The organism is Mycobacterium sp. H4Y, assembly GCF_000364405.1.
Lineage (GTDB): Bacteria > Actinomycetota > Actinomycetes > Mycobacteriales > Mycobacteriaceae > Mycobacterium > Mycobacterium intracellulare.
Genome location: NZ_AKIG01000001.1, coordinates 2479244 through 2536914, shown reverse-complemented (window position 1 = coordinate 2536914; position 57671 = coordinate 2479244). Strand labels below are relative to the sequence as shown.

Genomic DNA, 57671 nt, shown 5'->3' with positions numbered 1-57671 from the left:
TTGCTGCGGTACCTGAATTCCGATGTGGACCTTGGTGATTCGGATCCCGCCATCAGCTTCAACTATCTGGGCCGGCTCGGCGGCGGGGCCGCCGACCTGTCGCCCGACCTGTGGCAGCTCAGCGAGGACAGCTTCGCGTTGGCCGGTGCGGCCGGGGCGGTGGCCCTGCCGCTGCCGCACACGGTGGAGCTCAACGCCGGCACCATGGACACGGCGGACGGCCCCCACCTGCAGGCCAACTGGACGTGGGCGCGCTCGGCGCTGGACGAAAAGCAGATCGGCAAGCTCAGCGAGTTGTGGTTCGACGCGCTGGCCGGGATCTGCGCGCACGTCCGCGACGGCGGCGGCGGGTTGACCCCGTCCGACGTCGGGCCCGCGCGGCTGACCCAGCGGGACCTCGACGAACTGCAGGGGCAGTACCGCGTCGCCGACGTGCTGCCGCTGACCCCGCTGCAGCAGGGGCTGCTGTTCCACACCGGCACCGCGCAGGGCGCCCAAGGCTCCGAGGACCTCTACGCCGTGCAGCTCGACATCTCGGTGAGCGGCGCCATCGACCCGGAGCGGCTGCGCGACGCCGTGCAGACCGTCGTCACCCGCCACCCCAACGTGGTGGCCCACTTCAGCGAGGACTTCGGCGAGCCGGTGCAGGTCTTGTCCGCCGATCCGGAACTGGCCTGGCAGTACGTCGAGCTGGACGCCGGCGGCGACCAAGACCACCAGATCGAGGAGCTGTCGGCCGCCGAACGCGTGGCCGTCTGCGACCTGGCGGGCAAGCCGCCGTTCCGGGGCACGCTGATCCGCACCGGGGACGACACCTACCGGTTCGTGCTCACCAACCACCACATCGTGCTCGACGGCTGGTCCAAGCCCGTCCTGCTGCAGGAGATCTTCGCCAGCTACTTCGGGGTGCGGCTGCCCGCGCCGGTGCCCTACCGCAGCTTCATCACCTGGCTCTCCGAGCAGGACCGCGCCGCCGCGCAGGCGGCGTGGCGCGAGGTGCTCGCCGGATTCGACACCCCCACGCTGGTGGGCCCGTCGGGCCGGATGGGGCTGGGCCCGCGCGGCGTCGCCGAATTCCACGTGTCCGCGGAGACCAGCCGCCTGCTCGGCGAATTGGCCCGCTCGTGCCGCACCACCGTCAGCACCGTGCTGCAGGCGGCCTGGGCGCAGCTGCTGATGTGGCTGACCGGCCAGCACGATGTGGTGTTCGGCACAGCGGTTTCGGGCCGGCCGACCGATTTGGCCGGTTCGGAGTCCATGGTGGGCCTGCTGATCAACACCGTGCCGGTGCGGGCGACCATTGGCGCCGAAACCACCATCGCCGACCTGCTTGACCAGCTACAACAGGCCTACACCAGGACCCTGGACCACCAGCACCTGGCGCTGAACGAAATTCATCGTGTAACGGGGCACGACCAAATTTTCGACACAATGTTCGTGTATGAGAACTATCCCCTCGATACCGCCGCGCTATCGGCCGTGGACGAGTTAACTATTAGGGGATTCACGAATCGGGAATACAACCATTACCCGCTTTCGGTGCAAGCCGTGCCGGGCCAGGAAATTGGCCTTCGCGTCGAGTTCGATACCGACGTGTTCGGCGAGGCGAGGATCGAGAAGCTGGTCGAGCGTTTTAAGCGGGTGCTGGAAGCCATGACCGTGGACTTGGAGGAGCAGTCATGACCGTCGGTGCGGGACGGCGATTGTTATCGATCGATCTACTGGATGGCGGCGAGCACGACCGACTCGACGAGTGGGGCAACCGGGCGATATTGACCAAGCCGGTCAAAGTCCCGACGTCCATTCCCGAAATGTTCGCGACCCAGGTGGCGCGCGCGCCGCAGGCGACCGCGCTCAGTTTCGAGGGCCGCTCGATGACGTACCTGGAGCTCGACGAGGCCGCCAACCGGCTGGCGCACCTACTGGCCGAGCAGGGCGCCGCCCCGGGCGAATGCGTCGCGCTGCTGTTCTCCCGCTCGGCCGAGGCCATCATCTCGATCCTCGCGGTCTTGAAGACCGGCGCGGCCTACCTGCCGATCGACCCCGCGCTGCCCGCCGCCCGCATGGAGTTCATGCTCGGCGACGCCACCCCGATCGCCGCGGTCACCACCGCCAGCCTGCGCACCCGGCTGGACGGCTTCGACCTGCCCGTCATCGACGTCGACGAGGCCGCGGCCGACAGCCAGCCCAGCAGCGCGCTGCCCGGACCGGCGCCCGACGACATCGCCTACATGATCTACACCTCGGGGACCACCGGCGTCCCCAAGGGTGTCGCGGTCACCCACCGCAACGTGACCGAATTCCTGAAGACCCTGCACGCCAAGCTGCCGTCCGGCGCGGGCCAGGTGTGGTCGCAGTGGCACTCCCTGGTGTTCGACGTCTCCGTGTGGGAGATCTGGGGCGCGCTGCTGCACGGCGGGCGCCTGGTCGTGGTCCCCGAATCGGTCGCGGGCTCGCCCGACGACCTGCACGACCTGCTGGTCGCCGAGAAGGTCAACGTGCTCAGCCAGACCCCGTCCGCGGTGGGGATGCTCTCGCCCGAGGGCCTGGAGTCCACGGCGCTGGTGGTGGCCGGCGAGGCCTGCCCCGCCGAGGTCGTCGACCGGTGGGCGCCCGGACGCGTGATGATCAACGCCTACGGCCCGACCGAGGCCACCGTCTACGCCGCGATGAGCGCGCCGCTGACGGGGGACTCGGGCGCGCCGCCGATCGGCTCGCCGGTGCCCGGCGCGGCGCTGTTTGTCTTGGACAAGTGGTTGCGGCCCGCGCCCGAGGGCGTGGTCGGTGAGCTGTACGTGGCCGGCCGCGGCGTGGCCACCGGGTACGCGCGACGGGCCGGCCTGACGGCGTCGCGGTTCGTGGCCTGCCCCTTCGGCGGCCCGGGCGCGAGGATGTACCGCACCGGCGACCTGGTGCGGTGGGGCACCGACGGTCAGCTGCAATACCTGGGCCGCGCCGACGAGCAGGTCAAGATCCGCGGCTACCGCATCGAACTCGGCGAGATCCAGTCGGCCCTCGCCGCGCTCGACGGCGTGGACCAGGCCGCGGTCATCGCCCGCGAGGACCGCCCCGGCGACAAGCGCCTCGTCGGCTACATCACGGGCACCGCCGACCCGGCGGAGCTGCGCACCCAGCTCGGCAAGCGGTTGCCCGCCTACATGGTCCCCGCCGCCGTGGTGGTGCTCGAGGCGCTGCCGCTGACGGTCAACGGCAAGCTCGACAAGCGCGCCCTGCCCGCGCCGGAGTACCACAAGCGCGCCGGTGAGTACCGCGCGCCGTCCAACCACACCGAGGAGATCCTGGCCGGCATCTACGCCCAGGTGCTGGGCGTGGAACGCGTCGGCGTCGACGACTCCTTCTTCGACCTGGGCGGCGACAGCATCCTGTCCATGCAGGTGGTGGCCCGCGCCCGCGCCGCCGGCGTGGTGTGCCGCCCCCGCGACGTGTTCGTCGAGCAGACCGTGGCCCGGCTGGCCCGCGTGGCCACCGACCGCGACGACGAGGAGGACGTGGTCGACGAGGGGATCGGCCCGGTCGTGGCCACCCCGATCATGCGCTGGCTGCAGACCGTTGACGGCCCGATCGACGACTTCAACCAGACCATGGTGCTGGCGGCACCCGCGGGCGTCACCGCCGACGAGGTCGTCGTCGTGCTGCAGGCGTTGCTGGACCGCCACCCGATGCTGCGACTGCGCGTCGAAGACGACGGCGAGGGCGGCTGGAAGTTGCACGCGCCCGACCCGGGCACGGTGCAGGCCGGCGACTGCCTGCAGACCGTCGACACCCTGACCGACGCCACGCTCGTCGAGGCGCGGTCGCGGCTGAACCCGGGCGCCGGCGCGATGGTGAGCGCCGTATGGGCAAGCGAGACAAGCCAATTGGCGTTGATCATCCACCACGTGGCCGTCGACGGTGTGTCGTGGCGGACCCTGATCGAGGACCTCAACATCGCCTGGGCCCAGCACCACAGCGGCCAGCCGGTGGCCCTGCCGGTCGGCGGGACCTCGTTCGCCCGGTGGTCGTCGCTGCTGGCCGAGCACGCGCAGAGCCCGGCGGTCGTCGAGCAGGCCGACGCCTGGCGCGAGGTGGTGTCCACCCTGGCCCCGCTGCCGGCGGTGCGTCCCGAGGAGGACACCTACCAGACGGCCGAGCAGCTGTCGGTCTCGCTGGACGTGGAGACCACCCGCCTGCTGCTGGGCGAGGTGCCCGCGGCGTTCCACGCCGGGGTGCAAGACATCCTGTTGATCGCGTTCGGGATGGCCTGGACGGAATTTTTGGGTTCCAAGGCTGCTGGCGCGCCGATCGGCATCGACGTCGAGGGCCACGGGCGCCAGGAAGAGCTGGGACCGCACGTCGACCTGTCGCGCACCGTGGGGTGGTTCACCACCAAGTACCCGGTGGCCCTGGCCATCGAGGGGCTGGACTGGGCCAGCGTGGTGGGCGGTGACGACGCGCTGGGCGCGGCCGTCAAGGCCACCAAGGAGCAGCTGCGCGCCCTGCCCGACGGGCTGACCTACGGCCTGCTGCGCTACCTGAACCCCGACGTCGATCTGGGTGGGTCCGACCCGGTGATCGGCTTCAACTACCTGGGCCGGCTCGGCGCGGCCGCCGACCTGCCCGGCGAGTTGTGGCGGTTGAGCCCCGACAGCCTGTCGCTGAGCGGCGCGGCCGCCGCGGTGGCGATGCCGCTCATGCACACCGTCGACCTCAACGCCGGCACCATGGACACCGAAGAGGGCCCGCACCTGCACGCCAACTGGACGTGGGCGGCCTCGGCGATGGACCGCGAGCAGATCAGCCGGCTCAGCCGGCTGTGGTTCGAGGCCCTGGCCGGCATCTGCGCGCACGTGCAAGCCGGCGGCGGCGGGCTGACCCCGTCCGACATCGCGCCGGCCCGCCTGAACCAGCGGCAGATCGACGAGCTGAGCAAGCAGCACCAGGTCGCCGACATCCTGCCGCTGACCCCGCTGCAGCAGGGCCTGCTCTTCCACGCCAGCTTCGCCCAAGACCCGGGCGACGACGTCTACGCGGTGCAGCTGGGCATCACCGTGACCGGCGCCCTGGACTCGCACCGGCTGCACGAGGCGGTGCACACCGTGGTGAACCGCCACCCCAACCTGGCGGCCCGGTTCTGCCCGCAGTTCGGCGAGCCCGTCCAGGTGATCCCGGCCGACCCGGTCATGGCGTGGCGCTACATCCAGCTCGGGCCCGAAGACCTCGACCCCGAACAACGGGTCGAGGAGCTGTGCGCCGCCGAGCGCGCCGCGGTGAGCGACCTGGCCAACCGGCCGGCGTTCCGGGCCGCGCTGATCCGCACCGCGGACAACCGGTACCGGTTCGTGCTGACCAACCACCACATCGTGATGGACGGCTGGTCGCTGCCTATCCTGCTGCGCGAGATCCTGGCCAACTACTACGGCGACCAGCTGCCCGCGCCCGCGACCTACCGCAGCTACCTGACGTGGCTGGCCGGCCAGGACCGCGCCGCCGCGCAGGCGGCGTGGCGTGAGGTGCTCGACGGGTTCGAGGCCCCCACCCTGGTGGGCCCTGCGGGTCGGATGCGGCTCGGCCGGCGGGCCGTGGAGTCCTACCGCCTGTCCGCGGAAACCACGCGCGCCCTGGGCGAGCTGGCCCGCTCGTGCCACACCACCGTCAACACCGTGTTGCAGGCCGGGTGGGCGCAGCTGCTGATGCGGCTCACCGGCCACCACGACGTGGCGTTCGGCACCGCCGTCTCCGGTCGGCCTGCCGACCTCGCCGGCGCCGAATCGATGGTGGGCCTGCTGATCAACACCGTCCCGGTGCGCGCCAACATCGACGCGGAGACCACCGTCGCCGATGTGCTGGACCAGCTGCAGCAGCACCACAACGACACCCTCGAGCACGAGCACCTGGCGCTGAGCGAGATCCACCGCGTGACCGGCCACGACGCCCTGTTCGACACCCTGTTCCTGTACGAGAACTACCCGATCGACACCAGCGTCCCGTTGGGCTTCCACGAGTTGGCCATCACCGATGTCACCAACCGCGAGTACAACCACTACCCGCTGTCGGTGATGGCGCTCCCGGGCCGCGAACTGGGCCTGCGCGTCGAATACGACACCGACGTGTTCGACGCGGCCGGCATCGAGAAGATGACCGAGCGGTTCCAGCGCGTGCTCTCCGAGATGACCGTCGACCCCACCCGACGGCTGATGGCGCTCGACGTCGTCGACGAGGCCGAGCACGAGCTGCTCGACTCCTGGGGCAACCGGTCGGTGCTGAGCCAGCCGGCGACCGGCACGTCGATCCCGGGGTTGTTCGCCGCGCAGGTGGCCCGCACCCCCGACGCGGCGGCGCTCAGTTTCGACGGACGCTCGATGACCTATCGGGAACTCGACGAGGCCGCAAACCGGTTGGCGCACTTGCTGATCGAGGAGGGCGCGGGCCCGGGCGAGCGGGTCGCGCTGCTGTTCTCCCGCTCGGCCGACGCGATCGTCTCGATCCTCGCCGTCCTCAAGACGGGCGCGGCGTATCTGCCGATCGACCCGGCGCTGCCGACCGCCCGGATCGAGTTCCTGCTCGGCGACGCCGAGCCGGTCGCCGTGGTCACCACGACGGGCCTGCGGTCGCGGCTGGAGGGCTGCCGCCCGACGGTCATCGACGTCGACGACCCGGCGCTGGACGCCCAGCCCAGCGACCCGCTGCCGATGCCGTCGTCGGACAACATCGCCTACCTCATCTACACGTCGGGCACCACCGGCGTCCCCAAGGGCGTGGCCGTCACCCACGACAACGTCACCCAGCTGGTGGAGTCCCTGCACGCCGACCTGCCGGAGGCGGGGGTTTGGGCGCAGTGGCACTCCCTGGTCTTCGACGTGTCGGTGCACGAGATCTGGGGCGCGCTGCTGCACGGTGGCCGCCTGGTCGTGGTGCCCGAATCGGACGCGGCCTCCCCGGATGAGCTGCACGCGCTGCTGGTCTCCGAAGGCGTCACCGTGCTGAGCCAGACCCCGTCGGCGGTGGGCATGCTCTCGCCGGAGGGCCTGGACTCGACGGCGCTGGTGGTGGCCGGCGAGGCCTGCCCGGTCGAGGTCGTCGACCGGTGGGCGCCGGGGCGCGTGATGATCAACGCCTACGGCCCGACCGAGGCCACCGTCTACGCGGCGATGAGCGCGCCGCTGCAGGCCGGGGCAGCGTCGGCGCCGATCGGTTCACCGGTGCCGCGGGCCGCGTTGTTCGTGCTCGACCGGTGGCTGCGCCCGGCGCCCGAGGGTGTCGTGGGCGAGCTGTACATCGCCGGCCACGGTGTGGCGACGGGATATTCGCGACGGTCCGGTCTGACGGCGTCGCGGTTCGTCGCCTGCCCGTTCGGCGGCCCGGGCGCGCGGATGTACCGCACCGGCGACCTGGTCCGGTGGAGCCACGACGGTCAGCTCGAGTACCTCGGCCGCGCCGACGAGCAGGTCAAGATCCGCGGCTACCGCATCGAACTCGGCGAAGTGCAGGCGGCGCTGGCCGGGCTGGACGGGGTCGAGCAGGCGGCGGTGATCGCCCGCGAGGACCGTCCCGGCGACAAGCGGCTGGTCGGTTACATCACCGGCACCGCCGACCCGGTCGGCATCCGCATCCAGCTGGCCGACCGGCTGCCGGCCTACATGGTGCCGGCCGCGGTGGTGGTGCTCGACGCGCTGCCGCTGACGGTCAACGGCAAGCTCGACAAGCGCGCCCTGCCCGCGCCGGAGTACCAGAAGCGCGGCGGCGAATACGTCGCCCCGTCCAACCCGACCGAGGAGACCATCGCCGGCATCTTCGCCCGGGTCCTCGGGATGGAGCGGGTCTCGGTCGACGACTCCTTCTTCGAGCTCGGCGGCGACTCGCTGTCGGCGATGCGGGTGATCGCCGAGATCAACACCGCCCTGGACGGCGCTTTGTCGGTGCGCACCCTGTTCGACTCGCAGTCCATCCGGGCTCTGAGTCAGCGGATCGCCAGCGGCGCCGACACCGAGAACGCCGCGGGGCCCGGCTTCGCGGCGGTGCACGGCGCCGACGCCACCGAGGTGTACGCCCGCGACCTCACGCTGGACAAGTTCATCGACGCGACGACGCTGGCGGCCGTGCCGTCGCTGCGCGCTCCCAGCTCCGAGGTCCGGACGGTCCTGCTGACCGGCGCGACCGGATTCCTGGGTCGCTACCTGGTGCTGGAATGGCTCGAGCAGCTGGAACAGGTCGAGGGCAAGCTGATCTGCCTGGTGCGGGCCCGCTCCGACGAGGACGCCTGGCGCCGGCTGGAGAAGACCTTCGACAGCGGCGACCCCGAGCTGCTGCGGCACTTCCGGGAACTGGCCGAAGATCACCTGCAGGTGGTCGCCGGCGACAAGGGCCAGGCCAACCTGGGCCTGGACGACCAGACCTGGCGGCAGCTGGCCGACACCGTCGACCTCATCGTGGACTCCGCGGCCGTCGTCAACGGGGTGCTGCCCTACAACGAGCTGTTCACGCCCAACGTCGGCGGCACCGCCGAGCTGATCCGCTTGGCGCTCACCACGAAGATGAAGCCGTACGCCTACGTGTCGACGTCGGACGTGGGGCGCCAGATCGAGCCGTCGGCGTTCACCGAGGACGCCGACATCCGGGTCATCAGCGCCACCCGCGTCGTCGACGGCAGCTACGCCAACGGCTACGGCAACAGCAAGTGGGCGGGCGAGGTGCTGCTGCGCGAGGCCCACGACCTGTGCGGCCTGCCGGTCTCGGTGTTCCGCTCCGACATGATCCTGGCCGACACCAGCTACGCGGGCCAGCTCAACGTGGCGGACATCTTCACCCGGATGATCCTGAGCGTCGTGGCCACCGGCTGCGCGCCCAAGTCGTTCTATCAGCTCGACGCCGAGGGCAACCGGCAGAGCGCGCACTTCGACGGCCTGCCCGTCGAGTTCGTCGCCGAGGCGATCGCCAAGCTGGGCGCCCAGGTGATGGAGGGGTTCGAGACCTATCACGTGATGAACCCGCACGACGACGGCATCGGGCTCGACGAATACGTCGACTGGCTGATCGAGGCCGGCTACCCGATCGAGCGCGTCGGCGACTTCGGGGAGTGGCTGCAGCGCTTCGAGACCGGCCTGCGCGGCCTGCCGGAACGGCAGCGCCAGAACTCGGTCCTGCAGATGCTCCTGTTGCTGCTGCGCGATCCGAAGAACCTGCAGCCCGCCGAGCCGGCCCGCGGCGCGTTCGCGCCGACCGACCGGTTCCGCGCCGCCGTGCAGGAAGCGAAAGTCGGTCCGGACAACGACATCCCGCACGTCAGCGCGCCGGTGATCGTCAAGTACGTCACCGACCTGCAACTGCTCGGCCTGCTCTAACCGATCGCGGAACGTCAGCGCGGCGTGGTCCCTAGGGGCCGCGCCGCGCTGCTGCATGCGCAATTCTCGTTTGTGATTGAGTGACGCCTGACCGGGGCCGGCCGCCTATCACGCGGCAATAACGGTCACCGCCGCGAAAAGGCATCGGCGAAACCGTCAAACCCCCTGATCCAATCAATACTGTATGTAGCTACACTATCTACGATCAGTACCTCAGGTATCTGAAGTACCGGATTAGCAGGTGCAGTCTACGGTTTTGGGTAATTCACAGGACATTAAGTTTGGATAACCCTGGACTACCGGGGTTCGCGTCTACTAGCCTTCCCAACTGTTGCACTCGTGTTGAAGACGAGATTTCCGGAGTCGGTGAGCGTCGGTCGTCTCGGTCAACGACGAACTGCGACGCCGGGGCTACATCGAGCGGAAGCGGACCGGGCTTCCGCGCGAGCGGTATCAGACAACCGGGGGGTTGAAAGGAAGACCCTGTGGTTGGGGCGTGGGATGCAGCTTGATCATCAAGCACTTCCGCTGACGCGCGGACAGCTGGACATCTGGCTGGCGCGCGAGACCGGTCACTCCAATACCGAGTGGCAGCTCGGTCTGTTCGTGCGGATCGACGGCGTGGTCCAGCGCGATGCCCTGCAGTGGGCGATCCGGCAGGCGGTGCGGGAGGCCGAGCCGGCCAGGGCGGCCTTCTTCGAGGTGGACGGCCAGGTCTTCCAGCGGGCGATCGATTACCCCGACGTCGAGCTGGCCTTTGACGACCTGACCGACGTGCCCGATCCCGTGCGGGAAGCGCGCCGGCGGGCGCTGGCGATCCAACGCACGCCCATGCCGTTCACCGGGCCGCTGTTCCGGTTCGTCCTGTTTGCGACCCGGCGCGACGAGTTCTTCTTGTTCGCCTGCTGCCACCACATCGTCATCGACGGGACCGGCGTCGCGCTGGTCGGTCACCGCATCGCCTCGATCTACTCCGCGATCGTGTCCGCCGGACCCATTCCCACGGCCGTCTTCGGCTCCTTGCAGGAGCTGATCGACTGCGAATCGCGGTACGAGCGCTCCGGTGATTACCGCGACGACGAGGCGTATTGGACGGCGAACCTGCCCCCCGCCGGCCAGGGTCACCATCGGCCGCCCGACGGCGCCGCGGAGCGCGACCCGTGGCCGTCCGCCCCGACGGCCCTGGACCCCGGGGTGCTGCGCCGCGTCAATCGGTTCTGCGAAGTGTGGGCGGTGTCCCAGACGTCGGTCATCACCGCGGCCTGCGCGCTGCTGGTGCGCGGGTGGTCCGCCGAGGGCTCGGACGTGGTGCTCGATTTCCCGGTCAGCCGGCGCGTGCGCCCGGAGCAGAAGACGCTGCCCGGGATGGTCGCCGGCGTGGTGCCGCTGGTGTTGAGCGTCTCGTCGCGGTCCACCGTCGCCGCCTTCTGCAAACACGTCGAGACGCGGATCGACGAAGCGATCCAGCACCAGCGCTTTCCGGTGCACGCGCTGGAGCGCAAGGTCCGCGGCCTGACGCAACCGCCCGAGCGGGTCAGCGTCAACTTCATCCCGTCGGCGTTCACGCTGCCCTTCGGCGGCGTCATGGCCTCGGCGTCGTACACGAACTCCGGTCAGGCGGACGGCTTCGGGCTGATCTTCTCCGGCGACGGCGACGACCTCTTCCTCAGCACGGCGGGCGCGTGGGAACCGTGGGCCCACCTCGACGCCGCCGGCCTGGCGGATCGACTCGAACAGCTCTTGGTGGCGATGACGGCCGATCCGACGCGGCGGCTGCTGTCCCTCGACGCCGTCGACGCCGACGAGCGCGCCCGGCTCGACGAATGGGGCAACGCGTCCGCGTTGGGCCGGCCGGCGGCGCCGGTGTCCGTGGTCGAGCTGTTCGCCGCGCAGGCGGCGCGCACCCCGGACGCGGTGGCGCTGACGTTCGGGGACCGATCGATGACGTATCGCGAGCTCGACGAGGCCGGCAATCGGCTGGCCCACGTGCTGGCCGGCCGGGGTGTGGCTCCGGGTTCGCTTGTGGCGCTGCTGTTTTCGCGGTCAGACGAGGCGATCGTGGCGATCCTGGGGGTGCTCAAGTCCGGGGCGGCGTATCTGCCGATCGATCCCGCCCTGCCGGCGGCCCGGGTGGAGTTCATGGTCACCGACGCCGCGCCGGTGGCCGCGGTCACGACGGCGGAGCTGGCCGGCCGGCTCGACGGTTTCGACCTGGCGGTCATCGACATCGCCGACCCGGCCGTGGCGGGCGCGCCGTGCACCGCTTTGCGGGCGCCGGATCCGACGGATGTGGCCCATTTGATCTACACCTCGGGCACCACGGGTGTGCCCAAAGGTGTTGCGGTGACTCAACACAACGTCGCGCAGTTGTTCGATGACCTGCGGCTCGGTTTCGCCTTGTCGGCCGAGCAGGTGTGGACGCAGTTCCATTCGTATGCGTTCGACTTCTCGGTCTGGGAGATCTGGGGTGCGCTGCTGCACGGCGGGCGCCTGGTCGTCGTGCCGGATGCGGTGGCCCGCTCCCCGGAGGAGTTCCACGCGCTGCTGGTGCGCGAGGGCGTCACGGTGCTGACCCAGACCCCCTCGGCGGTGGGGTTGCTGCCCACCGACGGCCTGGACGGCACGGCGTTGGTGATCGGGGCTGAGCCGTGCCCGCCGGAGCTGGTGGACCGGTGGGCGCCGGGTCGGGTGATGGTCAACGTGTACGGCCCGACCGAGACCACGATGTGGGCGTGCAAGAGCGCGCCCTTGACGGCGGGGTCGGGATTCCCGCCGATCGGCTCCCCGGTGAGCTGGGCGGCCTTCTTCGTGCTCGACGAGTGGTTGCGCCCGGTGCCCGCCGGGGTGGTCGGCGAGCTGTATCTGGCCGGCGAAGGTGTCGGCATCGGCTATTGGCGGCGCCCCGGGCTGACCGCGTCGCGATTCATGGCCTGCCCCTTCGGCGAACCCGGCACCCGCATGTACCGCACCGGCGACCTGGTGCGCTGGGGCCGCTCCGGATCCGGGGCGGGCCAACTGCAGTATCTGGGGCGCGCCGACGAACAGGTTAAGGTGCGTGGGTATCGCATCGAACTCGGCGAGATCCGCGCCGCGCTGCTCGAGGTGGAGGGCGTTGAACGCGCGGCGGTGCTCGTCCGTGAAGATCGTGCCGGCGACAAGCGTCTCGTCGGCTATGTGACAGGAGCCGCTGACCCGACCGATATTCGGGCCCGGTTGGGTCGGCGGCTCCCCACCTACATGGTCCCGTCGACGGTGGTGGTGCTCGACGCGCTGCCGATGACGGTCAACGGCAAGCTCGACACCCGCGCCCTGCCCGCCCCGGACTACCAGGGCGGCAACGGATATCGCGCCCCGGAAAACGCCATCGAGGAAATCCTGGCCGGCATCTTCGCCCGGGTCCTCGGCGTCGAACGCGTCGGGATCGACGACTCCTTCTTCCTCCTCGGCGGCGACTCGCTGTCGGCGATGCGGCTGGTCTCCGCGGTCAACACCGGCCTCGACGCCCACCTCGGGGTGCGGGCCCTGTTCGAGTCGCCCACGGTCGCCGAGCTGGCGCCGCAGGTGTGCGGCGGGGGAAGCACGCTCGCGCGGGTGGTCGCGGCCGAGCGGCCGGCCGTGGTGCCGCTGTCGTTCGCGCAATCCCGGCTCTGGTTCCTCGACCAGCTGCACGGTCCGTCGCCGGTGCACAACATGTCCGTCGCCCTGCGGCTGCGCGGGCCGCTGGACCCCGACGCCATGGGCACCGCGCTGGGCGACGTGGTGGCACGCCATGAAAGCTTGCGCACGGTGTTCGTCGCGTCCGAGGGGACGCCCCGGCAGGTGGTGGTCCCGGTCGAGCGCGCCCGGGTCGGCTGGCAGGTCATCGACGCCGGCGGATGGCCGGTCGGCCGGCTGAGCCAGGCCATCGAGACCGAGGCGTGCCACCGATTCGACCTTTCCAACGAAATCCCTTTGCGGGCAAAGCTTTTCCGGCTCGCCGAGGACGACCACGTGTTGGTGGCGGTGGCCCACCACATCGCCGCGGACGGATGGTCGCTGACCCCGCTGGCGCGCGACCTCGGCGCGGCCTACGTGCGCAGGTCCCGCGGGCAGGCCCCGGATTGGGCGCCGCTGCCGGTGCAATACGTCGACTACACGCTATGGCAACGCGCCCAATTCGGTGACCTCGACGATCCGGGCAGCCCCATCGCCGCGCAGCTGAGGTACTGGCAGGACGCGCTGGCCGGGATGCCCGAACGCCTCGAACTGCCGACCGATCGCCCCTACCCGCCGGTCGCCGACCACCGCGGCGCGCGCATCGACGTCGAGTGGCCGGCCGAACTGCAGCAGCGGGTCGCGCAGGTGGCGCGGGCCCACAACGCGACCACCTTCATGGTCGTGCAGGCGGCCCTGGCCGTGCTGCTGTCGAAGGTCAGCGCGAGTTCCGATGTGGCGGTGGGCTTCCCGATCGCCGGCCGCGGCGATCCGGCGCTCGACGATGTCGTCGGCTTTTTCGTCAACACCCTGATTTTGCGGGTCGACCTGAGCGGCGACCCCAGCGTCGCCGAGCTGGTGGCCCGGGTGCGCCAGCGCAGCCTGGCGGCCTACGAACACCAGGACGTACCCTTCGAAGTCCTGGTGGACCGGCTCCATCCCACCCGCGACCTGGCGCATCATCCGCTCGTCCAGGTGGTGTTGGCCTGGCAGAACCTGCCCTGGCAGCACGACGGCCCCGCCGCCGGGCTGGAGCTGGGCGACGTTCGGGTCACCCCGCTGCCGGTCGACACCCAGGTCGCCCGCATGGACCTGGTGTTCTCCCTGGCCGAACGGTGGGACGAGGAGGGCGCGCCCGCCGGCATCGGCGGCATGGTGGAGTTCCGCACCGACGTGTTCGACGCGGACAGCATCGAGACGCTGATCGAGCGGCTGCGCCGGATGCTCGCGGCCATGACCGCCGACCCCGACCGCCCGCTGTCGGCGATCGACCTGCTCGACGCCGCCGAGCGCGAACGGCTCGACGACATCGGCAACCGCGCGGTGTTGACCATGCCGTCCATGGCCGCCCTGGTGTCGATCCCGGCGTTGTTCGCCGCGCAGGTGGCCCGCGGCCCGGGGGCGGTGGCGATCACCTGCGGCGGGCGGTCGTTCACCTACCGCCACCTGTACGAGGCCACAAATCGGTTGGCGCACTTGCTCGTTGAGCGGGGCGCGGGCCCGGGCCAGCGGGTCGCGGTCGCGGTGCCGCGGTCGGCCGAGGCGATCGTGGCGATCCTGGCGGTGCTCAAGACGGGCGCCGCCTACGTGCCGATCGACCCGAGCGTGCCGGCGGCGCGGGTGCAGTTCGTGCTCGGTGACGCCGCGCCGATCGCGGCGGTGACCACCGCCGAGGTGCGGCCGCAGTTGGGTGGCTTCGCCGGGCAGATCATCGACATCGACGACCCCGCCGTCGCCGGCCAGCCCGCCACGGGCCTGCCGGTGCCGTCGGCGGACAGCATCGCCTACCTCATCTACACCTCGGGGTCCACCGGCGTTCCCAAGGGGGTGGCGGTCACCCACAGCAACGTCACCCAGCTGCTGGAGTCCATCGACGCTCAACTCGACGTCGGGCAGGTCTGGACCCAGTGCCATTCCCTGGCTTTCGACTTCTCGGTGTGGGAGGTCTTCGGCGCTCTCCTGCACGGAGGTCGCCTGGTCGTCGTGCCCGACGATGTCGTGCGATCACCAGATGACTTGCGCGCCTTGCTGGTTCGCGAGCAGGTCAGCGTGCTCAGCCAGACGCCGTCGGCGTTCTACGCGCTGCAGAGTGCCGACGCGTTGGCCCCGGAGCTGGGTGAGCAGCTGAAGTTGCAGACGGTGGTGTTCGGCGGGGAGGCGTTGGAGCCGCGCCGGCTGTCGACGTGGCTGCATCACCATCCCGGCCTGCCGCGGATGATCAACATGTACGGCATCACCGAGACCACGGTGCACGCCTCGTTCCGCGAGATCCTTCGCGGCGACGTCGACAACAACGTGAGCCCGATCGGGGTGCCGTTGGGCAACCTCGCCTTCTTCGTGTTCGATGGGTGGCTCCGCCCCGTGCCGGTCGGGGTGGTCGGCGAGTTGTACGTCGCCGGTGGGGGATTGGCCACCGGCTATGTGGGCCGCCCGGGGCTGTCGGCGTCACGATTCGTGGCCTGCCCCTTCGGTGGGCCCGGCGCGCGGATGTATCGCACCGGTGACCTCGTCCGGTGGAGCGCCGACGGGCAGCTGCAGTACATCGGCCGCGCCGACGAGCAGGTCAAGATCCGCGGTTACCGCATCGAGTTGGGCGAGATCCGTGCCGCGCTGGCCGACGTCGAGGGCGTCGAGCAGGCGGCGGTGCTCGTTCGTGAGGATCGTGCCGGCGACAAGCGTCTCGTCGGTTATGTGACCGGAGCCGCCGACCCTTCCGAGATTCGGGCCCGGTTGGGTCGGCGGCTCCCCACCTACATGGTGCCGGCGGCGGTGGTGGTGCTCGACGTGCTGCCGCTGACGGTCAACGGCAAGCTCGACACCCGCGCCCTGCCCGCCCCGGAATACTCCGACGTCGACCGCTACCGGGCGCCGGCGAGCGCCATCGAGGAGATCCTGGCCGGCATCTACGCCCAGGTGCTGGGGGTGGAGCGCGTCGGTGTGGACGACTCCTTCTTCGACCTCGGCGGGGACTCGCTGTCGGCGATGCGCCTGATCGCGGCCGTGAATGCCGCTCTGGATGCCGGGGTTTCGGTGCGCGCGTTGTTCGAGGTGCCCACGGTGGCCCAATTGGCCCCGCGCCTCGACGAGGGTGCGGAACGGCTCTCGCGGGTCGCGGCGGCCGACCGGCCGGCGGTGGTGCCGTTGTCGTTCGCGCAGTCCCGGCTGTGGGTCATCGATCAGCTGCAGGGGCCCTCGCCGATGTACAACATGGCAGCAGCGTTGCGGCTGCGCGGGCCGCTGCAGGTGGAGGCGCTGCGGGCCGCGCTCGTCGACGTGGTGGGCCGCCACGAGAGTTTGCGCACGGTGTTCGCCGTGTCCGACGGGACGCCACAACAGGTGGTGTTGCCCGCCGAGGGGGTCGATATCGGGTGGGAAGTAATAGATGCCGCCGGCTGGTCGCCGGCACGGATAAAGGAGGGCGTTGATGCCGCAGCCGATTATGCATTTGATCTGTCAGCCGAAATACCCTTGCGGGCCAAGCTTTTCCGTGCCTCCGACGACGAGCATGTGCTGGTGGCGGTGGTCCATCATATTGCTGCGGATGGTTGGTCGCTGAATCCTCTGGTGCACGACCTGGGGGTCGCCTATGCCGGCCGCTGCGCCGGACGGGCCCCACAATGGTCTCCGCTGGCGGTGCAGTACGTGGATTACACCCTCTGGCAGCGCGCCCAATTCGGAGACCTCGACGACCCGGAGAGCCCGATCGTCGAGCAGCTCGCGTATTGGGAGCGCACGCTGGCGGGCCTGCCCGAAAGGGTCGAGCTGCCGACGGATCGACCGTACCCGGCGGTGGCCGACTACCGCGGCGCCAACGTGGACATCGACTGGCCGGCCGAGTTGCAGCAACACATCCGCGCGGTGGCGCGGGCGCACAACGCCACCAGTTTCATGGTGGTGCAGGCCGCCCTGGCGGTGCTGCTCGGCAAGATCGCCGCGACTTCCGATGTGGCCGTGGGCTTTCCGATCGCCGGGCGGCGCGATCCCGCCCTGGACGAACTGGTGGGCTTCTTCGTCAACACGTTGGTGCTGCGGGTCGACTTGGCCGGCGATCCCAGCGTTGCCGACGTGTTGGCCCGGGTCCGCCGGAGCAGCCTGGCGGCCTACGAAAATCAGGACGTGCCGTTCGAGTTCCTGGTGGAGCGACTCAACCCCACCCGTTCCCTGGCGCATCATCCGCTGACGCAGGTGATGTTGGCCTGGCAGGGCAACGATCCCGCCGAGCTGAGCCTGGGTGAACTGCGGATCACCGCGGTTCCGGTGCAGACCCGCACCGCGCGTACCGATTTGACGTTCTCCTTGTTCGAACGCCGCAGCGGCGACGGCCGGCCCGCGGGAATCGGCGGCACCGTCGAGTTCCGCACCGACCTGTTCGACGCGGACACCATCCGTGTGCTCACCGAACGGTTGCGGCGGGTGCTGGTCGCCATGGCCGCCGACCCCGGTCGCAGACTCTCGTCGATCGACGTACTGGACGACGACGAGCACGCCCGCCTTGACCAGTGCGCCAATCGTTCGGCATTGCGCCGGCCGAGCGCGGGGGCGTCGGTCCCGGCGCTGTTCGGCGCGTGGGTGCAGCGCGCGCCGCACGCGGTGGCGATCAGGTGCGCTGGGCGATCGTGGACCTACGAGCAAGTGGAGTCGGACGCGAATCGGCTGGCGCACCTGCTGGTTGGCCGCGGTGTGGGCCGCGGCCAGCGCGTGGGCCTGCTGCTCGAGCGCTCGGCCGAGGCCGTGATCGCGATTCTGGGGGTGCTGAAAACGGGGGCGGCCTATGTGCCGATGGACCCGGCGGTGCCGGCGGCGCGGATCGGCTTCATGGTCGCCGACGCCGGCATGCGGGCCGTGGTGACCAGCGCCGAGTTGCGTTCGCGGCTAGGAGAATTCGGCGGGCCGATCGTCGAGGTCGACGACCCGGCCCTGGCGCCGCATCCGGCGACGCCGGTGGCGGCGGGGCCGGCGGCCGACGACGTCGCGCACGTCATCTACACGTCGGGCACCACGGGTAGGCCCAAGGGGGTGGCGGTCACCCACGCGAACGTGACGCAGCTGTTCGGTGCGCTGGACGCCGGGGTGGAACTGGGGCCCGATCAGGTGTGGAGCCAGTGCCATTCGCTGGCATTCGATTTCTCGGTGTGGGAGATCTGGGGTGCGCTGCTGCACGGCGGGCGGCTGGTGGTGGTGCCCGATACGGAGGCCCGGTCGCCGGAAGAGTTGCGCGCCAAACTCATTGGCGAGCGCGTCACCGTGTTGACCCAGACGCCGTCGGCGCTGGGGATGCTGTCGCCGCGGGGCTTGGAGACGGTCACGGTGGTGGTGGGCGCCGAACCGTGTCCGGGTGAGCTGGTGGATCGGTGGGCGCCCGGCCGGGTGATGGTCAACGTGTACGGCCCGACGGAGACCACCATGTGGGTGTCGCACAGCCCACCTCTGACAGCGGGGCGGGCGCGGTCCGGGCCACCGGCAATCGGGTCGCCGGTGGCCGGAGCCGCGCTCTTCGTGCTGGACGGGTGCCTGCGCCCGGTGCCCGCCGGCGTGGTGGGGGAGTTGTACGTCGCCGGTGCCGGGGTGGGCGTGGGCTATCTGGGGCGGGCGGGGCTGACGGCGTCGCGATTTGTGGCGTGCCCGTTCGGTGGGGCCGGCGCACGGATGTATCGCACCGGCGACCTCGCCCGATGGGACCGCGACGGACAGTTGCACTATGTCGGCCGCGCCGACGAGCAGGTCAAGATTCGCGGCTATCGCATCGAGTTGGGCGAAATCCGCTCCGCCCTGGCCGAATTGGAGGGTATCGAGCAAGCCGCGGTGCTCGCCCGCGAAGATCGTGCCGACGAGAGGCGTCTCGTCGGCTATGTGACCGGAGCCGCTGACTCCGCCGACATTCGGGCCCGGTTGGGTCAGCGGCTCCCCACCTACATGGTGCCGGCGGCGGTGGTGGTGCTCGACGCGATGCCGTTGACGGTCAACGGCAAGCTCGACACCGCCGCCCTGCCGGCCCCGGACTACCGGGACGCCGGCCGGTATCGGGCCCCGGACAACGCGGTCGAGGAGACTCTGGTGGGCGTCTACGCCCGGGTGCTCGGCGTCGAACGGGTCGGCGTCGACGATTCCTTCTTCGACCTCGGCGGCGACTCCCTCTCGGCGATGCGTTTGATCACCGCGATCAACGCCGACCTGGACGCCGGGCTGACCGTCCGATCCGTGTTCGAGGCCCCCACGGTCGCGCAGCTGGCGCCCCGGGTCGAGGCCGGCGCCGGCCGCGCCGGACGATTGGTGGCCGGCGAGCGCCCGGCGCTGCTTCCGTTGTCGTTCGCCCAGACCCGCCTGTGGTTCATCGATCAGCTGCAGGGGCCCTCGCCGATGTACAACATGGCGGTCGCCCTGCGCCTTTCCGGCCGCCTGGATGCCGACGCGATGGGGGCCGCCCTGGACGACGTGGTGGCCCGACACGAAAGCCTGCGGACGATCTTCCTCGCCCCCGAGGGCGCCCCCCAACAGGTCGTGCTGCCCGCCAAACGGGCCGACGTCCACTGGCAGGTCGTCGACGCGACGCGGTGGCCGGCGTCCTGGCTGGCGGAGGCCACCCAGGACGCGGCGCGCTACACCTTCGACCTCGCCACCGAAATCCCGTTGCGGGCCTGGCTATTCCACACCGGCGAGGACGAACACGTGTTGGTGGCGGTCGTCCACCACATCGCCGCCGACGGATGGTCGGTGACCCCGCTGGTGCGCGATCTGGGGGAGGCCTACGCGGCCCGCCGCGGCGGGCGGGCGCCGGATTGGGCGCCGCTGCCGGTGCAATACGTCGACTACACCCTGTGGCAACGGGGCCGATTCGGCGACCTCGACGACCCCGACAGCCCCATCGCGGCGCAACTGGACTATTGGGAGCGCGCCCTGGCCGGGCTGCCGGAACACGTTGAGCTGCCCACGGATCGGCCCTACCCGCTGGTGGCCGACCATCGCGGGTCCAGCGTGGACGTGCACTGGCCGGCCGCCCTGCAGCACCAAGTCGCCGAGCTGGCGCGGGCGCACAACGCAACGAGCTTCATGGTCGTCCAGGCGGCCCTGGCGGTGCTGCTGTCCGCGTTGAGCGCCAGTCCCGATGTGGCCGTGGGGTTCCCGATCGCCGGGCGGAGCGACCCCGCCCTGGATGAGGTGGTCGGGTTCTTCGTCAACACCCTGGTTCTGCGGGTCGACCTCAGTGGCGACCCCACCGTCGCCGAACTGCTGGGCCGGGTGCGCCGGCGCAGCCTGGCGGCCTACGAACACCAGGATGTGCCGTTCGAGGTGCTGGTGGAACGGCTCAACCCGGCCCGCGACATGGCGCATCATCCGCTGGTCCAGGTCATGCTGGCCTGGCAGAACAACGACCCCGTCGACGTGAGCCTCGGCGACGTGCGGGCGACGCCGCTGCCGCTCGAAACCCAGGTCGCCCGCATGGATCTGGTGTGGTCGCTGGCCGAACGGTGGGACGAGGACGGAGAGCCCGTCGGCATCGCCGGGGCGGTGGAGTTCCGCACCGACGTCTTCGATGCGGCCAGCATCGAGTCACTCGTCACGCGCTTGCAACACGTGCTGGCCGCCATGACCGCCGACCCCACCCGGCCGCTGTCCGCGATCGACGTCCTCGACGAATCCGAGCGCACCCACCTCGACGCCATCGGCAACCGCGCCGCGCTGACCCGGCCCGCGACCGCACGCGCGTCCATCCCGGCCTTGTTCGCCGCGCAGGTGGCACGGGACCCCGAGGCAGTCGCGATCACCTGCGGCGAGCGGGCGTGGACCTACCGTGAAGTGTACGAGATCACAAACCGGTTGGCGCACAGGCTGATTGGTTGCGGCGCCGCGCCGGGCCAGCGGGTCGCGGTGGCGATGCCACGGTCGGCCGAAGCGATCGTGGCGATCCTGGCGGTCCTCAAGACCGGGGCCGCGTATGTGCCGATCGACCCGGCGCTGCCGACCGCCCGCATCGAGTTCATGCTCACCGACGCCGAACCGATCGCGGCGGTGACCACCGCCGAGGTGCGGCCACGGTTGGGCGCATTCGCCGGGCACATCATCGACGTCGACGACCCCGCCCTGGCCACGCAGCCCGCCACCGGGCTGCCGGACCCGTCGCCCGACGACATTGCGTACGTCATCTACACCTCCGGGACCACCGGCGTGCCCAAGGGTGTGGCGGTCACGCACCACAACGTCACCCAGCTGTTGCGGTCGGTGGACGCCCAACTGGACCTGGGGCGGGTGTGGGGCCACTGCCACTCGCCGGCCTTCGACTTCTCGGTCTGGGAGATCTTCGGCGCGCTGCTGCGCGGGGGACGCCTCGTCGTCGTCCCCGACGACATCGTCGGCTCGCCGGAAGACCTGCACGCCTTGCTGATTGCCGAACGCGTCACCGTGCTGAGCCAGACCCCGTCGGCGGTGGCGGCGCTCTCGCCGCACGGGCTGGACTCGGTGGCGCTGGTCGTCGGCGGCGAGCCGTGCCCGGTCGAGGTCATGGACCGGTGGGCCCCCGGACGGGTGATGGTCAATCAATACGGCCCCACCGAGACCACGATGTACGCGGCCATGACGGCGCCGCTGACGGCGGGCTCCGCTCCGGTGCCGATCGGGTCGCCGGTGCCCGGGGCCGCCCTGTTCGTGCTGGACCGATGGTTGCGCGCGGTGCCGCCCGGCGTGGTCGGCGAGCTGTACATCGCCGGACGCGGCGTCGCCGCGGGCTACCTGGGCCGGGCGGCGCTGACGGCCTCGCGGTTCGTGGCGTGCCCGTTCGGCGGTAACGGAACGCGGATGTATCGCACCGGGGACGTGGTGCGCTGGGGCCGCGACGGTCAGCTGGAGTACCTCGGTCGCGCCGACGAGCAGGTCAAGATCCGCGGCCACCGCATCGAACTGGGCGAAATCCGCTCCGCCCTCGCCGAATTGGACGGCGTCGAGCAGGCCGCGGTGATCGCCCGGAACGACCCTGCCGCCGCGCGGCTGGTGGGCTACGTGACCGGGACCGCCGACCCGTCCGAGACCCGGGCGCGGCTCGCCGAGCGGCTGCCGTCCTACATGGTGCCGTCGGCGGTGGTGGTGCTGGACGCGTTGCCGTTGACGGCCAACGGCAAGCTCGACACCCGCGCCCTGCCGGCACCGGACTACCAGGGCGGCAACGGATATCGCGCTCCGGAAAACGCCATCGAGCAGATCTTGGCCGGCATCTACGCCCAGGTGCTGGGCGTCCAACGGGTCGGGGTGGACGACTCGTTCTTCGACTTGGGCGGCGACAGCATCCTGTCGATGCAGGTGGTGGCCCGGGCTCGCGCGGCCGGCGTAATGTGCCGGCCCCGCGATGTTTTCGTCGAGCAGTCGGTGGCCCGGCTGGCGCGGGTCGTCACGCTGGCCACCGGCGAGGACGACGTGGTCGACGAGGGGATCGGGCCGGTGGTGGCCACCCCGATCATGCGTTGGCTGCGCGACATGGACGGCCCCATCGAGCAGTTCAACCAGACCATGGTGCTGGCGGCGCCCGCCGGGGTGGGCCAGGCTGACGTGGCGGTCGTGCTGCAGGCGCTGCTGGACCGCCATCCCACGCTGCGGCTCTGCGTCGACGACGACGGGGCCGGCGGCTGGGACATACACGTTCCCGAAGCGGGCTCGGTGGACGCCCGGGCCTGCCTGCGCACCGTCGACGCGCTCTCGGAGGAGGCGCTGATGCGGGCCCGCGCGCGGCTGAACCCCGGCGCCGGCGTGCTGGTGTGCGCGGTATGGGCAAGCGCGACAAACCAATTGGCATTGATCGTCCACCACCTGGCCGTCGACGGTGTGTCCTGGCGGACCCTGATCGAGGACCTCAACATCGCCTGGGCCCAACATCACCGCGGCCAACCGATCGAGCTGCCCGCCCCCGGCACCTCGTTCGCCCGCTGGTCGTCGCTACTGGCCCAGCACGCGAAGGATCCGGCGGTGACCGAGCTGGCGGAGGTGTGGCGGCGAATCACCGAGACGCCGCCGGCGTTGCCGCCCGCCCAGCCGTGGGACACCTATGAGACGGCCGGGCAGTTGTCGGCGGCGCTGGACGCCGAGACGACCCGCCAGCTGCTGGGCGAGGTGCCCGCCGCGTTTCACGCCGGGGTGCAAGACATCCTGCTGATCGCCTTCGGGCTGGCATTCACCGAATTCCTGGGAACGGCGAGGCCGATCGGCATCGACGTCGAGGGCCACGGGCGCAACGAGGAACTGGCCCCCCACGTGCACCTGTCCCGCACCGTCGGGTGGTTCACCGCCAAGTACCCGGTGGCCCTCGACGTCGGCGGGCTGGACTGGGCTCGCGTGGTCGCGGGTGAGGCCGCGCTGGGGGCGGTGATCAAGGACGCCAAGGAGCAGTTGCGCGGGCTGCCCGACGGCCTGACCTACGGGCTGTTGCGCTACCTGAATCCCGAAGCGGACCTGGGCGGTCCGGACCCGGCCATCGGCTTCAACTACCTGGGCCGCCTCGGGGGAGCGCCCGCCGAATCGTCCGACGAGCTATGGCAACTCAGCCCGAACAGCCACGCGCTGGGCGCCGCGGCCGCGGCGGCGGCCCTACCGTTGCCGCACACGGTGGAACTCAACGCCGGCACCATGGATACCGAGGACGGCCCGCACCTGCACGCCGGCTGGACGTGGGCGTCCTCGGCGCTCACCCACGAACAGGTAAACCGGTTGAGCCGGTTGTGGTTTGAGGCCCTGGTCGGCATCTGCGCACACGTGCGGCGCGGCGGCGGCGGGCTGACCCCATCGGACATCGCGCCGGCCCGCCTGGACCAGCAGCAGATCGACGAACTCGAGCGGCGATACGACGTCGCCGATATCCTGCCGCTGACCCCGCTGCAGCAGGGGCTGCTCTTTCATTCGACGACGCAACCCGACGGCGACGTGTACGCGGTGCAGCTGACCATCACGCTGCGCGGCGGCCTCGACCCCCAGCGGCTCCACCACGCCGTGCAGGACGTCGTCGCCCGCCACCCCAACCTCGCCGCCCGATTCTGCTCCGGCTTCGGCGACCCGGTGCAGATCATCCCGGTCACCCCCGAAATCGCCTACCGCCACGTCGAACTCGACGGCGACGTCGACGACATCGACGACCAGGTCCGGCGGATGTCCGCCGCAGAACGCGCCGCGGTGCGAGACCTCGACGACCAACCGCCCCTGCGAGCGACGCTGATTCGCACCGCGAACCAGGAATTCCGGTTCGTGCTCACCGTCCACCACATCGTGATGGACGGCTGGTCACTACCGATCCTGCTGCAGGAGATCTTCGCCTGCTACTACGGGTCGCGGCTACCGGCTGCGCCGCCCTACCGCCGCTTCGTCACCTGGCTGGCGGGCCGGGACGCCGCGGCCGCCCGCGCCGCGTGGCGCGATGCGCTCGACGGTTTCGACACCCCCACCCTGGTGGCCGAAGCGGGGCGGCCGGAGTTGGGGCCGCGGGGAGCCGCCACGGTCCGGCTCTCCGCCGAAACCACCGGTGCGCTCGGCGAACTCGCCCGCTCCTGCCGCACCACCCTCAACACCGTGCTGCAGGCCGCCTGGGCGCAACTGCTGATGTCGCTGACCGGCCGGCACGACGTCGCCTTCGGCACCGCGGTGTCCGGCCGGCCGGCGGAATTGCCCGGCGCCGAATCCATGGTGGGCCTGCTGATCAACACCGTGCCGGTGCGCGCCCAGGCCGCCGCGACGACGACCGTCACCGAATTTCTGGACCGGCTGCAACGCGCCCACAACGACACCGTCGAGCACCAGCACCTGGCGCTGAGCGAAATCCACCGCGTCACCGGACACGACCAACTGTTCGACACGTTGCTGGTGTACGAGAACTATCCGATCGACGCCGCCGCGCTAGCGGCGGCCGACGACCTGACCGCCACCGAATTCACCAGTCACGACTACAACCACTACCCGTTGTCGCTGCAAGCCGTGCCGGGCGACGAGCTGCGCCTGCGCATCGAATTCGACACCGACGTCTTCGAACCCGCCGCCGTCGACGCCCTGACCGACCGCCTGCGCCGGCTCCTGACGGCCATGCCCGCCGATCCCGCCCGGCCGTTGCGATCGCTGGATGTGCTCGACGCGCCGGAGCGCGCCCGGCTGCGACTGTGGGGCAACCAAGCGGTGCTGGCCGCCGAGTCGAGCGCCGCCCTATCGCTCCCGGCGCTGTTCGCCGCGCAGGTCTCCCGCGTCCCCGAGGCGGGAGCGGTCACTTTCGAGGGCCGTTCGATGACCTACCGCGAACTCGACGAGGCATCGAACCGCTTGGCGCACAGGCTGATCGAGCGCGGCGCGGGGCCCGGGGAGTGCGTGGCGCTGCTGTTCCCGCGTTCGGCGGAGGCGATCGTGGCGATCCTCGCGACGCTCAAGGCGGGGGCCGCCTACCTGCCGATCGACCCCGCGCTGCCCGCGGCGCGCGTCGAGTTCATGCTCGGCGACGCCACCCCGGTCGCCGCGGTCGCCGCCGCCGGGCTGCGGGCCCGGCTGGACGGATTCGACCTCCCGGTCCTCGACGCCGGCGAAGCCTACACCGGGCCCGCCGGGCCGTTGCCGACGCCCGCACCGGAGAACATCGCCTACGTCATCTACACCTCGGGGACCACCGGCGTCCCCAAAGGTGTTGCGGTGACCCACCGCAACGTCACCCAGCTGCTGGAATCGCTGCACGCGCCGCTGCCCGAGGCGGGGGTGTGGTCACAATGCCACTCGTACGGCTTCGACGTCTCGGTGCAGGAGATCTGGGGGGCGCTGGCCGGCGGCGGCCGGCTGGTGGTGGTGCCCGAGTCGGTGACGCGCTCACCGGACGAGCTGCACGCCCTGCTGGCCGCCGAGCGGGTGAGCGTGCTGAGCCACACCCCGTCGGCGCTGACCGCCCTGTCACCGCGAAAGCTGCACTCGGCGTTGATCATCGGCGGCGAGCCCTGCCCGGCCGCGCTCGCGGACCAATGGGCGCCGAGCCGCGTGATGATCAACGCCTACGGCCCGACGGAAACCACCGTGGACGCGACGCTCAGTGCGCCGCTGACCGCGGGCGCCGGAGCGCCGCCCCTGGGGTCGCCGGTGCCCGGGGCGGCGCTGTTCGTGCTGGACGACTGGCTGCGGCCGGTGCCCGCCGGTGCGGTCGGTGAGCTGTACGTGGCGGGGCACGGGGTCGCCGTCGGGTATCCGCGCCGTCCCGGTTTGACGGCGTCGCGGTTCGTCGCCTGCCCCTTCGGATCGGCCGGTGCGCGCATGTACCGCACCGGTGACCTGGTGCGGTGGGCGCCGGACGGCCGGTTGCACTACGTCGGCCGCGCCGACCACCAGGTCAAGATCCGCGGCCACCGCGTCGAGCTGGGCGAAATCCAGTCCGCGCTCGCCGAATTGGACGGCGTCGGGCAGGCCGCGGTGATCGCCCGCGAGGACACGCCCGGCGACAAGCGGCTCGTCGGCTACATCACCGGCACCGCCGACCCGGTCGAGCTGCGCGCCCGGCTGGCCGAACGGCTGCCGGCCTACCTGGTGCCGGCCGCGGTGGTGGCGATCGAGGCATTGCCCCTGACACCGAACGGCAAACTCGACACCGGGGCCCTGCCGGCGCCCGAATACACCGGCGGCCGGTATCGGGGGCCGGCCACGCCCACCGAGGAGATCCTGGCCGGCATCTACGCCCAGGTGCTCGGGCTCGAGCGGGTCGGCGCGGACGACTCCTTCTTCGACCTGGGCGGGGATTCGCTGTCGGCCATGCGGGTGATCGCCGCGATCAACTCCGGTCTCGACGCGCACGTCGGCGTGCGAACGCTGTTCGAGGCGCCCACTATCGGCGAGCTGGCGGCGCGCGTCAGCGCGAACGGGGGGCGCCTGGCCGGCGTGGAGCCGCGCGAGCGGCCGGCGGTGGTGCCGTTGTCGTTCGCCCAATCGCGGCTGTGGTTCATCGATCAGCTGCACGGCCCGTCGCCGGTGTACAACATGGCGGCGGCGCTGCGCCTCGCCGGACGCCTGGACGCCGGTGCGCTGGGTGCCGCGTTCGCCGACGTGGTGGCGCGGCACGAGAGTTTGCGGACGGTGTTCGCCGCCACCGAGGGCATACCGCACCAGGTGGTGCTGCCGCCCGATCGGGCCGACGTCACATGGCAGACCATCGACGCCACCGGCTGGTCACCGGCCCGGCTGGAGGGCGCCATCCGCGACGCGGCCCGGCACGCCTTCGACCTTGCGACCGAAATCCCGCTGCGGGCAATGCTTTTCCGAGTGAGCGACGAGGAACACGTGCTGGTGGCCGTGGTGCACCACATCGCGGCCGACGGGTGGTCGCTGACTCCGCTGGTGCGGGACCTGGCGCTCGCCTATGCCAGCCGGTCGGTCGGGGATACGCCGGGCTGGGCGCCGCTGCCGGTGCACTACGTCGACTACACGCTCTGGCAGCGCGCCCAGTTCGGTGACCTGGAAGACCCGGGCAGCCCGATCGCCGCGCAGCTCGCGTACTGGGAGGAGGCGCTGGCCGGCCTGCCGGAACGGCTGGAACTGCCCACCGATCGTGCGTATCCGTTGGTGGCCGATTTCCGCGGGGCCAGTGTGGCCGTCGATTGGCCCGCGGAGTTGCAGCAGCGGGTGCGCGCGGTGGCGGGCGCGCATAACGCGACGAGTTTCATGGTGGTGCAGGCCGCGCTGGCGGTGCTGTTGGCCAAGATCAGCGCGAGTTCGGATGTGGCGGTGGGCTTCCCGATCGCGGGGCGGCGCGACCCGGCCCTCGACGACGTGGTGGGCTTCTTCGTCAACACCTTGGTGCTGCGCGTCGATCTCGGCGGCGACCCCACGATTGCCGAGCTACTGGCCCGGGTGCGCCAACGCAGCCTGGCCGCCTACGAGCATCAGGACGTGCCGTTCGAGGTCCTCGTCGAACGGCTCAACCCGGCCCGCAGCCTCGCGCACCATCCGCTGGTGCAGGTCATGCTGGCCTGGCAGAACGACGAACCCACCGACCTAAGCCTCGGCGACGTGCGCGTCACCGCGCTGCCGGTCGACACCCGCACCGCCCGCACGGATCTCGCGTGGTCGCTGGCCGAACGCTGGAGCGTCGACGGCCGGCCCGCCGGCATCGGCGGGGCCGTGGAGTTCCGCACCGACGTGTTCGACACCGCCACCATCCAAAGTCTGATCGAACGATTGCAGCGGGTGCTGGAGGCCATGACCGCCGACCCCGCCCGGCGGCTGTCGTCGATCGACATCCTCGGCCCCGACGAGCACGCCCGCCTCGACGCGATCGGCAACCGCGCGGCGCTGACCCGGCCACCGCACGCATCGGCCTCGACCCGGGCCTCGATCCCGGCGCTGTTCGCCGACCACGTCGCGCGGCACCCGCACGCGGTGGCGCTGCGCGACCGGGACCGCTCGATGACCTACCGCGAATTCGATGAGTCCACAAACCGGTTGGCGCACTTGCTCGTTGAGCGGGGAGCACGGCCGGGGCGGTGCGTCGCCGTCCTGATGGAGCGCTCGGCGCCCGCGATCGTCGCGATCGTGGCGGTGCTGAAGACGGGGGCCGCCTACCTGCCGATCGACCCGGCGATCCCGGACACGCGGGTCGCATTCATGCTGACCGACGCCGCACCGATCGTCGCCCTCACCACCGCGGAACTGCGAGACCGGCTCGACGGGTTCGACGGAGCGGTCATCGACGCCGACGACCCCGCCGTGCACACCCGGCCCGCCACCGCCCTGCCGCCGCCGGCCGACGACAACATCGCCTACGTCATCTACACCTCCGGCACCACCGGCACCCCCAAGGGCGTGGCGGTCACCCACCACAACGTCACCCACCTGCTCGCCTCGCTGCACGACCGGCCGGCGCCGGCGGGGGTGTGGAGCCAGTGCCATTCGCTGGCCTTCGACTTCTCGGTGTGGGAGATCTTCGGCGCCCTGCTGGGCGGCGGACGCCTGCTGGTCGTGCCCGACGAGGTGGTGCGCTCGCCGGAAGACCTGCACGCCTTGCTGATCGCCGAGAACGTCAGCGTGCTGAGCCAAACCCCGTCGGCGTTCTCGGCGCTGCAGAGCCTGGACGGCGCGCGGTCGGGCCCGCGGCTCAACGTCCGGGCCCTCGTGTTCGGGGGCGAAGCGCTGAGCCCGCAACGGCTGGCGAAGTGGCTCGACCGCCATCCCCACCGGCCGCGCGTGATCAACATGTACGGCATCACCGAGACGACGGTGCACGCCTCCTACCGGGAGATCGTCGACAGCGACATCGACACCAACGCCAGCCCCATCGGAATGCCATTGGCGCATCTGGGATTTTTCGTGCTCGACGCGTGGCTGCGGCCGGTGCCCGAGGGTGTGACGGGCGAGCTCTACGTCGCCGGTTCCGGCGTCGCGGCCGGTTACGTCGGCCGGGCCGGCCTGACGGCGTCGCGGTTCGTCGCCTGCCCCTTCGGGGCGGCCGGCGCGCGCATGTACCGCACCGGGGACCTGGTGCGGTGGGGCCCGGGCGGGCAGCTGCACTATCTCGGCCGCGCCGACGAGCAGGTCAAGATCCGCGGCTACCGCATCGAGCTCGGCGAGATCCAGTCCGCGCTCACCGAATTGGACGGCATCGAACAGGCCGCGGTCGTCGCCCGCGAGGACCGGCCCGGCGACAAACGGCTCGTCGGCTACGTCACCGGGACCGCCGATCCGGTCGAGGTCCGCGCCCGGCTGGCCGAGCATCTACCGGCCTACATGGTCCCGGCCACGGTGCTCGCCGTCGACGCAATGCCGCTGACGGCCAACGGAAAACTCGACACCCGCGCGCTGCCCGCACCCGACCACTCGCACCGGTCGCACGGCTCCGATCACTACCGCGCCCCGACCACCCCCGTCGAGCGGGCCCTGGCCGACATCTACACCCACGTCCTGGGCGTCGAGAACGTCGGGATCGACGACTCCTTCTTCGACCTCGGCGGGGACTCGCTGTCGGCCATGCGCCTGGTCGCGGAGGTCAACACCGGCCTCGACGTCCACCTCGGCGTGCGAGCGTTATTCGAAGCGCCCACCATTCGCCGGCTGGCGGCGCGCCTGGGCACCGACGGCGGAGCGCGCGCGCCGCTGGTGGCCGCCGAGCGGCCCGAGATGGTGCCGTTGTCGTTCGCCCAGTCGCGGCTGTGGTTCATGGGCCAATTGCACGGGCCCTCACCGGTGCACAACATGGCGATCGCGTTGCAGCTGCACGGGCGCCTGGACGCCGAGGCGTTCGGCGCGGCGCTGGCCGACGTGATGGCCCGCCACGAGAGCCTGCGGACGATGTTCCCGGCGCGGGAGGGGATACCGCGGCAGCTGGTCGTCGATGTGGACGACGCCGACTGCGGCTGGCAGATCAGCGACGCGCGCGGGTGGTCGACCACCCGGCTGGGCAACGTCGTTGAGACCCTGGTGGGTCACCGGTTCGACCTGGCCACCGAAATCCCGCTGCGGGCAATGCTTTTGCGGGTGAGCGACGACGAGCATCTGCTGGTGGCCGTGGTGCACCACATCGCCGCCGACGGGTGGTCGCTCACCCCCCTGGTGCGCGACCTGGGGGAGGCCTACGTCAGCCGCTCGGCCGGGTGCGCCCCGGCCTGGGCGCCGCTGCCGGTGCAGTACGTCGACTACACGCTCTGGCAGCGCGCCCAATTCGGCGAACTGCAGGATCCGCACAGCCTGATCGCCGGGCAGGTGCGGTATTGGGAACACACCCTGGCCGGAATGCCCGAGCGGCTCGAATTGCCCACGGACCGGCCGTATCCGTTGGTGGCCGATTTCCGCGGCGCGAGCGTGGCCGTCGACTGGCCGGCGGAGTTGCAGCAGCGGGTGCGTGCGGTGGCGGGCGCGCATAACGCGACGAGCTTCATGGTGGTGCAGGCCGCGCTGGCGGTGCTGTTGGCCAAGGTCAGCGCGAGTTCGGATGTGGCGGTGGGCTTTCCGATCGCCGGGCGGCGCGACCCGGCCCTCGACGACGTGGTGGGCTTCTTCGTCAACACCTTGGTGCTGCGCGTCGACCTGACCGGTGACCCCACCATCGCCGAGGTGCTCGCCCACGTCCGCGCGCGCAGCCTGGCCGCCTACGAGCATCAGGACGTGCCGTTCGAGGTCCTCGTCGAACGGCTCAACCCGGCCCGCAGCCTCGCGCACCATCCGCTGGTGCAGGTCATGCTGGCCTGGCAGAACACCGACTCCGCGGAGCTGAGCCTGGGCGACGTGCGCGTCACCCCGCTGCCGGTCGACACCCGCACCGCCCGCATGGATCTCGCGTGGTCGCTGGCCGAACGCTGGAGCGCCGACGGCCGGCCCGCCGGCATCGGCGGGGCCGTGGAGTTCCGCACCGACGTGTTCGACACCGCCACCGTCGAGGCGCTGATCACCCGGCTGCATCGCGTACTGGAAGCGATGACCGCCGACCCCGCCCGGCGGCTGTCGTCGATCGACATCCTCGGCGTCGACGAGCGCGCCCGCCTCGACGCGATCGGCAACCGCGCGGCGCTGGACGGCCCGTCGCGCCCGCCGGTGTCGATCCCCGAGGTGTTCGCCGACCACGTCGCGCGCACCCCGCAAGCGGTGGCCGTCACCCAGGGGGCGGACTCGTGGACATACCGCGAACTCGACCAATCATCAAACCGGTTGGCGCACTTGCTCATTGACTACGGTTGCGGGCCGGGGCAGAGCGTCGCGCTGCTCACCGAGCGCTCGGCGCGGGCCGGCGTCGCCATCCTGGCGGTGCTCAAAACCGGGGCCGCGTATGTCCCGATCGATCCAGGCCTGCCCGCCGCCCGAATCGACTTCATGCTCGCCGACGCCGCACCGGCGGCGGTGATCACCACCGCCGAACACCGGTCGCGCCTCGACGATTTCGACGTGCTCGTCATCGATATCGATGACCCGACGATCCAGCACCGGCCCACCACGGCGTTGCCGGCGCCGGCGCCGCACCACATCGCGTACACGATCTACACCTCGGGCACCACCGGAGTTCCGAAGGGCGTGGCGGTCACCCACCACAACGCCACCCAATTGTTCGCCTCCCTGGAGGCCGCCGGTCTGCCCGCGGCACCGGGACGGGTGTGGAGCAACTGCCATTCCCTGGCGTTCGACTTCTCGGTGTGGGAGATCTTCGGCGCGCTGCTGCACGGCGGGCGGGTGCTCGTCGTACCGGACGAGGTCGTGCGTTCCCCGAAAGACCTGCACGCCTTGCTCGTTGCCGAACGGGTCGACATGCTGACCCAGACACCGTCCGAGGTGGCGATGCTTTCGACCGGGGGCCTGGAGTCCGCGGTGCTGGCGGTCGCGGGCGAAGCGTGCCCGGCCGAAATCGTGCAGCGGTGGGCGTCCGGGCGGGTGATGGTCAACGTCTACGGCCCCACCGAGATCACGATCGTCGCGGCCGTCAGCGCGCCGCTGACACCGGGACCCGAAGCGCCGCCGATCGGTTCGCCGGTATCCGGGGCCGCGTTGTTCGTGCTCGACGGATGCCTGCAGCCGGTGCCCGCGGGCGTGGTCGGCGAGCTGTACGTGGCCGGCGGCGGCGTATCGACCGGTTACCTGGGCCGGCCCGGTCTGACCGCGTCCCGGTTCGTGGCGTGCCCCTTCGCCGGGGAGGGCGCGCGCATGTATCGCACCGGCGACCTGGCGTCGTGGGGTCCCGACGGGCAGCTGCGCTACGTCGGGCGCGCCGACGAACAGGTCAAGATCCGCGGGTATCGCATCGAACTCGGCGAAATCCAATCCGCGCTGGCCGCGCTGGACGGTGTGGAGCAGGCGCTGGTGATCGCCCGCGAGGACCGCCCGGGCGACAAGCGTCTGGTCGGCTACATCACCGGGACGGCCAACCCGGCCGAACTCCGCACCCTGCTGGTCGAACGGCTGCCCGCCTACATGGTGCCGGCCGCGGTGGTGGTGCTCGACGCGCTGCCGTTGACGTCCGGCGGCAAACTCGACGTCCGCGCCCTGCCCGCCCCCGATTACCAGGGCGGCGACGACTACCTCGCCCCGGCCACCGCGGTCGAAGAGATCCTGGCCTGGCTCTACGCCCAGGTGCTGGGCCTCGAGCGGGTCGGGGTGCAGGAGTCGTTCTTCGACCTGGGCGGGGATTCCCTGTCGGCGATGCGCCTGGTCGCCGCGATCTACAACGCGCTCGACATCCACGTGCCCGTGCGCGCCGTCTTCGAGGCGCCGTCGGTGCGCAGCCTGAGCCAGCAGCTCAACCGCGATCACGATGCCGGGGAAGGCCACCAGGGCGACTTCGCGTCGGTGCACGGCCGCGACGCCACCGAGGTGTACGCCTGCGACCTCACGCTGGACAAGTTCATCGACGCCTCGACGCTGGCCGCCGCGCCGTCGCTGCCGGGGCCGAGCGCCGAGGTGCGCACGGTGCTGCTCACCGGGGCCACCGGCTTTTTGGGCCGCTACCTGGTGCTGCAATGGCTGGAACGGTTGGAACTGGCCGAAGGCAAGCTGATCTGCCTGGTGCGGGCCACCTCCGACGAGGACGCGCGGCGCCGGCTGCAGAGGACCTTCGACCCTCCCGGTTTTGCAGGGGACCCCGCTTTGCGGCGGTATTTCGACGAGCTCGCTTCCGACCACCTCGAGGTCATCGCCGGCGACAAGGGCCGCGCCAATCTCGGCCTGGACGAACAGACCTGGCAGCGGCTGGCCGACACCGTCGACCTCATCGTGGACTCCGCGGCGGTGGTCAACGGCGTGCTGCCCTACAGCGAGCTGTTCGCCCCCAACGTCGCCGGCACCGCCGAGCTGATCCGGCTCGCGCTGACCACCAAACTCAAGCCGTACACGTATGTCTCGACCGCCAACGTCGGCGACCAGATCGAGCCGGCCGCGTTCACCGAGGACGCCGACGTCCGCGTCGCCGGCCCGATCCGCACGATCGACGGCAGCTACGGCAACGGCTACGGCAACAGCAAGTGGGCCGGCGAGGTGCTGCTGCGCGAGGCCCACGACCTGTGCGCGCTGCCCGTCGGCGTGTTCCGCTGCGACATGATCCTGGCCGACACCACCTACGCGGGCCAGCTCAACCTGTCCGACATGTTCACCCGGTTGCTGTTCAGCGTCGTGGCCAGCGGCGTCGCGCCGCGTTCGTTCTACCAGCTCGACGCCCGCGGCAACCGGCAACGCGCGCACTTCGACGCCCTGCCGGTCGAGTTCGTCGCCGAGTCGATCACCACGCTGGGCGCCCAGGTGGGCCGCGATTCGGCCGCAGGGTTCGAGACCTATCACGTGATGAACCCGCACGACGACGGCGTCGGGCTCGACGAGTACGTCGACTGGGTCATCGAGGCCGGCTACCCGATCGAGCGGGTCGACGACTTCGGGGAGTGGCTGCACCGGATGGAGACCGCGCTGCACGCCCTGCCGGAACGCCAGCGCCACCAGTCGGTGCTGCAGCTGCTGCAGTTGCGCAACGCCCAACACGTGCCGCCGGCGGACCCGGCGCGCGGCTGCCTGGGACCGACCGAACGGTTCCGCGCCGCGGTGCAGGAAGCCAAAATCGGCCCCGATAACGACATCCCGCACATCACCGCGGCGGTGATCGTCAAATACGTGACCGACCTGCGGTTGCTCGGTCTGCTCTGAAATATTTTGGGCTGCAGCGTATTTCGCCGCCGCGTCCGAAGTCGTCGTCGCCGCGCCTCCCGCTGACTACCATGACCCGTAGAACGCGACGGTCCCGCCGCCGGAGAGGAGTGCTCATCCGATGACAACAGCGCGCCTGCCCAAACTGCCACTGGACGAAGCCAAAGCCGCCGCCGACGAAGCGGCCGTCCCCAACTACATGGCCGAACTGAGCATCTTCCAAGTGCTGCTCAACCATCCGCCGCTGGCGCGCGCCATCAACGACCTGCTCGCCACCATGCTCTGGCACGGCGCCCTCGACGCGCGGTTGCGCGAGTTGGCGATCATGCGGATCGGCTGGCTGACCGCCTGCGACTACGAGTGGACGCAGCATTGGCGCGTCGCGTCCCGGCTCGGCGTCCCGGGTGACGACCTGCTCGGCGTGCGAGATTGGCGGAACTACGCCGGGTTTGGGCCCGCCGAGCGGGCCGTGCTGGCGGCGACCGACGACGTGGTGCGCGACGGCGCGGTCAGCGCCGCGAGCTGGGCGGCCTGCGAGCGCGAATTCGACGGTGACACAACGGTTCTCGTTGAGCTGGTCACGGTCATCGGCGCGTGGCGCATGGTCTCCTCCATCCTGCAGAGCCTCGAGGTGCCGTTGGAGGAGGGCGTATCGAGCTGGCCCCCGGACGGCCGGCCGCCCGGGCCCTAAGGCTGAATTGCACAGGGCCGTAAGCGATTGACTTATCAATCGGGAACTCTTAGCGTCGGGCAATGAGAACCAGGGTCGCCGAGATGCTCGGTGTTGAATTCCCGATCTGCGCCTTCAGTCATTGCCGCGACGTGGTGGCCGCGGTGACCAACGCGGGCGGATTCGGCATCCTGGGCGCCACCGCGCACAGCCCGGCGCGGCTGCGCAGCGAGCTGACCTGGATCGAGCAGCAGACCGGCGGCAAGCCCTACGGGGTCGACCTGCTGCTGCCGCCCAAATACGTCGGCGCTGAGCAGGGCGGGATCGACACCAACCAGGCCCGGACCCTGCTGCCCGAGGAGCATCGCGCGTTCGTCGACGACCTGCTGGCCCGCTACGGCGTGACGGCGCCCGCCGGGGACGCCCGCCCGTCCGTGGGCGGTTTGAACATCTCGCCCAAGAGCTACCAGCCGCTGCTCGACGTGGCCTTCGACCACGACATCCGGCTGATCGCCAGCGCGCTCGGCCCACCCCCGGCGGACCTCGTCGAACGCGCCCACGACGCCGGCGTGCTGGTGGCCGCGCTGGCCGGCACCACCCGCCACGCCCAGCGGCACGCCGCCGCCGGCGTCGACCTGATCGTCGCGCAGGGCACCGAGGCGGGCGGCCACACCGGCGAGGTGGCGACGATGGTGCTGGTGCCGGAGGTCGTCGACGCCGTGGCCCCGGTGCCGGTGCTCGCCGCCGGGGGGATCGCCCGCGGCCGTCAGATCGCGGCGGCGCTGGCGCTGGGCGCCGAGGGCGTGTGGTGCGGGTCGGTGTGGCTGACCACCGAGGAAGCCGAGACGGTGCCCGTGGTCAAGGAGAAGTTCCTGGCCGCCACGTCGTCGGACACGGTGCGGTCGCGCTCGATGACCGGCAAGCCGGCGCGCATGCTGCGCACCGCCTGGACCGAGGAGTGGGACCGGCCGGAGAACCCCGACCCGCTGGGCATGCCGTTGCAGACCGCGCTGATCACCGAGCCGCAGCTGCGCATCAACAGCGCCGCCGCCCACGACGGCGCCAGGGCGCGTGAGCTGGCGACTTACTTCGTCGGGCAGGTGGTGGGCTCGCTCGACCGGGTCCGGCCGACGCGCTCGGTGGTGCTGGACATGGTCGAGGAATTCATCGACACGATCGGCCGGCTCGACGGCCTGGTCGAGAAGTGATCCCGGGCCGGTCGGTAACGAATCGCGGACACGCTGTCCAGGGATTTGACCGCGTCAGACCGCTCGTGCATTATCGGTCGGGTAAGCACCTCGTTAGGTGAGGCGTCTACACGAATACAGGCCACTGACCCCGAACGTCGAAAGACGCCCCGGGTCAGGACAGCTCCTCCCGGCTTAAGGGTTGAGCCCAGGTGGCTTCCGGTTTGGATTTTTTCCAGGCCAGGACACGTCGTGTGGTGCCGAAGCTCTGACGAGAGGGGTGCGGATCTCCGGCGGTCGTCGGATTCTGCTCCTTTTGCTGCGCCTAGATCGCATGCGATCCCGCATGCGTCGCGACCGCGAGGAGGTGAGGGACACATGAGTTCTTGCGATAGTCCGGATCGAAGTCCGAACCCTGTTTCGTCCCGATCCGTTCTCCGGCACGACCTCCTCGGCTGAGGCGTCGCACACGCTAAGTGCTTATCCGCCAAGCGTTCTGAGATCGGAACCGACCCGGGACGGGACACGTCAGTCCTTTTTGGTCCCCGTTGGAATTCTCCTCTAGGAGTCGATCATGACCGCAGCTCTCTACGACGACGTCGTCACCGTCGCGCCCGCCCGCACCCTGAGGGTGGTACGCGACGTCCCCGAAATCCACGTCCCCGAGCCCGTGGAAGAGCCGCGCCGCAGCGACTTCCCGCTCTTCGGCCCGGGCGGCGACCCGCTGATCCACGGGGCCTGCCGGTTGCTCAGCATTCCGCTGCGCCACGTGTACGCGGCGCTGTGGCGGGTGGGTGTGCTCGAGGTTCGGGGCCAGTAGAATCGTTTCATTGGCGTCGATCCGGCCATCACCGGGGAGCTTTCGGAAGAACGGCCGTTCCGGCTCAGTAGAACCGAACGGGTAGGCCCGTCACAGCCTTCAATGAGCGGTCGCGCGTGAGCGCGGCAAGCGGGGTGGTACCGCGGCGCTCGCGCAGCCGGCGCGTCGTCGTCCCCAGGCCTGGAGACTGGCACAGGAGACGACGTTTGACCGAGCACACATACCCGAAGCCGGCGGGCGGGGCGCCCGACTTCCCGGCCCTCGAGGTCGAGGTGCTGGACTACTGGGCCCGAGACGACACCTTCCGCGCCAGCATCGCCCGCCGCGACGGCTCGCCGGAGTACGTGTTCTACGACGGGCCGCCGTTCGCCAACGGCCTGCCGCACTACGGGCACCTTCTCACCGGCTACGTCAAGGACATCGTCCCGCGCTACCGCACCATGCGCGGCTACAAGGTCGAGCGCCGATTCGGCTGGGACACCCACGGGCTGCCCGCCGAACTCGAGGTCGAGCGCCAGTTGGGCATCACCGACAAGTCCCAGATCGACGACATGGGCATCGCCGCCTTCAACGACGCCTGCCGCGCCTCGGTGCTGCGCTACACCGACGAGTGGCAGGACTACGTCACCCGCCAGGCGCGCTGGGTCGATTTCGACAACGACTACAAGACGCTGGACCTGCCGTACATGGAGTCGGTGATCTGGGCGTTCAAACAGCTGTGGGACAAGGGCCTGGCGTATGAGGGCTACCGGGTGTTGCCCTATTGCTGGCGCGACGAAACGCCGTTGTCCAACCACGAATTGCGGATGGACGACGACGTCTACCAGAGCCGCCAGGACCCCGCTCTCACCGTCGGATTCAGGGTGGTGGGCGGTTCGCTTGATGGCGCGCATCTGCTGGTGTGGACGACGACGCCCTGGACGCTGCCGTCCAACCTCGCCGTCGCCGTCAACCCCGACGTGACCTACGTGCAGGTACGGGTGGGCGAGCGTCGTTTCGTGCTGGCGGAGGCGCGGCTGGCCGCCTACGCCCGCGAGCTGGGCGACGAGCCCGAGGTGCTGGGCACCTTCCGGGGCGCGGACCTGCTCGGCACCCGGTACCTGCCGCCGTTCCCGTATTTCGTGGACACCCCCAACGCATTTCGGGTCCTGCCGGGCGAGTTCGTCACCACCGAGGACGGCACCGGCATCGTGCACATGGCGCCGGCCTACGGCGAGGACGACATGGAGGTCGGCGAGGCGGCCGGCATCGCGCCCGTCACGCCGGTCGACTCCAAGGGCCGATTCGACGCCAGCGTCCCGGATTACCAGGGGCAGCACGTCTTTGACGCCAACCCGCACATCATCCGCGACCTGAAGAACGGCACCGGCCCCGCCGCGGCCAACGGGGCGGTGCTGGTGCGCCACGAAACCTACGAGCACCCCTACCCGCACTGCTGGCGGTGCCGCAATCCGCTGATCTACCGGGCGGTCTCGTCGTGGTTCGTCGCGGTCACCGAATTCCGGGACCGCATGGTGGAGCTCAACCAGCAGATCACCTGGTACCCCGAACACGTCAAGGACGGCCAGTTCGGCAAGTGGTTGCAGGGGGCCCGCGATTGGTCGATCTCGCGAAACCGCTACTGGGGCACCCCGATTCCGGTGTGGAAGTCCGACGATCCGGACTACCCGCGCATCGACGTGTACGGCAGCCTCGACGAGCTGGAGCGCGATTTCGGGGTGCGGCCGACCAACCTGCACCGTCCCTTCATCGACGAGCTGACCCGGCCCAATCCCGACGACCCGACCGGGCGTTCGGTGATGCGGCGCATCCCGGACGTGCTCGACGTGTGGTTCGACTCCGGGTCGATGCCCTATGCCCAGGTGCACTACCCGTTCGAGAACTCCGACTGGTTCGACGGTGTCGATTGCGCCGACCCTGGCAAGCAGGTCGTCGCACACTACCCGGGCGACTTCATCGTCGAGTACATCGGCCAGACCCGCGGCTGGTTCTACACGCTGCACGTGCTCGCCACCGCGCTGTTCGACCGGCCCTCCTTCAAAACCTGTGTGGCCCATGGCATCGTGCTGGGCTCCGACGGCCAGAAGATGAGCAAGTCGCTGCGCAACTATCCCGACGTCTCCGAGGTGTTCGACCGCGACGGCTCCGACGCCATGCGGTGGTTCCTGATGGCCTCGCCGATCCTGCGCGGCGGCAACCTCATCGTCACCGAGCAGGGCATCCGCGAGGGCGTGCGCCAGGTGCTGCTGCCGTTCTGGAACGCCTACAGCTTCCTGGCCCTCTACGCGCCGAAAGTCGGTACCTGGCGTACCGATTCGGCTCAGGTGCTGGATCGCTACATCCTGGCCAAGCTCGCCCAACTGCGCGACGACCTGACCCGCGAGATGGACAGCTGTGACATCTCGCGGGCCTGCGAGCAGCTGCGCCTGTTCACCGAGGCGTTGACGAACTGGTATGTGCGACGGTCGCGTTCGCGGTTCTGGGCCGAGGACGTCGACGCCATCGACACCCTGCACACCGTGCTCGAGGTGACCGCGCGGCTGGCCGCGCCGCTACTTCCGTCGGTGACCGAGGTCGTCTGGCGCGGCCTGACTTCTCAGCGCTCGGTGCACCTGACCGATTGGCCGGCACCCGGTGCCGTGCCCGCCGACCCCGAGCTGGTCGCCGCGATGGATCAGGTTCGCGAGGTGTGCTCGGCCGCCTCGTCGCTGCGCAAGGCCAAAAAGCTGCGGGTGCGGTTGCCGTTGCCGAAACTCACTGTGGCCGTGGAGAACCCGCACCTCCTGGAACCGTTCGTCGACCTGATCGCCGACGAGCTCAATGTCAAGAGCGTCGAGCTGACCGACGCGATCGACACCTACGGCTCCTTCGAGCTCACCGTCAACGCGCGGGTGGCCGGGCCGCGGTTGGGCAAGGACGTCCAGGCGGCGATCAAGGCGGTCAAGGCGGGGGAGGGCGTCGTCAACGACGACGGCACCCTGACCGCCGGGCCCGCGGTGCTGCAGCCCGGTGAGTACAGCTCGCGGCTGGTGGCCGCCGACCCGGAATTCACCGCGGCCCTGCCCGACGGCGCGGGCCTGGTGGTGCTGGACGGCACCGTCACACCAGAACTCGAAGCCGAGGGCTGGGCCAAGGACCGCATCCGCGAACTGCAGGAGCTGCGCAAGTCGAGCGGGCTGGACGTCTCCGATCGCATCAGCGTGGTGATGTCGGTGCCCGCCGAGCGCGCCGACTGGGCGCGGGCGCACCGCGACCTCATTGCCGGCGAAATCCTGGCCACCAGCTTCGAATTCGGCGACCCGGCCGACGGCGCGGACATCGGCGACGGCGTGCGGGTGAGCATCGCCAAGGCCTGAGCCGTCACATCCGCCACTTTCGTCTCTCCGCGAGGCGACACGTTTTGTGCCACCTCCGAGCGACAATCGCCACCGCAGCGTGTCGGCGTGACCAACTGTCGCTGTGAGGCGGGCACAACACCATATGGTCGGACGCGGCTTTCGGCGGCCAAGCGAGCCGGGCGCGCGTCCGGAGGGCCCTAGCATCAATCTGTGGAGTCGCGTTGGGTGCTGCACCTGGACATGGACGCGTTCTTCGCTTCCGTCGAGCAGCTCACCCGGCCGACCCTGCGCGGTCGGCCGGTGCTGGTCGGCGGTTTGGGTGGGCGCGGAGTGGTGGCCGGCGCCAGCTACGAGGCCCGGGTGTTCGGCGCCCGGTCGGCCATGCCCATGCATCAGGCCCGCCGGCTGGTCGGCGTGAGCGCGGTGGTGCTGCCGCCGCGCGGCGTGGTGTACGGGGTGGCCAGCCGGCGGGTCTTCGACACCATCCGCGCCGTCGTCCCCGTCGTCGAGCAGCTCTCCTTCGACGAGGGATTCGGCGAACCCGCGCAGCTGGCCGGCGCGTCCGCCGCCGACGTCGCAACCTTCTGCGAGGACCTGCGCCGACGGGTCCGCGACCAGACCGGGCTGATCGCCTCGGTCGGCGCGGGCTCGGGCAAACAGATCGCCAAGATCGCCTCCGGTCTGGCCAAGCCCGACGGGATCCGCGTCGTCCGCCGCGACGAAGAACGGTCGCTGCTCGGCGGGTTGCCGGTGCGCCGCCTATGGGGAATCGGTCCGGTCGCCGAGGAGAAGCTGCATCGCCTCGGCATCGAGACCGTCGGCGAGCTGGCCGCGCTGAGCGACGCCGAGGCGGCCAACATCCTGGGCGCGACGATCGGGCCGGCGCTGCACCGGCTGGCCCGCGGCGTCGACGACCGCCCCGTCGCCGAGCGCGCCGAGGCCAAACAGATCAGCTCCGAGTCGACCTTCGCCGTCGACCTGACCAGCCTCGAGCAGCTGCGGGAGGCGATCGAACCGATCGCCGAGCACGCCCATCACCGGCTGCTGCGCGATGGCCGCGGCGCGCGCACGGTCACGGTCAAGCTGAAGAAGTCCGACATGAGCACGCTGACCCGGTCCGCGACGCTGCCCTACGCCACCACCGAGGTCGCCGCGCTGGTCGGCGTGGCCCGCCGCCTGTTGCTCGATCCGCGCGAGATCGGGCCCATTCGCCTTCTCGGCGTGGGGTTTTCGGGGTTGAGCGACGTGCGCCAGGAGTCGCTGTTCCCCGATTTGGAATTGCCGCAGCCGCAACCGGATTCGCCGTCGGTCGAAACCGCGACCGAGGTGATGTTCACCAAGGGGCCGGAAGAGGCTGGGTGGCGGGTGGGCGACGACGTCGTGCACCGCGACCTCGGGCACGGCTGGGTGCAGGGCGCGGGACACGGCGTGGTGACCGCGCGGTTCGAAACCCGCACCTCCGGGCCGGGCCCGGCCCGCACGTTTCCCGCCGACAGCGGAGAGCTCGCCCGCGCCAACCCGGTCGATTCGCTGGAGTGGCCGGACTATGTGGGCGATCTGCAGGCCTCCGAAGTCAGAGCCGTGTCAGCCCCACCGGCCGATGACGTCGGCGACGGGTAACCCGGCGGCCAGCGCGGCGATCAGCAAAACGCGCGCCTGGGGCGGGCGCAGCCCGGGCACCATGATCGCCCCGGCCGCCGCCATGTCATGGCCGGGGCCGTAGCTCGCGCCGACCCGCCCGCCGGGGACCCGGGTGGACACCGCGACGACGACCCCGTCGCCGCAGTGCCGGCGCACCGCGTCGACCACCGCGGGTCCGGCGTTCCCCGAGCCCAGCGCCTCGAGCACCACGCCGCGCGCCCCGGCAGCCACGCAGGCGTCGAGCGCGACCGCGTCGCTGCCCAGGTAGGCCGCGACGATGTCGACCCGCGGCGCCGAGCCCGCCCGCAGCTCGCCCACGTACGGCCGCGTCTTCGACCCGGTCAACGCCACCTCGCCGGCGACGGTGCCCAGCAGCCGGCCGGTGAAGCCGCTCAGGTCCTCGGTGGCCACCTTGTACATGCCCAGCGGCTGCAGCACCCGGCCCGCGAAACATGTCACCACGCCCAGGCCGCGGGCGGCGGGGCTGGCCGCCACGGCCAGGGCGTCCCGCACGTTCGCCGGACCGTCCGCGTCGGGCGCGTCGGCGCTGCGCATGGCGCCGGTCAACACGACCGGCGCGTCGCCGCCGTAGCTCAGGTCGAGCCACAGGGCGCTTTCCTCCATGGTGTCGGTGCCATGCAGGACGACCACCCCGTCGGCGCCCGCGTCGAGCGCGGCCGTCACCGCGTCGCGGATCCGGTCCCAATCGGCCAGCGTCAGCTCCGAGCTGTCGACCGCCAGCAGGTCCACGACGTCGACGTCGAGACCGGACGTCAGCTCCGCCGCGCCGTAGGCCGGCCGATGCACCCCGTCGGCGCCGGTGGCCGTCGATATCGTGCCCCCGGTGGCGATCACGGTGAGGCGGGCCATGTTCGAATCATCGCGCATCGCCGTCGCGGACGTCGCTCGCCCGCGCGGGGCGGTAGGGGATGATGGGAGAGTGCCTGAAGAACCAACGGGATCGACTGAGCCGGTGACCTCGGCCGACAAGCCCGAGGACGCCGCGGCGACCGACCCGCAGCGGCCCCCGCGCCGGCTGCGCCTGCTGCTGTCGGTCGCGGCCATCGTCCTGGCCCTCGACATCGTCACCAAGGTGCTCGCCGTCAAGCTGTTGCCGCCCGGCCAGCCGGTGCCGATCATCGGCGACACGGTCACCTGGACCCTGGTGCGCAATTCGGGTGCGGCGTTCTCGATGGCCACCGGCTACACGTGGATGCTGACCTTGATCGCGACGGGCGTGGTGGTCGGCATCTTCTGGATGGGCCGGCGGCTGGTATCCCCCTGGTGGGCGGTGGGCCTGGGGTTGATCCTCGGCGGCGCCATGGGCAACCTGGTCGACCGCTTCTTCCGGGCCCCCGGACCGCTGCGCGGCCACGTCGTCGACTTCCTCTCCGTCGGTTGGTGGCCGGTGTTCAACGTCGCCGACCCCTCGGTGGTCGGTGGAGCCATCCTGCTGGTGGTGCTGTCGATCTTCGGCTTCGACTTCGACTCGGTCGGTCGGCGTCGCAAGGACGACGACACCGGGGACAGCGCGGGTGAGTGACCGCTCGATGCCGGTCCCCGAGGGACTGGCGGGCATGCGCGTCGACGCCGGGCTGGCCCGCCTGCTGGGGCTGTCGCGCAGCGCGGCGGCGGCGCTGGCCGAAGACGGCGGCGTCGAGCTGGACGGGGTGCAGGCCGGCAAGTCCGATCGTCTGACCGGCGGGGCGTGGCTGCAGGTGCGCCTGCCCGAGCCGCCGGCGCCGTTGCAGAACACGCCGGTCGACATCGAGGGCATGACGATCCTGTATTCCGACGACGACATCGTCGCGGTCGACAAACCGGCCGCGGTGGCCGCGCACGCGTCGGTGGGCTGGAGCGGGCCGACGGTGCTCGGCGGCCTGGCGGCCGCCGGTTACCGGATCACCACCTCCGGCGTGCCCGAGCGGCAGGGCATCGTGCATCGCCTCGACGTCGGCACCTCCGGGGTGATGGTGGTGGCGCTCTCCGAGCGCGCCTACACGTTGCTCAAGCGGGCGTTCAAGCAACGCACCGTCGACAAGCGCTATCACGCGCTGGTGCAGGGACACCCGGATCCGTCCAGCGGCACCATCGACGCGCCGATCGGGCGCCACCGCGGCGGCGAGTGGAAGTTCGCGATCACCAAGGACGGCCGGCACAGCCTCACCCACTACGACACCGTGGAGGCCTTCGTCGCCGCCAGCCTGCTCGACGTGCACCTGGAAACCGGGCGCACCCACCAGATCCGGGTGCATTTCTCCGCGTTGCACCACCCGTGCTGCGGAGACCTGGTCTACGGCGCCGACCCAAAGCTCGCGAAAAGGCTTGGGCTGGAACGTCAATGGCTGCACGCCCGCTCGCTGTCGTTCGCCCACCCGGCCGACGGCCGGCGGATGGAGATCGTCAGCCCCTATCCGCCCGACCTGCAGCACGCGCTGGACGTGCTGCGCGACGAGGGCTGACTCAGTCTGATGGTCGCGCCCGGCTTCGCCGCGCTTGCGATCGCTCAGCTGGGCTTACGGGCCTCGACGAGCAGCCGCACGGAGTCGGTGACGAACGGCCCCTCGGACTCGATGCGCTCGTGCAGTTCGGCCAGCCGGTCGCGGTAGCGCTGGACGGTGAAGTCGGGCACCGACCAGATCACCTTGCGTAGGAAGTAGACGATGGCGCCGATGTCGAAGAACTCCGCGCGCATCCGCTCCATGCGCAGATCGACGATCTGCAGCCCGGCCGCCTCGGCCTGCGCGCGCACGGCGTCGGGGTGAAACTCGGTCCCTTTCTCCGGTTGGGGCCCGATGAAGTACTCGACCAACTCGGCCATCGTGGCGGGGCCGATGTGCTGCGCGAAGTAGCTGCCGCCGGGGCGGAGCACCCGAAAGATCTCGGTCCACCAGACGGAGATCGGATGGCGCGTGGTCACCAGGTCGAACGCGTCATCGGCGAACGGCAGTGGCGGCTCGTCCCGCGTCGCGACGACCACCGCGCCCAGCGGATGCAGGCGTTGCGTGGCCAGGGCGGCGTTGGGAGGCCACGTCTCGATGGCCGCCATGGTGGGCGGGAAGGGGGCGGCGCCGGCGAGCACCTCGCCGCCTCCGGTGTGAATGTCCAGCGCGGCCGACACGCTCGCCAACCGTTGCCGCAGCAGGCGCTGGTAGCCCCACGACGGGCGTTCCTCGGTCGCCCGGCCGTCCAGCCACGAGAAATCCCAGCCGTCGACCGGGGCGGCCTCCGCCTCCGCGATCAGGTCGTCAAATGTGCGCCGCATGTCAGCATGCTAGGCACCGTTCGAGACGGATAGCACGCGCGCTCAGACCGTCGCCTTGGCGTCGCCCGTCGCGATCTCGGGCGCCAACGGCGCGATCGCACCGAGGATCTCGGTCACCGTCTCGGGCGGCACCCCGGCGGCTGCCAGCGCATCGGCAAGATGCGCGGCCACCAAACCGAAGTGGTGCATGGTGATTCCGCGGCCCTGATGCACCTGCTTCATCGGTGCGCCGGTGTAAGGCTCCGGGCCGCCCAGCGCCGCGGCGAAGAACTCGACCTTTTGCCCTTGAGGCGGTTCATGTTCGTGCCGGCGAAGAAGCCGGCGAGTTCGTCGTCCGCAAGCACTCGGACGTAGAAGTCGTCGACGGCGACCTCGATCGCCTCGTGCCCGCCGATCCGGTCGTAGATGGTGCCCGGTTCAGGCTTGCGGAAGCGCGCCAGAATTTTCATAAGGCCGATTGGAACATCCGGGCGTTGCCCGTCGGTTAGTGCGCGATCACGTCCGGATTGCTGTGTGTAACAAGCGGATTGCCTATCGGTGGCGATCGTGATGGGTGGACCGTGAGAGGGCGTGGCGGGCCACATGAGTGCAATCCGCATCGGGGCGGGGGCCTGATGACCTAGGTTGGCGGTATGACCCGCGTCACATCACTGTCCAGGAGCGAACGCCGATGAACCTTGGCGACTTGACGAACTTGGTGGAGAGCTCGCTGGGGAGCTTGGTGGAAAAGCCGCTGGCGACGGTGTCTCACCTCGTCAACACCCCGAACTCGGCGGGCCGGTATCGGCCGTTCTATCTGAGGAATCTGCTCGACGCGGTGCAGGGCCGCACGCTCGAGGAAGCCGTCCGCGACAAGACCATCCTGATCACCGGGGGATCGTCGGGCATCGGCGAGGCCGCCGCGAAGAAGATCGCCGAGGCCGGGGGGACCGTGGCGCTGGTCGCCCGCACCCGGGAAAACCTCGAGAAGGTCGCGGACGAAATCAGCGGTGCCGGCGGGGCCGCCCACGTCTACCCCTGCGACCTGTCCGACATGGACGCCATCGCGGCCATGGCCGATCAGGTGCTCGACGAGCTCGGCGGCGTCGATGTCCTGATCAACAATGCCGGGCGGTCGATTCGCCGATCGCTGGAGCTGTCCTACGACCGCATCCACGACTATCAGCGGACCATGCAGCTGAACTACCTGGGCGCGGTCCAGCTGATTCTCAAGTTCATCCCCGGGATGCGCGAGCGGGGGTATGGGCACATCGTCAACGTCTCCTCGGTGGGTGTGCAGACGCGGGCGCCCCGCTTCGGGGCCTACATCGCCAGCAAGGCCGCGCTGGACAGCCTGTGCGACTCGCTGCAGGCCGAGACCGTCAACGACGGCGTCAAGTTCACCACCGTGCACATGGCTTTGGTGCGCACGCCGATGATCAGCCCGACCACGCTGTACGACAAGTTCCCGGCGCTGACGCCCGAGCAGGCGGCCGGGGTGATCGCGGACGCGATCGTGCACCGGCCGCGCCGGGCCAGCTCGCCGTTCGGGCAGTTCGCCGCCGTCGCCGATGCGGTCAACCCGGCGGTGATGGACCGGGTGCGCAACCGGGCGTTCACCATGTTCGGTGACTCCAGCGCCGCGAAGGGTGATCAATCGACAAGCGACACAACGGAATTCGATAGACGAAGCGAAACGTTTGTGCGGGCGACCCGCGGGATACATTGGTGAGACATGAGCCTTCCGAAACCTGACATCCAGACCACCGTCGTCATCACCGGGGCCTCCTCGGGCATCGGCGCCGAACTGGCTCGCGGCCTGGCCCGCCGCGGCTTCCCGCTGCTGCTGGTGGCGCGGCGCCGCGAGCGCCTCGACGAGCTGGCCAACGAGGTCGGCCAGGAGTACTCGGTGGCGGTCGAGGTGCTCCCGCTGGACCTCAGCGACGAGCAGGAGCGCGCCAAGCTGGCGAGCCGGCTGCGCGCGGAGCCGATCGCCGGGCTGTGCAACAGCGCCGGCTTCGGCACCAGCGGCGTCTTCCACGAATTGCCGGTGGAACGCGAGAGCGAGGAGGTCACCCTCAACGCGCTGGCGCTGATGGAACTCACCCACGCGGCCTTGCCCGGGATGGTCGAGCGCGGCGCCGGCGCGGTGATGAACATCGCCTCGATCGCCGGCTTTCAGCCGGTTCCGTACATGGCCGTCTATTCGGCCACCAAGGCGTTCGTGCAGACGTTCTCCGAAGCCGTGCACGAGGAGCTGCACGACACCGGGGTGTCGGTGACCTGCCTGTGCCCGGGGCCGGTGCCGACCGAGTGGGCGGAGATCGCCAACGCCGAGCGGTTCAGCATTCCGCTCGCTCAGGTTTCGCCGCGCGACGTGGCCGAGGCGGCGATCGGCGGCATGCTGTCCGGCCGCCGCACGGTGGTGCCCGGCGTGGTGCCCAAGGTGGTCAGCACGGGCGGGCGGTTTGCGCCGCGCAGCCTGCTGCTGCCGGGCATCCGGATCGGCAACCGATTTCGCGGCGGGCCCAAACACTGAGGTATATGGCGCGTGTTCGTCTCACGCGCTGTTTCGTCTCACGCGCCACACCCGTCCCTCCGTCGGGAGACTGACGAATTGCCCACCTCCGAGCGACAAATGTGATGGCGCGCGTCGCCTCCTGTTGTCGCCCGCGCGTCGCAGCCCGTTGTCGCCCGCGCGTCGCCTCTCGTTGTCGCCCCGCGTCGCCTCCTGTTGTCGCCCGCGCGTCGCTTCCCGTTGTCGCGCGGAGGTGGGCACAAGACCATATCCCTCCCCGGCGCGACCCGAGTGACGGATGTGAGGCGCGACCCAAGTGACGGATGTGACGCCGGGCTAAGCTCAGTCGGTGGCCGCCGTGGAGATGACCGCCGACGTACCGATGAGCCCCCAGCAGATGTGGGACCGGGTCTCCGATCTGTCGGACCTGGGCGACTGGCTGGTCATGCACGAGGGCTGGCGCAGCGAGCTGCCCGACGAGCTCGGCGAAGGCAGCCAGGTCGTCGGCGTGGCCCGCGCCAAGGGCTTCCGCAACCGGGTGACCTGGACGGTGACCAAGTGGGACCCGCCGCACGAGGTCGCGATGGCGGGCTCGGGCAAGGGCGGCACCAAATACGCCGTTTCACTCACCGTGCGACCCACCGGCGAGGGCTCGACGCTCGGCCTGCGCCTGGAACTGGGTGGGCGCCCGCTGTTCGGTCCGGTGGGCGCGGCGGCGGCCCGCGCCGTCAAAGGCGACGTGCAGAAGTCGTTGAAAAACTTCGTCGAGCTGTACGGATAAACCCTGTGGCGATCGCAAGCGCGGCGAAGCCCGGCGCGGCGGGTCGCCTCCGAAATCATCCGTGACACACGCGGCGACACGCCCAACTCGTGTCGGTCCGCGGTCATAGACTGGCGTCCCTATGAACCACTCGTCCTTCGTGCACCTGCATAACCACACCGAGTACTCGATGTTGGACGGTGCCGCGAAGATCGCGCCGATGCTCGCCGAGGTGGACCGGCTGCAAATGCCCGCGGTCGGGATGACCGACCACGGAAACATGTTCGGCGCCAGCGAGTTCTACAACGCGGCGACCAAGGCCGGGATCAAGCCGATCATCGGCGTCGAGGCCTACATCGCGCCCGCGTCGCGGTTCGACACCCGGCGGATCCTGTGGGGTGACCCCGGCCAGAAGTCCGACGACGTCTCGGGCAGCGGCTCCTACACGCACATGACGATGGTGGCCGAGACGCCCACCGGCCTGCGCAACCTGTTCAAGCTGTCCTCGCTGGCGTCGTTCGAGGGCCAGCTCGGCAAGTGGTCGCGGATGGACGCCGAGATCATCGCCGAACACGCCGAGGGCATCATCGCCACCACGGGCTGCCCCTCGGGGGAGGTGCAGACCCGGCTGCGCCTGGGTCACGACCGCGAGGCGCTGGAGTCGGCGGCCAAGTGGCGCGAGATCTTCGGCGCCGACAACTACTTCCTCGAGCTGATGGACCACGGGCTGTCCATCGAGCAGCGGGTCCGCGACGGGCTGCTCGAGATCGGCCGCAAGCTGGGCATTCCGCCGCTGGCCACCAACGACTGCCACTACGTCACCCGCGACGCCGCCCACAACCACGAGGCGCTGTTGTGCGTGCAGACCGGCAAGACGCTCTCGGACCCCAACCGGTTCAAGTTCGACGGCGACGGCTATTACCTGAAGTCGGCCGCCGAGATGCGCCGCATCTGGGACGACGAGGTCCCCGGCGCCTGCGACTCCACCCTGTTGATCGCCGAGCGGGTGCAGCCCTACGACGAGGTCTGGGCGCCGCGCGACCGGATGCCGATCTTCCCGGTGCCCGAGGGGCACGACCAGGCGAGCTGGCTGCACCACGAGGTGATGGCGGGGCTGGCGCGCCGCTTCCCGTCCGGCGTCGGCCAGGACTACATCGACCGGGCCGAGTACGAGATCAAGGTCATCTGCGACAAGGGTTTCCCGTCGTACTTTTTGATCGTCGCCGACCTGATCAACTACGCCCGGTCGGTCGACATCCGGGTGGGGCCGGGGCGCGGTTCGGCGGCGGGCTCGCTGGTGGCCTACGCGCTGGGCATCACCAACATCGATCCCATCCCGCACGGCCTGCTGTTCGAGCGGTTCCTCAACCCGGAACGCCCGTCCGCGCCCGACATCGACATCGACTTCGACGACCGCCGTCGCGGCGAAATGGTGCGCTACGCCGCCGACAAGTGGGGCTCCGACCGCGTCGCCCAGGTCATCACCTTCGGCACCATCAAAACCAAAGCGGCCCTGAAGGACTCGGCACGCATCCACTACGGCCAGCCCGGCTTCGCCATCGCCGACCGGATCACCAAGGCGCTGCCGCCGCCGATCATGGCCAAGGACATCCCGCTGTCGGGGATCACCGATCCGGCCCACGAGCGGTACAAGGAGGCCGCCGAGGTCCGCGGCCTGATCGAAACCGACCCCGACGTCCGCACCATCTACCAGACCGCGCGCGGCCTGGAAGGCCTGATCCGCAACGCCGGGGTGCACGCGTGCGCGGTGATCATGAGCAGCGAGCCGCTGACCGAGGCCATTCCGCTGTGGAAGCGGCCGCAGGACGGCGCCATCATCACCGGCTGGGACTACCCGTCGTGTGAGGCCATCGGCCTGCTGAAGATGGACTTCCTGGGCCTGCGCAACCTGACGATCATCGGTGACGCCCTGGATAACATCAAGGCCAACAGGGGAATTGACCTCGACCTGGAATCCGTCCCGCTGGACGACGGACCCACCTACGAGCTGCTGGGCCGCGGCGACACCCTGGGCGTGTTCCAGCTCGACGGCGGGCCGATGCGCGACCTGCTGCGCCGCATGCAGCCCACCGAGTTCAACGACATCGTCGCGGTGCTGGCGCTGTACCGCCCCGGCCCGATGGGCATGAACGCCCACAACGACTACGCCGACCGCAAGAACGGCCGCCAGCCGATCAAGCCGATTCACCCGGAGCTCGAGGAGCCGCTGCGCGAAATCCTCTCCGAGACTTACGGTTTGATCGTCTACCAAGAGCAGATCATGTTCATCGCCCAGAAGGTCGCCTCCTACACCATGGGCAAGGCCGACGCCCTGCGCAAGGCCATGGGCAAGAAAAAGCTCGAGGTGCTCGAGGCCGAGTACAAGGGCTTCTACGAGGGCATGACCGCCAACGGCTTCTCCGAAAAAGCGGTGAAGGCGTTGTGGGACACCATCCTTCCGTTCGCCGGGTACGCGTTCAACAAATCACACGCGGCCGGCTATGGCCTGGTCTCGTACTGGACCGCCTACCTGAAGGCCAACTATCCGGCCGAGTACATGGCCGGGCTGCTGACCTCGGTGGGTGACGACAAGGACAAGGCCGCCGTCTACCTGGCCGACTGCCGCAAGCTGGGCATCACGGTGTTGCCGCCCGACGTCAACGAATCGCTGGTGAACTTCGCCTCGGTCGGAACGGACATCCGCTTCGGGCTGGGTGCGGTGCGCAACGTCGGCGCCAACGTGGTGGGTTCGCTGATCAGCACCCGCAACGGCAAGGGCAAGTTCACCGACTTCTCGGACTACCTGAACAAGATCGACATCGCCGCCTGCAACAAGAAGGTCACCGAGTCGCTGATCAAGGCCGGCGCGTTCGACTCGCTCGGTCATGCCCGCAAGGGCTTGTTCCTGGTGCACACCGACGCCGTCGATTCGGTGCTGGGCACCAAGAAGGCCGAGGCGATCGGCCAGTTCGACCTGTTCGGCGGCGACGACGGGTGCACCGAAGCGGTGTTCACCATCAAGGTGCCCGACGACGAGTGGGAGGACAAGCACAAGCTCGCGCTGGAGCGGGAGATGCTGGGCCTCTACGTGTCCGGGCATCCGCTCAACGGGGTGGCGCACCTGCTCGCCGCGCAGGTGGACACCCAGATCCCGGCCATCCTCGACGGCGACGTGCCCAACGAGACCCAGGTGCGCGTCGGCGGCATCCTCGCGTCGGTCAACCGGCGGGTCAACAAGAACGGGATGCCTTGGGCGTCAGCGCAATTGGAGGACCTCACCGGTGGCATCGAGGTGATGTTCTTCCCGCACGCGTATTCCACCTATGGCGCCGACATCGCCGATGACACCGTCGTGCTGATCAACGCCAAGGTGGCCATCCGCGACGATCGGATCAGCCTGATCGCCAACGAACTTGTGGTACCGGACTTTTCCAGCGCCCAGGTGAACCGGCCGATCGCCGTCAGCCTGCCGACGCGGCAGTGCACCATCGACAAGGTCAGCGCGCTCAAGCAGGTGCTGGCCCGGCACCCGGGGACCTCGCAGGTGCATCTGCGGCTGATCAGTGGGGACCGGATCACCACCCTGGAACTCGATGCCTCGCTTCGGGTGACGCCGTCGCCGGCGTTGATGGGTGACCTCAAGGAGCTGCTCGGCCCGGGCTGCCTGGGCGGCTAGCGGCGCCGAGTGTGCAGCCGGCCGCGCACTCGCCGACGAGTGTGAAGCTGGGCGCACGCTCGCAAACGCTCAGGCGAGCTGCACCCGCACGATGACGCTGTCCGGCCACACCCCGCGGTCCCGGGCGCGCCGCACCTTCTCACGCAGACACAGATCCCGGTGCACGTTGGTCACGCCCGGCACCTTGAGCAGCGGCACGATGTTCCACTGCCAGCCATAACGGCGGTGCAGCACGCGGTTCGCCCGCTCGGCGTCGGCGCCAGACAGGACCGTGGCGCGGCCGGGCACCCACGGCGCCCGATCACCCGGACGCACCCGGCCCCGGTAATCGCAGGCCACCAGTTCGACGTCGCCGCGCGCGGCCAGCCGCCGGGTCTTGGGGCCCACCTTCGTTCGGAACACCAATCCGTCGCCGTCGAACGCGAACCAGATCGGGGTGTCGACGGCGGTGCCGTCGCGGCGAAAGGAGCGGAGCAGGGCGTAGCGGGATCCGTCCAGTTCCGCTCGTGAGGGGCGTGAGGGGATAGCCATAACCACAGTCAAGGACTTAGAGTTGGCTCTAAGTCAAGCATCGAATCGTTCGGGAGGCGCCATGGCCGGTGGCCGCACCATCGGGGAGATATCCCGCCAAACCGGGGTCGCCGCGACGACGCTGCGCTACTACGAGCAGATCGGCCTGGTGCCCGAGCCGACGCGGCGGGGCGGCCAGCGTCGCTACGACGACTCGATTCTGTCCCGGCTCGAGGTGATCGCGCTGTGCAAGTCCGCGGGGTTCTCGCTCGACGAGATCCAGCTGCTGTTCGCCGACGACGCGCCCGGACGGCCGGCCAGCCGCGCCCTCGCCGAGGCGAAACTCGCCGAGATCGACGCCCAGCTGGAATCGCTGGCCCGCGCCCGCGCGGTCATCGAGTGGGGGATGCGCTGCACGTGTCCGTCAATTGACGACTGTACGTGCGGCATTCACACCGCACCGCCGGCCTGAGCCGGCTCGAACCGGTAACGGAGTATCCGCGCTTTACGGACAGACGCCTTGAACTTTCCGGACATCTTGGTAGCCAACCGAATCCAGCCCGGAAACAACTCGACCTCAGGAGCGTGCGCCAGGCTGGATTCTTCGACCAGCCTCAACCGCGGATTCCACGTCTGCGGCACCCGCGCGTCTTTGAAGCCCGAATAGCCCCACTGCGCACCAACCTGGCTGAACATCTGCTGCGGGGCCAGCCTGACCGCAAGCCGGCTGAACCAACCGATGTGCCCGTAGTCGTTGAAGGCCAGCTCCCCGGATTTGAAGTGCTCGGTGATGCGACGGAAGACGCCGACGATCACCGCCTCGGACAAAAACGCGAACAGCCCGTCCGCGATGACCATGGTCGGCCGATCGCTGGGGATGGTCTGGGGCCAGCTCTCGTCGGCCACCGATGCGACGACCGAGTGGGCTTGCCGGCTCGTCGGCAGCAGCCGGTCGCGCAACGCGATGACACCCGGCAGGTCGACGCTGTACCAGTCCACCGTGGCGGGCGGGGCGACTCGAAACAGGCCCGTGTCCAAACCCGCGCCGAGGTCCACCACGACCGCATCGGGGTGGACGGCGGTGAAACCCCGGACCCGGTCATCGAGCATCTTCGCCCGCAGGGCCGACTGGCACACCACGCTCCTGGGGATGCCGAGCGCGCCGAAGTCGTAGTCGATTTTTCGGACGGTCTCGTCGGCGAGCGTGTCGCCCAGGATGGGCCGTGGCCAACGGCTGTCGAGCGCTCGCGCGTACTGGGTCAGCAACGCGGTCTGCTCAAGTGGGGAAAGATCGTGTACGTCAAATCCCGGTTCGGACCGCATAATCGCCAACGTACTAGGTGACCCGAGCGGCGTCGTTGCCGCACCGAAGAATTCGATCAATGTATTCCGTGCTCGCTGACCACCGACGTACGCTACGGAAATGACGACTGCCGAGCATCCGGCCACCCTGTGCGAGGCGTTCCAGCGCACCGCCGCGATCGACCCGAATGCCGTCGCGCTCCGCACGCCCGGCGACACTCAGACGTTGACGTGGCGAGAGCTCGCGACCCAGGTGCGCAAGGTCGCCGCCGGGCTGGCGGGCCTGGGGGTACGGCGGGGCGACACGGTGTCGCTGATGATGGCCAACCGGATCGAGTTCTACCCCTTCGAAATCGGCGCCCAACACCTCGGCGCCACATCGTTTTCGGTGTACAGCACGCTGCCGGCCGAGCAGCTGACGTATCTGTTCGACAACGCCGGCACCAAGGTCGCCATCTGCGAGGCGCACTACGTGGACCGCATCCGCGCCAGCGGCGCACCCATCGAGCACATCGTCTGCATCGACGGCTCGCCGCCCGGCACCCTCTCCGTGGATGACCTGTATGCCGCCGCGCAGGAGGATTTCGACTTCGAATCCACCTGGCGGGCAGTGCAACCCGGCGACGTCGCCACGCTCATCTACACCTCCGGGACCACCGGAAACCCCAAGGGCGTGGAGATGACCCACGCCAACCTGCTTTTCGAGATGTATGCCTTCGACGCCGTGCTGCCCAGCCGGTACGCCGACCGCGTCACGTCGTTTCTGCCCACGGCGCACATCGCGGACAGGGTGATGGGCCTGTACAGCCTGGAGGTGTTCGGCGCCCAGGTGACGGTGGTCTCCGACCCACGCGCCATCGCCGCCGCGCTGCCCGACGCGCGGCCCACCGTGTGGGGAGCGGTGCCCCGGGTCTGGGAAAAGCTCAAGGCGGGAATCGAATTCGCGATCGCCAACGAGGCGGACGAGGCCACCCGGCAGGCGTTGCAGTGGGCGATGTCGGTGGCCGCCAAGCGCGCCGCCGCACTGGTGGCCTCAGAGCCGATGCCGGATGACCTGGCCGCCGAATGGGCCACGGCCGACGAGCTGGTGCTGTCGAAGCTGCGCGAGCGCCTCGGCTTCGGCGACCTGCGTTGGGCGGTCTCCGGGGCGGCGCCCATCCCCAAGGAGACGCTGGCCTTCTTCGCCGGCATCGGCATTCCGATCGCCGAGGTCTGGGGGATGTCGGAGCTGAGCTGCGTCGCCACCGTCAGCCACCCCCGCGAGGCGCGCCTGGGCTCCGTCGGCAAGCTGCTCCCCGGGCTCGAGGGCAAGATCGCCGACGACGGCGAGTTTCTGGTGCGCGGCCCGCTGGTGATGAAGGGCTACCGCAAGGAGCCGGAGAAGACGGCCGAGGCGATCGACGCCGACGGGTGGCTGCACACCGGCGACATCCTCGAGGCCGACGCGCAGGGCTACCTGCGGGTGGTTGACCGGAAGAAGGAGCTGATCATCAATGCGGCCGGAAAGAACATGTCGCCGGCCAACATTGAGAACTCCATCCTGGCCGCGTGCCCGATGGTCGGGGTGATGATCACCATCGGCGACGGACGGCCCTACAACACCGCGCTCATGGTTTTCGACGCCGACTCGGTCGGCCCCTATGCCGCCCAACGCGGGCTGTCCGACGCGTCGCCCGCCGCGCTGGCGGCCGACCCGGAGGTCGTCGCCCAGATCGCCGCCGGGGTGGCCGCCGGCAACGCGAAACTCTCGCGGGTGGAACAGATCAAACGCTTCCGCATCCTGCCGACGCTGTGGGAGCCCGGCGGCGACGAGATCACGCTGACGATGAAACTCAAGCGCAAGCCGATCATGGCCAAGTACGCCGAGGAAATCGAAGAGCTCTACGCGCTCGACCCGCCGCCCGAGGTGTACGAGCCCTCCGGCGCCGCAACGGTGCAGCCGGCATGATCGGCGGGCCGGCGGGCACCGCCCGTGAGATCGGTCGCGTCGGAGCGCGAAAGCTGTTGCAGCGCACCGGCCTCATCGAGGAGTCGACGACGCCCCTGGCGACCGACCCGGCCGAGGTCGCCCGATTGCTGCGCGCGCCATGGTATGACGAGCGGCTGAGCAAGCTGGCCGACGACCTCGGCCGCGACCCTTCCGCCGTGCGCGCCGAGGCCGCGTCCTACCTGCGGGAGATGGCGCCCTCGCTGGACGAGCGGGCGGTGCGGGCCTGGCGCAGCTTCAGTTGCTGGCTGATGCGGGCATACGACGTGCTGGTCGACGAGGACCAGATCGCCCAGCTGCGCAGGCTGGATCGCAAAGCCACTCTGGCGTTTGCCTTTTCGCATCGCTCGTATCTGGACGGGCTGCTGCTGCCCGAGGTGATCCAGGCCAACCGGCTCTCGCCGGCGCTCACGTTCGGCGGCGCCAACCTGAACTTCTTCCCGATGGGAGCCTGGGCCAAGCGAACCGGGACGATCTTCATCCGGCGTCAGACGAAAGACATTCCCGTCTACCGCTTCGTCTTGCGGGCGTACGCCGCGCAGCTGGTGCAAGGCCACGCCAACATGACGTGGTCCATCGAAGGCGGCCGAACCAGGACGGGCAAACTGCGGCCCCCGGTGTTCGGGATCTTGCGGTACATCGCCGACGCGGTCGACGAAATCGACGGCCCCGAAGTGTATTTGGTGCCGACCTCGATCGTGTACGACCAGCTGCACGAGGTGGAGGCCATGACCACCGAGGCCTACGGCGCGACGAAGCGGCCGGAAGACTTCCGCTTCCTGATCCGGCTGGCGCGCCAGCAGGGTGAGCGGCTGGGCCGCGCCTACCTCGACTTCGGTGAACCGCTGCCGCTGCGCAAGCGCCTCGAGGAGCTGCGCGCCTTGCAAAAAACATCAGAGTCCGGCGCCAGCACCGAGATCGAACGCATCGCGCTGGACGTCGAGCACCGGATCAACCGCGCCACGCCCGTCACCCCGACCGCGGTGGTGAGCCTCGCGCTGCTGGGCGCCGACCGCTCGCTGTCGATCAGCGAGGTGCTGGCCACCGTGCGGCCGCTGGCGAGCTACATCGCGGCGCGCAACTGGACGGTGGCCGGCGCCGCCGACCTGACGAATCGCTCCACCATCCGCTGGACCCTGCACCAGCTGGTCGCCTCCGGCGTCGTGAGCGTGTACGACGCCGGCACCGAACCGGTCTGGGGCATCGGGGCCGAGCAGCACCTGGTCGCCGCGTTCTACCGCAACGCCGCCATTCACATCGTGGTCGACCGCGCGATCGCCGAGACGGCGCTGCTGGCCGCCGTCGAAGACGCCGAGGCTTCGGTCGAGGGCCTGGTCCAGCCGACGGCCGTGCGCGACGAGGCGCTCCGCCTGCGCGAGTTGCTGAAATTCGAGTTCCTGTTCTC

21 protein-coding genes, 1 pseudogene and 1 riboswitch (2 of these 23 running past the window's edge) are annotated in these 57671 nt (G+C 70.1%); of the genes and pseudogenes, 17 read left to right on the top strand and 5 right to left on the bottom strand.

Annotated elements, in window-relative coordinates; all coding sequences use genetic code 11:
- From W7U_RS10950 to W7U_RS10915, 8 genes are all read left to right on the top strand, one after another.
- Positions 1–1683 carry the 3' end of a non-ribosomal peptide synthetase gene (locus W7U_RS10950; RefSeq protein WP_008257876.1) on the top strand. 8583 nt of this gene lie to the left of the window's left edge, so the window shows 1683 of its 10266 coding nt (coding positions 8584–10266); the start codon falls outside the window, past its left edge; the stop codon is at positions 1681–1683.
- Positions 1680–9338, top strand: a complete 7659-nt coding sequence (locus tag W7U_RS10945) for a non-ribosomal peptide synthetase (RefSeq protein WP_008257875.1) — start codon at positions 1680–1682, stop codon at positions 9336–9338. Before W7U_RS10950 ends, W7U_RS10945 begins: the two co-directional genes overlap by 4 nt.
- Before the next feature lie 501 nt (positions 9339–9839).
- A complete protein-coding gene (locus W7U_RS10940; RefSeq protein ID WP_008257874.1) occupies positions 9840–34613 on the top strand; it encodes a non-ribosomal peptide synthetase in 24774 nt (8257 codons plus the stop codon).
- Positions 34614–34734: 121 nt separating this feature from the next.
- Complete coding sequence (locus W7U_RS10935; protein WP_008257873.1) at positions 34735–35304, top strand: carboxymuconolactone decarboxylase family protein; 570 nt, start codon at positions 34735–34737, stop codon at positions 35302–35304.
- A gap of 62 nt (positions 35305–35366) precedes the next feature.
- A complete protein-coding gene (locus W7U_RS10930; protein ID WP_008257872.1) occupies positions 35367–36491 on the top strand; it encodes a nitronate monooxygenase family protein in 1125 nt (374 codons plus the stop codon).
- An 82-nt stretch (positions 36492–36573) separates the two neighbouring features.
- Positions 36574–36757: riboswitch (M-box (ykoK) riboswitch) on the top strand.
- A gap of 287 nt (positions 36758–37044) precedes the next feature.
- Positions 37045–37290: an Rv1535 family protein gene (locus W7U_RS10925; RefSeq protein ID WP_008257871.1), complete on the top strand. Its 246-nt coding sequence runs from the start codon at positions 37045–37047 to the stop codon at positions 37288–37290.
- Positions 37291–37496: 206 nt separating this feature from the next.
- A complete protein-coding gene (gene ileS / locus W7U_RS10920; protein WP_008257870.1) occupies positions 37497–40646 on the top strand; it encodes an isoleucine--tRNA ligase in 3150 nt (1049 codons plus the stop codon).
- A gap of 207 nt (positions 40647–40853) precedes the next feature.
- The gene (locus W7U_RS10915; protein WP_168707679.1) at positions 40854–42248 is read left to right on the top strand and encodes a DNA polymerase IV; all 1395 of its coding nucleotides are present in this window, start codon (positions 40854–40856) and stop codon (positions 42246–42248) included.
- On the opposite strand, the gene W7U_RS10910 is transcribed toward W7U_RS10915, so the two are convergent.
- Complete coding sequence (locus W7U_RS10910; RefSeq protein WP_008257868.1) at positions 42213–43139, bottom strand: asparaginase; 927 nt, start codon at positions 43137–43139, stop codon at positions 42213–42215. The two genes, W7U_RS10915 and W7U_RS10910, sit on opposite strands and share 36 nt — an antisense overlap.
- Before the next feature lie 70 nt (positions 43140–43209).
- On the opposite strand from W7U_RS10910, the gene lspA reads away from it, so the two are divergent.
- Positions 43210–43812 carry a signal peptidase II gene (gene lspA / locus W7U_RS10905; protein WP_080588025.1) on the top strand — a complete coding sequence of 201 codons (603 nt, stop codon included), beginning with the start codon at positions 43210–43212 and terminating at the stop codon, positions 43810–43812.
- Positions 43805–44731: an RluA family pseudouridine synthase gene (locus W7U_RS10900; RefSeq protein ID WP_008257866.1), complete on the top strand. Its 927-nt coding sequence runs from the start codon at positions 43805–43807 to the stop codon at positions 44729–44731. The genes lspA and W7U_RS10900 overlap by 8 nt, the downstream gene beginning before the upstream one ends.
- 44 nt (positions 44732–44775) lie before the next feature.
- Here W7U_RS10900 and W7U_RS10895 read toward each other — a convergent pair whose 3' ends face one another.
- Both W7U_RS10895 and W7U_RS10890 read right to left on the bottom strand, forming a co-directional pair.
- Positions 44776–45534 (bottom strand): class I SAM-dependent methyltransferase, encoded by a 759-nt coding sequence (locus W7U_RS10895; protein WP_008257865.1) that lies wholly within the window; start codon positions 45532–45534, stop codon positions 44776–44778.
- A gap of 42 nt (positions 45535–45576) precedes the next feature.
- Positions 45577–45983, bottom strand: a pseudogene (locus W7U_RS10890) (group 1 truncated hemoglobin).
- A gap of 221 nt (positions 45984–46204) precedes the next feature.
- Here W7U_RS10890 and W7U_RS10885 point away from each other — a divergent pair.
- The 4 genes from W7U_RS10885 (at position 46205) to dnaE (ending at position 52467) form a co-directional block, all read left to right on the top strand.
- Positions 46205–47245, top strand: coding sequence for an SDR family NAD(P)-dependent oxidoreductase (locus W7U_RS10885; RefSeq protein ID WP_008257863.1), 1041 nt, complete (start codon positions 46205–46207; stop codon positions 47243–47245).
- Between the two features lie 3 nt (positions 47246–47248).
- Positions 47249–48052 carry an SDR family oxidoreductase gene (locus tag W7U_RS10880; RefSeq protein ID WP_008257860.1) on the top strand — a complete coding sequence of 268 codons (804 nt, stop codon included), beginning with the start codon at positions 47249–47251 and terminating at the stop codon, positions 48050–48052.
- Between the two features lie 328 nt (positions 48053–48380).
- Positions 48381–48812 (top strand): SRPBCC family protein, encoded by a 432-nt coding sequence (locus W7U_RS10875; protein ID WP_008257858.1) that lies wholly within the window; start codon positions 48381–48383, stop codon positions 48810–48812.
- Positions 48813–48933: 121 nt separating this feature from the next.
- Complete coding sequence (dnaE, locus tag W7U_RS10870) at positions 48934–52467, top strand: DNA polymerase III subunit alpha (protein WP_008257857.1); 3534 nt, start codon at positions 48934–48936, stop codon at positions 52465–52467.
- Positions 52468–52536: 69 nt separating this feature from the next.
- Here dnaE and W7U_RS10865 read toward each other — a convergent pair whose 3' ends face one another.
- On the bottom strand, positions 52537–52998 hold the full coding sequence (locus W7U_RS10865; RefSeq protein WP_008257855.1) for a PPOX class F420-dependent oxidoreductase: 462 nt from the start codon (positions 52996–52998) through the stop codon (positions 52537–52539).
- 61 nt (positions 52999–53059) lie between these two features.
- Between W7U_RS10865 and W7U_RS10860 the strand changes: the two genes are divergently transcribed.
- Entirely contained in the window at positions 53060–53449 is a 390-nt protein-coding gene (locus tag W7U_RS10860; protein WP_008257853.1) for a helix-turn-helix domain-containing protein, read from the top strand.
- Here the strand turns inward: W7U_RS10860 and W7U_RS10855 are convergent.
- Positions 53428–54300 carry a class I SAM-dependent methyltransferase gene (locus W7U_RS10855; RefSeq protein ID WP_008257851.1) on the bottom strand — a complete coding sequence of 291 codons (873 nt, stop codon included), beginning with the start codon at positions 54298–54300 and terminating at the stop codon, positions 53428–53430. The genes W7U_RS10860 and W7U_RS10855 overlap by 22 nt on opposite strands.
- A gap of 100 nt (positions 54301–54400) precedes the next feature.
- Between W7U_RS10855 and fadD11 the strand changes: the two genes are divergently transcribed.
- On the top strand, positions 54401–56227 hold the full coding sequence (fadD11, locus tag W7U_RS10850; protein WP_008257846.1) for a fatty acid--CoA ligase FadD11: 1827 nt from the start codon (positions 54401–54403) through the stop codon (positions 56225–56227).
- On the top strand, positions 56224–57671 hold the 5' portion of the coding sequence (locus W7U_RS10845) for a lysophospholipid acyltransferase (RefSeq protein WP_008257844.1). It continues 457 nt past the right edge of the window; only the first 1448 of its 1905 coding nucleotides appear in the window; it begins with the start codon at positions 56224–56226; its stop codon lies beyond the right edge, outside the window. The genes fadD11 and W7U_RS10845 overlap by 4 nt, the downstream gene beginning before the upstream one ends.

What these genes read in the sequence shown, in the direction of transcription:
- W7U_RS10945 (WP_008257875.1), top strand. Translation starts at nt 1,680, where the DNA reads ATGACCGTCGGTGCGGGACGGCGATTGTTATCGATCGATCTACTGGAT.
- W7U_RS10940 (WP_008257874.1), top strand. Translation starts at nt 9,840, where the DNA reads ATGCAGCTTGATCATCAAGCACTTCCGCTGACGCGCGGACAGCTGGAC.
- W7U_RS10935 (WP_008257873.1), top strand. Translation starts at nt 34,735, where the DNA reads ATGACAACAGCGCGCCTGCCCAAACTGCCACTGGACGAAGCCAAAGCC.
- W7U_RS10930 (WP_008257872.1), top strand. Translation starts at nt 35,367, where the DNA reads ATGAGAACCAGGGTCGCCGAGATGCTCGGTGTTGAATTCCCGATCTGC.
- W7U_RS10925 (WP_008257871.1), top strand. Translation starts at nt 37,045, where the DNA reads ATGACCGCAGCTCTCTACGACGACGTCGTCACCGTCGCGCCCGCCCGC.
- W7U_RS10910 (WP_008257868.1), bottom strand. Translation starts at nt 43,139, where the DNA reads ATGGCCCGCCTCACCGTGATCGCCACCGGGGGCACGATATCGACGGCC.
- W7U_RS10895 (WP_008257865.1), bottom strand. Translation starts at nt 45,534, where the DNA reads ATGCGGCGCACATTTGACGACCTGATCGCGGAGGCGGAGGCCGCCCCG.
- W7U_RS10885 (WP_008257863.1), top strand. Translation starts at nt 46,205, where the DNA reads ATGAACCTTGGCGACTTGACGAACTTGGTGGAGAGCTCGCTGGGGAGC.
- W7U_RS10880 (WP_008257860.1), top strand. Translation starts at nt 47,249, where the DNA reads ATGAGCCTTCCGAAACCTGACATCCAGACCACCGTCGTCATCACCGGG.
- dnaE (WP_008257857.1), top strand. Translation starts at nt 48,934, where the DNA reads ATGAACCACTCGTCCTTCGTGCACCTGCATAACCACACCGAGTACTCG.
- W7U_RS10865 (WP_008257855.1), bottom strand. Translation starts at nt 52,998, where the DNA reads ATGGCTATCCCCTCACGCCCCTCACGAGCGGAACTGGACGGATCCCGC.
- W7U_RS10860 (WP_008257853.1), top strand. Translation starts at nt 53,060, where the DNA reads ATGGCCGGTGGCCGCACCATCGGGGAGATATCCCGCCAAACCGGGGTC.
- W7U_RS10855 (WP_008257851.1), bottom strand. Translation starts at nt 54,300, where the DNA reads ATGCGGTCCGAACCGGGATTTGACGTACACGATCTTTCCCCACTTGAG.
- fadD11 (WP_008257846.1), top strand. Translation starts at nt 54,401, where the DNA reads ATGACGACTGCCGAGCATCCGGCCACCCTGTGCGAGGCGTTCCAGCGC.